The 41,203-nt window shown below is 71.1% G+C and carries 39 protein-coding genes (1 of these 39 cut by a window edge); 19 read left to right on the forward strand and 20 right to left on the reverse strand.

Features of this window, described 5'->3' with window-relative positions; genetic code table 11:
* Together dop and arc are read right to left on the reverse strand one after the other, a co-directional pair.
* Positions 1-1,072, reverse strand: the 5' portion of a protein-coding gene (gene dop / locus ACFHW1_RS22465) for a depupylase/deamidase Dop (RefSeq protein WP_416555815.1). It extends 446 nt beyond the left edge of the window; only the first 1,072 of its 1,518 coding nucleotides appear in the window; its start codon is at positions 1,070-1,072; its stop codon lies beyond the left edge, outside the window.
* Positions 1,073-1,262: 190 nt separating this feature from the next.
* Positions 1,263-3,044, reverse strand: a complete 1,782-nt coding sequence (arc, locus tag ACFHW1_RS22470) for a proteasome ATPase (RefSeq protein WP_123601513.1) — start codon at positions 3,042-3,044, stop codon at positions 1,263-1,265.
* A 268-nt stretch (positions 3,045-3,312) separates the two neighbouring features.
* On the opposite strand from arc, the gene ACFHW1_RS22475 reads away from it, so the two are divergent.
* Positions 3,313-3,579 carry a ferredoxin gene (locus ACFHW1_RS22475; protein ID WP_416555873.1) on the forward strand — a complete coding sequence of 89 codons (267 nt, stop codon included), beginning with the start codon at positions 3,313-3,315 and terminating at the stop codon, positions 3,577-3,579.
* 71 nt (positions 3,580-3,650) lie between these two features.
* On the opposite strand, the gene ACFHW1_RS22480 is transcribed toward ACFHW1_RS22475, so the two are convergent.
* The 3 genes from ACFHW1_RS22480 to ACFHW1_RS22490 are packed head-to-tail and all read right to left on the reverse strand — an operon-like array spanning position 3,651 to position 6,336.
* Positions 3,651-4,217, reverse strand: coding sequence for a hypothetical protein (locus tag ACFHW1_RS22480; protein WP_416555814.1), 567 nt, complete (start codon positions 4,215-4,217; stop codon positions 3,651-3,653).
* Complete coding sequence (locus ACFHW1_RS22485; protein WP_416555813.1) at positions 4,214-5,230, reverse strand: tRNA (adenine-N1)-methyltransferase; 1,017 nt, start codon at positions 5,228-5,230, stop codon at positions 4,214-4,216. Before ACFHW1_RS22485 ends, ACFHW1_RS22480 begins: the two co-directional genes overlap by 4 nt.
* A complete protein-coding gene (locus ACFHW1_RS22490; protein WP_416555872.1) occupies positions 5,227-6,336 on the reverse strand; it encodes a site-2 protease family protein in 1,110 nt (369 codons plus the stop codon). The genes ACFHW1_RS22485 and ACFHW1_RS22490 overlap by 4 nt, the downstream gene beginning before the upstream one ends.
* 198 nt (positions 6,337-6,534) lie before the next feature.
* On the opposite strand from ACFHW1_RS22490, the gene ACFHW1_RS22495 reads away from it, so the two are divergent.
* From ACFHW1_RS22495 to ACFHW1_RS22515, 5 genes are all read left to right on the forward strand, one after another.
* On the forward strand, positions 6,535-7,419 hold the full coding sequence (locus ACFHW1_RS22495; protein ID WP_416555871.1) for a PD-(D/E)XK nuclease family protein: 885 nt from the start codon (positions 6,535-6,537) through the stop codon (positions 7,417-7,419).
* A gap of 66 nt (positions 7,420-7,485) precedes the next feature.
* The gene (locus ACFHW1_RS22500) at positions 7,486-8,778 is read left to right on the forward strand and encodes a sensor histidine kinase (RefSeq protein WP_416555812.1); all 1,293 of its coding nucleotides are present in this window, start codon (positions 7,486-7,488) and stop codon (positions 8,776-8,778) included.
* Positions 8,775-9,473, forward strand: a complete 699-nt coding sequence (locus tag ACFHW1_RS22505) for a response regulator (protein ID WP_416568625.1) — start codon at positions 8,775-8,777, stop codon at positions 9,471-9,473. Before ACFHW1_RS22500 ends, ACFHW1_RS22505 begins: the two co-directional genes overlap by 4 nt.
* Positions 9,474-9,614: 141 nt before the next feature.
* Positions 9,615-10,382 carry an ABC transporter ATP-binding protein gene (locus ACFHW1_RS22510; RefSeq protein ID WP_416555810.1) on the forward strand — a complete coding sequence of 256 codons (768 nt, stop codon included), beginning with the start codon at positions 9,615-9,617 and terminating at the stop codon, positions 10,380-10,382.
* Positions 10,382-12,925 carry an ABC transporter permease gene (locus ACFHW1_RS22515; protein ID WP_416568626.1) on the forward strand — a complete coding sequence of 848 codons (2,544 nt, stop codon included), beginning with the start codon at positions 10,382-10,384 and terminating at the stop codon, positions 12,923-12,925. The genes ACFHW1_RS22510 and ACFHW1_RS22515 overlap by 1 nt, the downstream gene beginning before the upstream one ends.
* Before the next feature lie 40 nt (positions 12,926-12,965).
* Here ACFHW1_RS22515 and ACFHW1_RS22520 read toward each other — a convergent pair whose 3' ends face one another.
* Both ACFHW1_RS22520 and ACFHW1_RS22525 read right to left on the reverse strand, forming a co-directional pair.
* Positions 12,966-13,658, reverse strand: coding sequence for an HAD family hydrolase (locus tag ACFHW1_RS22520; RefSeq protein WP_416555870.1), 693 nt, complete (start codon positions 13,656-13,658; stop codon positions 12,966-12,968).
* 106 nt (positions 13,659-13,764) lie between these two features.
* Entirely contained in the window at positions 13,765-14,526 is a 762-nt protein-coding gene (locus ACFHW1_RS22525) for a neutral zinc metallopeptidase (protein WP_416555808.1), read from the reverse strand.
* Between the two features lie 256 nt (positions 14,527-14,782).
* Between ACFHW1_RS22525 and ACFHW1_RS22530 the strand changes: the two genes are divergently transcribed.
* The 4 genes from ACFHW1_RS22530 to ACFHW1_RS22545 all read left to right on the forward strand — a co-directional run bounded on the left by ACFHW1_RS22530 (position 14,783) and on the right by ACFHW1_RS22545 (position 19,017).
* On the forward strand, positions 14,783-15,652 hold the full coding sequence (locus tag ACFHW1_RS22530) for a PAC2 family protein (RefSeq protein WP_416555807.1): 870 nt from the start codon (positions 14,783-14,785) through the stop codon (positions 15,650-15,652).
* Positions 15,653-15,736: 84 nt separating this feature from the next.
* Positions 15,737-16,759 carry a methyltransferase gene (locus ACFHW1_RS22535; RefSeq protein ID WP_416555806.1) on the forward strand — a complete coding sequence of 341 codons (1,023 nt, stop codon included), beginning with the start codon at positions 15,737-15,739 and terminating at the stop codon, positions 16,757-16,759.
* A 156-nt stretch (positions 16,760-16,915) separates the two neighbouring features.
* A complete protein-coding gene (locus tag ACFHW1_RS22540; protein ID WP_416555805.1) occupies positions 16,916-17,707 on the forward strand; it encodes a GntR family transcriptional regulator in 792 nt (263 codons plus the stop codon).
* A 197-nt stretch (positions 17,708-17,904) separates the two neighbouring features.
* Positions 17,905-19,017 (forward strand): lytic polysaccharide monooxygenase auxiliary activity family 9 protein, encoded by a 1,113-nt coding sequence (locus ACFHW1_RS22545; RefSeq protein WP_416555804.1) that lies wholly within the window; start codon positions 17,905-17,907, stop codon positions 19,015-19,017.
* Between the two features lie 72 nt (positions 19,018-19,089).
* On the opposite strand, the gene mshC is transcribed toward ACFHW1_RS22545, so the two are convergent.
* The 6 genes from mshC to ACFHW1_RS22575 form a co-directional block, all read right to left on the reverse strand.
* Complete coding sequence (gene mshC, locus ACFHW1_RS22550) at positions 19,090-20,334, reverse strand: cysteine--1-D-myo-inosityl 2-amino-2-deoxy-alpha-D-glucopyranoside ligase (protein ID WP_416555803.1); 1,245 nt, start codon at positions 20,332-20,334, stop codon at positions 19,090-19,092.
* Between the two features lie 50 nt (positions 20,335-20,384).
* Complete coding sequence (locus ACFHW1_RS22555) at positions 20,385-21,134, reverse strand: SCO1664 family protein (RefSeq protein ID WP_416555869.1); 750 nt, start codon at positions 21,132-21,134, stop codon at positions 20,385-20,387.
* Between the two features lie 73 nt (positions 21,135-21,207).
* A complete protein-coding gene (locus tag ACFHW1_RS22560) occupies positions 21,208-21,798 on the reverse strand; it encodes a DUF3090 domain-containing protein (protein WP_278169007.1) in 591 nt (196 codons plus the stop codon).
* 64 nt (positions 21,799-21,862) lie between these two features.
* The gene (locus ACFHW1_RS22565) at positions 21,863-22,579 is read right to left on the reverse strand and encodes an MSMEG_4193 family putative phosphomutase (protein WP_416555802.1); all 717 of its coding nucleotides are present in this window, start codon (positions 22,577-22,579) and stop codon (positions 21,863-21,865) included.
* 76 nt (positions 22,580-22,655) lie between these two features.
* Entirely contained in the window at positions 22,656-23,483 is an 828-nt protein-coding gene (locus ACFHW1_RS22570) for an undecaprenyl-diphosphate phosphatase (protein ID WP_278169005.1), read from the reverse strand.
* Positions 23,480-24,532, reverse strand: a complete 1,053-nt coding sequence (locus ACFHW1_RS22575) for an LLM class F420-dependent oxidoreductase (protein ID WP_416555801.1) — start codon at positions 24,530-24,532, stop codon at positions 23,480-23,482. The genes ACFHW1_RS22570 and ACFHW1_RS22575 overlap by 4 nt, the downstream gene beginning before the upstream one ends.
* 207 nt (positions 24,533-24,739) lie before the next feature.
* On the opposite strand from ACFHW1_RS22575, the gene ACFHW1_RS22580 reads away from it, so the two are divergent.
* Together ACFHW1_RS22580 and ACFHW1_RS22585 are read left to right on the forward strand one after the other, a co-directional pair.
* A complete protein-coding gene (locus ACFHW1_RS22580) occupies positions 24,740-25,711 on the forward strand; it encodes an aldo/keto reductase (RefSeq protein WP_416568628.1) in 972 nt (323 codons plus the stop codon).
* A gap of 61 nt (positions 25,712-25,772) precedes the next feature.
* Positions 25,773-25,964 carry a DUF5703 family protein gene (locus ACFHW1_RS22585; RefSeq protein WP_278169002.1) on the forward strand — a complete coding sequence of 64 codons (192 nt, stop codon included), beginning with the start codon at positions 25,773-25,775 and terminating at the stop codon, positions 25,962-25,964.
* A gap of 9 nt (positions 25,965-25,973) precedes the next feature.
* Here ACFHW1_RS22585 and ACFHW1_RS22590 read toward each other — a convergent pair whose 3' ends face one another.
* Both ACFHW1_RS22590 and ACFHW1_RS22595 read right to left on the reverse strand, forming a co-directional pair.
* The gene (locus ACFHW1_RS22590; RefSeq protein ID WP_416555799.1) at positions 25,974-26,669 is read right to left on the reverse strand and encodes a hypothetical protein; all 696 of its coding nucleotides are present in this window, start codon (positions 26,667-26,669) and stop codon (positions 25,974-25,976) included.
* A 40-nt stretch (positions 26,670-26,709) separates the two neighbouring features.
* The gene (locus ACFHW1_RS22595) at positions 26,710-28,032 is read right to left on the reverse strand and encodes a M20/M25/M40 family metallo-hydrolase (protein WP_416568629.1); all 1,323 of its coding nucleotides are present in this window, start codon (positions 28,030-28,032) and stop codon (positions 26,710-26,712) included.
* Positions 28,033-28,375: 343 nt separating this feature from the next.
* Here ACFHW1_RS22595 and ACFHW1_RS22600 point away from each other — a divergent pair, with 343 nt between their 5' ends.
* Together ACFHW1_RS22600 and ACFHW1_RS22605 are read left to right on the forward strand one after the other, a co-directional pair.
* A complete protein-coding gene (locus ACFHW1_RS22600; protein ID WP_416555797.1) occupies positions 28,376-29,362 on the forward strand; it encodes a LysR family transcriptional regulator in 987 nt (328 codons plus the stop codon).
* A gap of 301 nt (positions 29,363-29,663) precedes the next feature.
* On the forward strand, positions 29,664-31,160 hold the full coding sequence (locus tag ACFHW1_RS22605) for a S1 family peptidase (protein ID WP_416555796.1): 1,497 nt from the start codon (positions 29,664-29,666) through the stop codon (positions 31,158-31,160).
* A 117-nt stretch (positions 31,161-31,277) separates the two neighbouring features.
* Here the strand turns inward: ACFHW1_RS22605 and ACFHW1_RS22610 are convergent, their stop codons facing one another.
* The 3 genes from ACFHW1_RS22610 to ACFHW1_RS22620 are packed head-to-tail and all read right to left on the reverse strand — an operon-like array spanning position 31,278 to position 34,380.
* Complete coding sequence (locus ACFHW1_RS22610; protein WP_416555795.1) at positions 31,278-31,640, reverse strand: DUF3140 domain-containing protein; 363 nt, start codon at positions 31,638-31,640, stop codon at positions 31,278-31,280.
* Between the two features lie 23 nt (positions 31,641-31,663).
* The gene (locus ACFHW1_RS22615; protein WP_278168993.1) at positions 31,664-31,855 is read right to left on the reverse strand and encodes a hypothetical protein; all 192 of its coding nucleotides are present in this window, start codon (positions 31,853-31,855) and stop codon (positions 31,664-31,666) included.
* Positions 31,852-34,380, reverse strand: a complete 2,529-nt coding sequence (locus ACFHW1_RS22620) for an ATP-dependent Clp protease ATP-binding subunit (protein WP_416555794.1) — start codon at positions 34,378-34,380, stop codon at positions 31,852-31,854. Before ACFHW1_RS22620 ends, ACFHW1_RS22615 begins: the two co-directional genes overlap by 4 nt.
* A 202-nt stretch (positions 34,381-34,582) precedes the next feature.
* Between ACFHW1_RS22620 and ACFHW1_RS22625 the strand changes: the two genes are divergently transcribed.
* The 5 genes from ACFHW1_RS22625 to ACFHW1_RS22645 all read left to right on the forward strand — a co-directional run bounded on the left by ACFHW1_RS22625 (position 34,583) and on the right by ACFHW1_RS22645 (position 39,693).
* Entirely contained in the window at positions 34,583-34,981 is a 399-nt protein-coding gene (locus ACFHW1_RS22625) for a hypothetical protein (RefSeq protein WP_416555793.1), read from the forward strand.
* A gap of 182 nt (positions 34,982-35,163) precedes the next feature.
* The gene (locus ACFHW1_RS22630; RefSeq protein ID WP_278168988.1) at positions 35,164-35,424 is read left to right on the forward strand and encodes a hypothetical protein; all 261 of its coding nucleotides are present in this window, start codon (positions 35,164-35,166) and stop codon (positions 35,422-35,424) included.
* 6 nt (positions 35,425-35,430) lie between these two features.
* Positions 35,431-36,354, forward strand: a complete 924-nt coding sequence (locus tag ACFHW1_RS22635) for a hypothetical protein (RefSeq protein ID WP_416568631.1) — start codon at positions 35,431-35,433, stop codon at positions 36,352-36,354.
* Complete coding sequence (locus ACFHW1_RS22640; RefSeq protein ID WP_416555791.1) at positions 36,347-39,028, forward strand: FtsK/SpoIIIE domain-containing protein; 2,682 nt, start codon at positions 36,347-36,349, stop codon at positions 39,026-39,028. Before ACFHW1_RS22635 ends, ACFHW1_RS22640 begins: the two co-directional genes overlap by 8 nt.
* Positions 39,028-39,693: a hypothetical protein gene (locus ACFHW1_RS22645; protein WP_416555790.1), complete on the forward strand. Its 666-nt coding sequence runs from the start codon at positions 39,028-39,030 to the stop codon at positions 39,691-39,693. Before ACFHW1_RS22640 ends, ACFHW1_RS22645 begins: the two co-directional genes overlap by 1 nt.
* Before the next feature lie 24 nt (positions 39,694-39,717).
* Here the strand turns inward: ACFHW1_RS22645 and ACFHW1_RS22650 are convergent, their stop codons facing one another.
* A complete protein-coding gene (locus ACFHW1_RS22650; RefSeq protein WP_416568639.1) occupies positions 39,718-40,983 on the reverse strand; it encodes a JmjC domain-containing protein in 1,266 nt (421 codons plus the stop codon).
* Between the two features lie 19 nt (positions 40,984-41,002).
* The coding region (locus ACFHW1_RS22655; protein WP_416616033.1) for a hypothetical protein at positions 41,003-41,203 on the reverse strand (201 nt) is incomplete at its 5' end.

Below are 41,203 nucleotides of genomic sequence, written 5' to 3' on the forward strand. Positions count from 1 at the left end.
CATCCCGTCCCAGCCGGTCGAGCACGTCCTCCCAGCGGTCCAGCACGTCAGCCGTGGCCTCGTCGAGGTCGGTGCCGTACCGATCGTCGACGAACGCCCTAACCCGTTCGTAGAACGCCCACTGCAGATCGAGCGCGGTGAGCCGGCGGCCGTCGCGCAGCCGCATCAGATGCGCCAGGGACGGATCGTGGCTCACCGCCTTGAGCTCGGCCACCGGGTCGGCGATGCCCAGATCGGCGCCGAGCGCCTTCTCCTCGATCATGGTCAGGATCAACGAGGTGGTGCCGAGCTTCAGGTAGGTGGAGATCTCCGAGAGGTTGGCGTCGCCGATGATCACGTGCAGCCGGCGGTACTTGTCGGCGTCGGCGTGCGGTTCGTCCCGGGTGTTGATGATCGGCCGCTTCAGCGTCGTCTCCAGGCCCACCTCGACCTCGAAGAAGTCGGCCCGCTGGGAGATCTGGAACCCCGCCTGGGAGCCGTCCTGGCCGATACCGACCCGGCCCGCCCCGCAGACGATCTGCCGGGTGACGAAGAACGGCGTCAGGTACGCCACGATGTCGGCGAACGGCGTCTGCCGACGCATCAGGTAGTTCTCGTGGGCGCCGTAGCTGGCGCCCTTGTTGTCGGTGTTGTTCTTGTAGAGCTGAATGGGGTGCGAACCGGGGATGGTCGCCGCGCGGCGGGCCGCCTCCGCCATCACCCGCTCCCCCGCCTTGTCCCACCGGACCAGGTCCAGCGGGTTGGTGACCTCGGGGGTGGAGTACTCGGGGTGGGCGTGGTCGACGTAGAGCCGGGCGCCGTTGGTGAGGATCACGTTGGCCAGGCCCAGATCCTCGTCGGCGAGGGCCTCCGCCGGGTCGTAGGCCGCCCCCGAGTAGGTGAAGCCCCGGGCGTCACGCAGCGGCGACTCCTCCTCGTAGTCCCACCGGGCCCGACCTCCCCGGTTCAGCTCGGGTCGGGCGCCGTAGGCGTTGACCACCTGGGAGGAAGTGACCATCGGGTTGGCTCCGGGCTGGCCAGGCACGGAGATCCCGTACTCCACCTCGGTGCCCATGATCCGCCGCACACTCATGCCGTTACCTCATCGCTTCCGTCGGCGCCCGTCATGTCGAGCGTAGTCCGCGCACCGACGGAACCGGACGTTGGCGTGTCCGTGTGGTCACGCGGGGGCACGTCGGACACCGGTCCCGCGGCGCGCACGGACCGCGGCGCGGAGCCGGTGTCCCGCACCCCGAGGCGGGGTGCGGGACACCGGGCCGTGGTCAGAGGTACTGCCCGGTGTTGCTGGCCGTCTCGATCGACCGGCCGGCCTCCGCGCCCTTGCCGCCGGAGACGAGGGTACGGATGTAGACGATCCGCTCCCCTTTCTTGCCGGAGATCCGGGCCCAGTCGTCCGGGTTTGTGGTGTTGGGCAGGTCCTCGTTCTCCCGGAACTCGTCGACGCACGCGTCGAGCAGGTGCTGCAACCGCAGACCCTTGCGCCCGGAGGTGAGGAACTCCTTGATTGCCATCTTCTTGCCCCGGTCGACGATGTTCTGAATCATCGCGCCGGAGTTGAAGTCCTTGAAGTACAGGACCTCCTTGTCCCCGTTGGCGTAGGTCACCTCGAGGAACCGGTTCTCGTCGGTCTCCGAGTACATCCGCAGCACCACGGCGTCGATCATGGCTGCCACCGTGGCCTGCGGATCGTCGCCGTGCTCGGTGAGGTCGTCCGGGTGCAGCGGCAGCCCGGTGAGGATGTACTTGGAGAAGATATCCTTGGCCGCCTCGGCGTCCGGACGCTCAATCTTGATCTTGACGTCCAGCCGACCGGGCCGCAGGATCGCCGGATCGATCATGTCCTCCCGGTTGGAGGCACCGATCACGATCACGTTCTCCAGGCCCTCGACCCCGTCGATCTCGCTCAGCAGCTGCGGAACGATGGTGTTCTCCACGTCCGAGGAGACACCGGAACCGCGGGTCCGGAAGACCGAGTCCATCTCATCGAAGAACACGATCACCGGAGTACCCTCGCCGGCCTTCTCCCGGGCCCGCTGGAAGATCAGCCGGATGTGCCGCTCGGTCTCACCGACGTACTTGTTGAGCAGCTCAGGGCCCTTGATGTTGAGGAAGTAGCTGGTGTGCTTCTCCTCACCCCGCCGCTCAGCGATCTTCTTGGCCAGGGAGTTGGCCACCGCCTTGGCGATCAGGGTCTTGCCGCACCCGGGCGGACCGTAGAGCAGGATGCCCTTCGGTGGGCGCAGGTGGTGCTCACGGAACAGCTCCGCGTGCAGGAACGGCAGCTCGACCGCGTCCCTGATTTGCTCGATCTGGGCGTGCAGGCCGCCGATGTCGGTGTAGTCGACGTCCGGCACCTCCTCCAGCACCAGCTCCTCGACCTCGCTCTTCGGGATCCGCTCGTAGGCGTACGCCGACCGCGGCTCGATCATCAGCGAGTCGCCGGCCCGCAGCGCGCTGCCGACCAGCGTCTGCGCCAGGTGCACCACCCGCTCCTCGTCGGCGTGCGAGATGACCAGAGCACGGTCACTCGGCTCGCCGGTCGGGTTGTCGAGGAGTTCCTTGAGCATCACCACCTCACCGACCCGCTCGTACCCGAACGCGTCGACCACGTTGAGCGCGTCGTTGAGCAGGACCTCCTGGCCGCGTTGGAGCTCGTCGGCGTCCAACGAGGGGGAGAGCGCCACCCGCAGCTTCCGGCCACCGGTGAAGACATCCACCGTGCCATCCGCGTGTCGGGCCAGGAAGACGCCGTACCCGCTGGGCGGTTGCGCCAGCCGGTCGATCTCCTCCTTGAGCGTGACGATCTGGGCCCGGGCTTCCTTGAGGGTCGCCACGAGCCGTTCGTTGTTCTCGGTCAGTCGGGCCAGCTGCGCCTGCGCTGCCGCCAGCCGTTCCTCGAGCTGCCGGACGTGTCGGGGGCTTTCGGTCAACTTGCGCCGCACCAGAGCGAGTTCCTCTTGAAGAAACGCGACCTGGGTGGAGAGATCGTGGGCCTCCTTCTCCCACCGTGCGGCGCGCGAATCCGCGTCGTCGCTGCGTGCCACGTCCCACCTCCCCGGGGGCTAAAACGTACTGCCCTAACACTAGCCGTTTGCCGGACGTTTCGAACCCACGCAACACAGTCGTCCCACAACCTTGATCGCTCGGGCACGTCACAAGCGGCCGACGGACGCCTGGCCGGCCGGTCCCACGGCGTGTCGGGTACCGTCGGGACGCGAGGACGGGCACGACTCAGGGAGGTGCGCGGTGACGACCCCGACCGAGACCCGGTCCCCCGGAGAGCCGGGCGAAACGGCATCAACCGACACGGAGCTGCAGGTCTGGGTCGACCAGGACCTCTGCACCGGGGACGGGCTGTGCGTGCAGTACGCCCGGGACGTCTTCGAGTTCGACATCGACGGACTCGCCTACGTCAAGGACGCCTCCGGCGAACTGCAGGTCGCCGAGGGCGCCCGGGTCGCAGTCCCCGAACGGCTGCGGCTCGACGTGATCGACGCGGCCAAGGACTGTCCCGGCGAGTGCATCCACGTGGTCCGCGCGGACGACCAGACCGAGGTCAGCGGACCGGACGCCGGTTAGCCGCCCGGTCTACCTGGTACGGGCCTGCTGCCCGCCGGGACGGCCACCTGCCCTGCGATGCGTGGCCCACGTCACAGTAACGGACGGCCCACCACCGAGGCGACCACCCGGGCGAACTCCTCGAGCCGCGCGATCTGCCCCGAACCACCGTCGTCGAGCGTCTTGCCGAACCGCAGCGCGTCGTGCCGGGGGCCGAGAGGCTCCTCCGGTTGCGTCTCGTCCTGCGAACTGAGCAGCAGGTAGACGTCGACGCTGTCCACCCGGATCTGCCCGGTCGGCGTACGGGTCAGCCGGCGGCGGCAGCCGACCTCGGTGACCGTGGACAACGGCACTACCCGCAGCGACGACGTCATCGACCCGACCGGCCCGTCCCCCGGCGGGACGTCCTCACCGTGCCACAGGACCATCCGGCTGCCGTCGCAGATCGCCACCTCCTGCCAGACTCCGTTGACCTCGTTGACGAACCGCTCGAGGGTGAAGGCGAGAACCTCGGCACCCGCCAGCACCCCACCGAGCGCCTCCAGCGCGACGTCCGGATCCCGCAGGTACGCCCGGCTGGCCGCGTCCAGCTCCGGATAGGGCGACCAGTCGGGGAAGACCGCCGGCAACTCGCCACCACCGAACGCGGGCCGGCTCATGCCGGACCCGTCCCGGCCCCCGTGCCCAGCGACACCGCCGGCCCTTCGGCCCCGTCGGGTGACGCCGGGCCGGCGGCGTCGGACGGCACCGGCGCACCGGCGCGGTCCCGACGGCGCGCCGCGTACGCCTCCGCTCCCTTGCTCGGCTTGCGCCGCCGCGGCGGCGCGCTGACCCCCGGAGCCAGCCGGCGGGCCGACACCAGGAACGCGGTATGCCCGATCATCCGGTGGTCGGGCCGCACCGCCAGCCCGTCGACATGCCAGTCCCGCACCAGCGACTCCCACGCCCGGGGTTCGGTGAACCCGCCGTCGGCGCGCAACGCCTCGACCAGTTCGCTCAGCTGCGGCGTGGTGGCGACGTAGCCGACGAAGACCCCGCCGGGCAGCAACGCCCGAGCCACCAGGTCCAGCACCTCCCACGGCGTCAACATGTCCAGGATGATCCGGTCGAAGCCGACCTCCGGACAGGATGCGACATCACCGACGTGCAGCCGCCACGCCGGGTGCGGGCCACCGAAGAACGCCTGCACGTTCGTCCGAGCCACCTCGGCGAAGTCCGCCCGGGCCTCGTACGAGTGCACCTCACCGTCGGTGCCGACGGCGCGCAGCAGCGAACAGGTCAGCGCGCCCGACCCGGCACCGGCCTCCAGCACCCGGGCACCAGGGAACACGTCACCCATCGCTACGATCTGCGCGGCGTCCTTCGGATAGATCACCTGGGCCCCGCGCGGCATGCTCAGCACGTAGTCGGCCAGCAGTGGACGCAGCGCGAGGTACGCGGTACCGCCGGCCGACGTCACCACGCTGCCTTCGGGCAGGCCGATCAGCTCGTCGTGCGCCAGGGCACCGCGATGGGTATGGAACGACCGGCCGGCAGCGAGCGTGACGGTGTGCATCCGCCCCTTCGGGTCGGTCAGCTGCACCCGGTCGCCCGGCTGGAAGGGGCCACGCCGGGTGGAGATCGGCGTGGTACTGACGTCGCCGGATGCGACGGCGGTCGGCGGAGGGGTCACGGGCTCATCTTTCGGTTCGGTTCCAACAACTGCGCCAGATCGGCGACGTGCAGTACGCCGATCACGTCCTCGCCCCGGGTCACCAGGTACTGCGCGCCCGGATGTTCCTGCACGGTACGGACCACCTGCTCGCCGGTGAGGTCGACCGGGATCCGGCGTACCCCGTCGATACCGCGCGCGACGGTGTCGACCGCCACCCACGGGCGGCGCTCCGGCGGGACCGCCGCGGCCGCGGCCCGGTCCACCAGCGCGACCAACCGGCCGACCGAGTCCGTCACCGCCAGGGCCGGCTCCCGGCCCCCACCCGGCTGCGCCGGGTGGGGGCCGGCGACCCGACGCTGCGCCTCGGCCAACGGTGTGCCGCTCGGCACCGGAAAGACCGGCTGGGCGAGCTTCGCCAGGTTGACCAACGGGAACCGGCGGCCGATGCGCGCGACCCGGATCGACTGGCCGGCACCCTGCCAGAGGGTGAACGCCACCAGCAGCATGAAGATCAGCCCGAACGGGGACAGGATACCGGCCACCGTGAGCAGCACGACCAGGCCGGCGGTGCCCGCCGCCACGGCCCGACCGACCCAACCGGCGGCCTCGGTGCCGACGTGGCGGTCCCTGGTCACCGCCCAGACCGCGGCACGCAGCGCGCGCCCGCCGTCGAGGGGCAGCCCCGGCAACGCGTTGAACACCGCCACCAGCAGGTTCGCCGCCGCCAACTGGAACGCCAACTGGTCGATCAACGTACGGTCCGGCAGCAGCACGGTGGCCACCACCGCGACCAGTCCCAGGACCAGCGACACCGCCGGACCGGCCAGCGACACCAGCAGGTCGACCTTGGGGGTCGGGGCGTCCCGGTCCATTTCGGTGTAGCCGCCGAGCATCTCCAGGGTGATCCCGCGAACGCCGATGCCGTACCGGCGGGCGGTCAACGCGTGACCCAACTCGTGCAGCAGCACCGAACCGAGCAGACAGACCACGAAGCCCAGGCCGACCGCGTACCGGGCCGGCTGTGGCACGTCCAGCTGGGTGCGGACGAACTCGCCGTACAGCACGGTGACCAGGATCGCCAGGAACAGCACCGAGGTGTGGAGGTGCACCGGGAAGCCGAGCACCCGGCCGAGGCTGATCCCCGGCCGCCGGTCAGGGCGCCGGTCAGGGCGCCGGTCGGGGCGTTTCGCGGTGTCCTCCATCGGGTTGATGCTACGGAACGCCGTACCGCCCGGCGCGCACGGTTTGTCGCCGAGCCGCCGGCCGGGTTGTCACACCAGTGCCATACCCTGCCTGCCATGACGGCGGAAACGGTACGCGCAGTGACAACCGGTCCGGAGATCGCGCCCGACGTCGGACCGCCCCGGCTGGCCACCTTGTCGCCGTCTCGGGCGGCCGACTTCAAGACCTGCCCGCTGCTGTACCGGTTCCGCAGCATCGACCGGCTACCCGAGCGGACCACCGTCGACCAGGCCCGGGGCACCCTGGTCCACGCCGTCCTGGAACGGTTGTTCGATCTGCCGGCCGACCAGCGCATCCCGGCCGCGGCCGCCGCCCTGGTCGCCCCGCAGTGGCAACGGCTGCTGGACACCGACCCGACGCTGGCCGACGTCGTCTCCACCGGACCGGCGGAACCGGCGTCCGACGAGCCGGCGCCCCGCCCGGAACTGGACGAGTTCCTGGCCGCCGCGCGGCACCTGCTCGACGGCTACTTCACCGTCGAGGATCCTCGCCGGCTGGAACCGGCCGAACGGGAGAGCCTGGTCAACGCGGTGGTCGACGGACAGCTGCTGATCCGCGGCTACATCGACCGGCTGGACGTCTCCCCCGGCGGGGACCTGCGGGTGGTCGACTACAAGACCGGCGGTGCCCCGCGCGAGGCGTTCGAGTCCCGGGCACTGTTCCAGCTGAAGTTCTACGCCCTGGTGCTGTGGCGCACCCGCGGCGTCGTCCCCCGGGTGCTCCGGCTGCTGTACCTGCGCGACTGCGAGGTCTGCGACTACACGCCAGACGCCGAGGAGCTGCAGCGGTTCGAACGCACCGTCCTGGCGCTTTGGCGGGCAATCCTGCAGGCCACCGAGAGCCGGGACTTCCGCCCCAAACAGAGCCGGCTCTGCGACTGGTGCAGCTACCAGACGTACTGCCCGGTGTACGGCGGGACCCCGCCGCCCTTCCCCGACCTGGCGCAGGACCTGGTCTCCTCCTGAGGGAGGAGACCAGGTCCTGCGCCGTGGTGGGCGCGACGCCACCGCCGTACCGGATACCGTCGCGGCATGGAGCCCACCGAGCCGGACCGGTCCACCGGACCACACCAGTCCTGGTGGTGGCGGTGGTGGGGTAGGGCCCGGAGCACCGGCACGACCGGTTCGGTACCGTCGGTGCTGGCCCGCGACGGTCTGCTCGCCGCCGCGGTCGTCCTGGTCGATCTGGCCCTGCACGGGCTCGGCCCGGCCGGCCAGCCGAGGCCCGAGTCAGACCTCGGCTGGCCGGCCGTCGTCGGCTGGAGCCTGATCGTGGCAGCGCCGATCGCGGTACGTCGGGTCGTCGTCTGGCCGGCCGTGCTGGCCAGCGCCGCGATGGTGGCAGTCCCGCTGCTGACCGGCCACGAGCCGGCGAGTATGGCGCTCGCACTGGTGATCCTGACCTACACCGCGGCCTGCTGGCTGGCGCTACGCCCGGCGGTCGCCGCCGCCGCCGTACTGTGGCTGCCGGTGCTGACCGTCAACGCGGTGCTGCCGCAGGGCACCGAACTGCCGGGAATCTCCCGGATGTACCTGCTGTTCGTCAACGGGCTGACCATGCTGGTCGCCTTCTTCATCGGGCGGACCGTGCACGCCCGCCGGTCGGCGACGCGGACGCTGGCCGAACGCGCCCGGGTAGCCGAGGAGAACCAGCGGGCCGCTGCGGACCAGGCGGTCGCCGACGAACGGCGACGGATCGCCCGGGAGCTGCACGACGTCGTCGCCCACCACGTCAGCGTGATGGGGGTGCTGGCCACCGGTGCCCGTCGGGTACTGCACCGCGACCCGGCCGCCGCCGACGAGGCGCTCGGCACCATCGCCGACACCAGCCGCAGCACGTTACGGGAGATGCGTCGGCTGCTCGACGTCCTGCGCACCGACGCCGAACCGGCCGACGCCGAGCTCACCCCGCAGCCAGGGCTCGGCGGCATCGAGTCCCTGGTCGAGCAGATCCGCGAGGCCGGTCTGCCGGTGACCCTGCGAATCGACGGGGTACCCGGGGACCTGGATCCCGGTGTGACCCTGACCCTCTACCGGATCGTCCAGGAGGCGCTCACCAACGCGCTCAAGCACGCCGGAGCGGCAACCGCCGAGGTACGGCTCAGCTTCGGCGTCTACTGGCTGATCGTCGAGGTCTTCGACACCGGCCGCGGGCCCGGTCCGGACCACGGCCGGGTCGGGCACGGTCTGGTCGGAATGCGGGAGCGGGTGGCCCTGTACGGTGGCACGCTGCGGACCGGCCCGCGCCCGGGCGGTGGCTTCCGCATCTACGCCAAGCTGCCGATGGAGCAGCTGGGGGCGGCTACCCGACAAGGAGCACCGTGAGCGAACCCGGCATCGCCGCGCCGTCCACCACCCGTCCGGTGCGGATCCTGCTCGCCGACGACCAACCGCTGCTGCGCACCGGGTTCCGGATGGTCCTCGGCGCCGAGGACGACCTGGACATCGTCGGCGATGCGGCGGACGGAGCGGAAGCCGTCGATTTGGCCCGCCGGCTGCTGCCCGACGTCGTGCTGATGGACATCCGGATGCCCCGGATGGACGGGGTGGCGGCGACCCAGGCGATCGTCGACGCCCGGCTGCCGGTCCGGGTCCTCATCCTCACCACCTTCGACCTCGACGAGTACGTGGTGGGGGCGCTGCGCGCCGGTGCCAGCGGTTTCCTGGCCAAGGACGTGCCCGCCGAGGACCTGGTGGCAGCCATCCGGACAGTGGCGGTCGGTGAGGCCGTGGTGGCCCCCCGGATCCTGCGCCGGCTGTTGGACAAGTTCGCGCTCACCCTGCCCGACCCGGACGCGGCACCACCGAAGGCGCTGGACGTGCTCACCGAACGGGAACGTGAAGTGCTCATCCAGATGGCCCGAGGGCTGTCCAACGCCGAGATCGCCACCACCCTGTCGGTCAGCGAAACCACCATCAAGACCCACGTCGGACACGTGCTGACCAAACTCCGGCTGCGGGACCGGGTCCAGGCCGTGGTGCTGGCGTACGAGTCCGGCCTGGTCCGCCCTGGCGGATGAGTCCGGCCCGTCGCGATCATCCTCAGGTCGGAGATGCGCCCCCCGTCGTGGACGGAGTGGTGAACCGTTCCCGGGCAGGACCCAGTCACAGCGCCCGGAACATACCGTTGGCGACAGACAACAACGGTAGGAGCCTCCGACGTGACAACGACGACAGCGACCGAACCGGCTGCCCGGGCAGCCGACGTGTGGAAGGTGTACGGCACCGGCGAAGCCCGGGTGATCGCCCTGCACGGCGTCACCCTCGACCTGGAACCCGCCCGCTTCACCGCCATCATGGGGCCGTCCGGCTCCGGTAAATCCACCCTGATGCACTGCCTCGCCGGGCTCGACACCGTCACCCGCGGCACCATCACCATCGGCGACACCACAATCACCGGACTGAACGACACCGGACTGACCAGACTCCGCCGGGACAAACTCGGCTTCATCTTCCAGCAGTTCAACCTCCTCCCCACGCTCACCGCCGAGGAGAACATTCTGCTGCCCATGGCGATCGCCGGCCGCAAACCCGACCCGGCCTGGTTCGACACCGTGATCGACACCGTCGGCCTGCGTGACCGCCTACACCACCGACCCACCGAGCTGTCCGGCGGCCAGCAGCAGCGGGTCGCCTGCGCCCGCGCCCTCGTCGCCCGCCCGGACGTTGTCTTCGCCGACGAGCCAACCGGCAACCTCGACTCCCGCGCCGGCGCCGACGTTCTCGGGTTCCTGCGCAACTCGGTACGCGACCACCAGCAGACCATCGTCATGGTCACCCACGACCCGGTCGCCGCCTCCTACTCAGACCGCGTCGTCTTCCTCGCCGACGGCCGGATCGTCGACGAGCTACAGCAGCCGACCGCCGAGGCGGTCCTCGACCGGCTGAAGGGCCTCGACGTCGCGGCGATCGAGCAGGAGCAGGCCTGATGCTGCGCGCCACGTTGAAGAGTCTGCTCTCCCGCAAGCTGCGACTTGTGCTGTCCGGGGTGGCGATCATCCTCGGGGTGCTGTTCGTTTCCAGCGCCACGGTGCTCACCGACAGCTTGAGCAGCCGCTTCGAACGGCTCTTCCAGACCGTCAACGCGGACGTCGCCGTACAGGTGCAGGCGGCCGATACGGGCGGTCAGCAGGCGGAGCCGCCGCTGCTGACCGACGCTGACCTGGATCGCATCGCCGCTGTCAACGGGGTGGCGTCGGTGACCGGTGACGCCAGTTCGACCGGGGTGATCCCGTTCCGGGCCGCCGACGGCAAGGCGGTGCCGAGCCAGGCACCGCAGCTGGGCATCGGCCTGACCGCCGCCGGCGACGACGCGCTGCTCCAGGTCGCCGAGGGACGCACGCCCAGCGCCGACGACGAGGTCGCGGTGACCCGGTTGACCGCCGAGCAGGCCGGCGTCACGGTCGGCGACCGGATCCGGGTGTACGTCTCCAGCGCCTACCAGGCCAGCGAGTACGACGTGGTGGGCCTGCTGGAGTACAGCGGGGGCAGGTCCACCCTCGGCGGCGAGACACTGGTCGCCTTCACCGTGCCACAGGCACAGCAGTTGTTCTACGGCCAGACCGGGGTGTTCGGCGCGGCACAGTTGACCGCCGACCCCGGCGTCACCGACGACGAGCTCAAGCGGCTGGTGGCCGACGGGCTGCCGGCCGGGTTCGAGGCGGTGACCGGCGCGGAGCTCGCCGACGAGCAGGCGTCCCAGTTCACCCAGCTGCTGACCTTCGTCAACTGGTTCTTCCTCGGGTTCGCGCTGATCGCGTTGCTGGTCGGCATGTTCCTGATCTTCAACACGTTCAACATCCTGGTCGCGCAGCGGTCCCGCGAGCTGGCCCTGCTCCGGGCACTCGGCGCCAGCTGGGCCCAGGTCACCTCGGCGGTGCTGATCGAGGCGCTGGTCGTCGGCGTGATCGCGGCCACCCTCGGCCTGGCCGCCGGTATCGGCGTCGCCGCCGGCCTGCAGTTCCTGGCAGTCGAGGCGCTGTCGCTGCCCGCTGGCGGGCTGATCGTCTCACCAGTCGCGATCCTGGCGTCCTACCTGGTCGGCGTATTGATGACCATGGTCGCGGCGTTGATTCCGGCGATCCGTGCCTCGGCGGTCCCACCGGTGGCCGCGATGCGGGACGTGGTCCGCCCGGACCGGCCGCTGACCGGGCTCACCATCACCGGTGGGGTGGTCACCGCGCTCGGCGCGGGACTGCTGTCCGTGGGTCTGATCGGTGTCTCCGGGCTGACCGCCGTAGCGCTCGGCGGTGGGGTGCTGCTGTCGATCATCGGCGTGGCGCTGCTGTCGCCCGCCCTCACCCGTCCGGTGGCCGGTGCCGTCGGACGCCTGATCAGCTGGGGTACGGCGACCGGTCTCGGCCGCCGCAACACGCTGCGCAACCCGCGGCGTACCGCTGTCACCGCCGCCGCTCTGATGATCGGGGTGACCCTGGTCAGCACCATCGCGGTGATCGGGTCGTCGTTGAAGGCGACCACCACCGACCTGGTGGAGAACGGCCTCGGGGCCGAGATCATCATCTTGACCAACGGCCAGCAACTGCCGACCGGGCGGGAGGGCTTCGACCCCGCACGCCTCGACCAGGTAGCCGAGATCGACGGCGTGACCGGCACCGTCGCGTACCACCTCGCGATACTGACCGCCGACGGCCGCCCCAACCAGCTCATCTCTGCCACCGACCTGTCACAGGCCGGCTCGATGTTCGCCTTCGAGACCGTACAGGGCCGCCTCGACGCCGGCGACGGCGAGACGGTGGTTGACGTGAACACCGCGGAGTCCAACGGCTGGACGGTCGGCGACGACATCGTCATCGACATGCCACGTGGCGGCGGACGGACCTACGAACTCGTCGGCGTCTACCGCACCGCGCTCACCGCCGGGCTGATCCTGCCCGAGTCCCAGGTGCAGTACCTCGCCGGGCCGCTGGCCTACCAGGGGTTCGTCGCCACCACCCCGGACGCCGACGTGCAGCGGATCGTCGCCGAGACCGAGGCGCTGATGGCCGACTACCCGTTGGTGACGGTCGGCGACCGCAGCAGCTTCGTCGAGCAGCAGAACCAGCTGGTCGACATCCTGCTCAGCATCTTCTACGTACTGCTGGCCCTCGCCGTACTGGTGGCCTTCATCGGGATCGTCAACACCCTGGTGCTGAGCATCCACGAACGTACCCGGGAACTCGGGCTGCTACGCGCGGTGGGGATGAGCCGACGCCAGGTCCGCCGGATGGTCCGCGTCGAGTCACTGCTGATGGCGGTCTTCGGTTGTCTGCTCGGCGTGGCGTTGGGCGTGGCGCTCGGACTGGCCGCGTCGTTCGCGATGCGCAGCCAGGACGTGCTGTCTGTGGTCAGTGTGCCGGTCGGCCAACTCGTCGGGTTCGTCGTTGCCGCCGCGCTGGCCGGCGTGGTCGCCGCCTGGTGGCCGTCCTGGCGGGCGTCCCGGTTGAACGTACTGCAGGCGATCTCGCACGAGTGACCGCCAGGCGGTTGACGGGCAGCCCGCTCCGGGCAGCCCGTCAACCGGCCGCCAGGGGCAGATCAGCCCGGTACGCGGCAAGCAGCGCGGTCAGATCGGCCACGGTCACGTCGCACAGGCTCGCCCGTACCTGGACCCGGTCCGGCACCGGAAACACCGCCTCGGCCGGCACCGCGAGCACCGCCGCCCCGGCGGCGTGCGCGCTGGCCACCCCGGCCGGGGAATCCTCGACCGCCACACAGTCCACCGCCGACACGCCGAGGGCGGCCGCAGCGGCCAGGTACGGGGCCGGATCGGGTTTGGTCGCCGGCACCTCGTCTCCGCAGCACACCACGTCGAAGTTGTGCCGCCCGATGGTGTGCAGTGCCACGTCCACCAGAGCACGCTCGGTCGAGGTGACCAGCGCGGTGCGGAGGCCGGCCGTCCGTACCGCGCGGACCAGCTCGAACGCGCCCGGCCGGGCCGGGACGCCGGCGCTGAACAGGGCGGTGACCCGTCGGGTCAGCCAGGCAGCGCCGGTCGCCGGGTCCCGCCACGGCTGGCCCAGGTCCTCATGCAGCAGCCCCATCGTGGTGGCCATGTCCGAACCCACCATCGCCAACCGAGCCTCGGCGGACAGTTGCCCGCCGTAGTGCACGGCCAGCTCCCGCAGGGCCACGTCCCAGAGCTTCTCGCTGTCGATCAACGTGCCGTCCATGTCGAACAGGACGGCGGCGGGTGGCAGAGTATTCAGCGGAACCTCCCTGGTCCGGGCACGACATGCGTCCCACGATCCTGCCTGATCACAGCGCTGTCGCCCAGCCGGCGACGGCGCAGCGCAGGCTGCCGGCCGGCGACGGTCAGGTCAGGTCACACCCGGCCAGCGACCGGTCGTACCCGTTGAAGAAGGCCGTGATCCGCTGGTCGGCGGTGCCGTGCGAGCCCTCCTCGAACCACGGCTGGTCGGGATCGTCCGCCACGGTCGCCAGACCGCGTTGAAACTCCTCCAGGTCACCGTCGTCGAGCTGCAGCGTGCCGTCGCGTACCGAGTCGCCGAGGTAGGCCCCGGCCAGACAGTCGGCGGCCAGTTCCCGCTGGATGCTGAACCGGTAATCCAGGTCCAGGCGAACCTGAATTCCGTGCGCGTATTCATGGCCGATGAGGTAGAACAGAAACGAGTCGCCGACCGTCTGGAACACGTCGAATGCCCAGTTCGCGTCGTAGGCGATGAACTCGGACCCACTTGTCAGGCAGTAGACCGCGTTGTTACGCGGAATGAGCTGGTCGCCGCAGCTCAATTCGCCGTCGCGCTGGTAGGCGATGGCCTGCCCGATCGGCTCGAACGACGCGCCGAACCCGGCGAACCGCTGCGACCAGTACTGGTCGGCGAGAGCTTCGGCACCCGCGATGTCCTGCTCGAACTCCTCGACCGTGTCGGTGCCGTCGAGTGAACCGTCGGCGCCCGCTCCGGTGGCACCGCCTCCAGGCACCGCCGGCTGGTTGGGTTCACCCGGCCCGTCGTCGGGCAGCGGCACCGCGGCGCAGGCCGCCGCCGCGACGACGGCGGCACACAACGCCACCAGCTGAAACCGGCTGCGGACACGGTCGCCGGGCTGGCGCATACCGGCCTCCTCGCTCACTTGTCGGACGGCGACGCGTTGCCGTCCGCGGTCCATGCTGCCCCAGTTGCGCAATACGTACGGCGGCGGTGCGCGGATCAGGCCGCCGGTGGAGCCGGCGCGGCCACCGGGCCGGGTCGTCGATCGGCACGTAGGCTGACAGGGTGAGGCACGACAACTACCCCGCACCCAGACGTCGACGAGTAGTCGCAACGACCGCGCACGCGCTGCCAGGTCGCAATGACGGCGAGGAGGCTCGGTGACCGAGTTCGACGGTCTGCCGGTGCTGCGGTCACCGGTGGCAATCGCCGCGTTCGAAGGCTGGAACGACGCCGCGGACGCCTCCACTGCGGCCGTCGAGCACCTGCAGGAGGTCTGGCAGGCCCGAGAAATCGCCGCGCTGGACCCGGAGGACTTCTACGACTTCCAGGTCAGCCGGCCGACCATCACCGGCTCCAGCGGCGACGCGCGCCGCATCGAATGGCCGACGACCCGGTTCATGGTGGCCAGCCCGGAAGGCACCGACCGGGACGTGGTACTGATCCACGGGATCGAACCGAGCATGCGCTGGCGCACCTTCTGTGAACAGGTCCTGGAGCTGTGCCACAGCCTGGAGGTCAACCGGGTGGTGCTGCTCGGCGCTCTACTCGCCGACGTGCCGTACACCCGGCCGCTGCCGATCAGCGGGACCGCCTCGGAGAAGGAGGCGGCGCAGCGGCTCCAGCTCGTCCCGACCCGGTACGACGGTCCCACCGGGATCGTCGGAGTACTGCAGGACGCCTGTGCCCACGCGGAGGTGGACGCGGTCTCGTTCTGGGTGCACGTGCCGCACTACGCCAACAACCCACCCTGCCCGAAGGCGACACTGGCGCTGCTGCACCGAGTGGAGGACGTGCTCGACCTGCCGGTGCCGATGGCCGACATGGCCGAGGAGGCGGCGAAGTGGGAGGCCCGGGTGCGGGCCACCGCCGAGCAGGACGCCGAGCTGGGCGAATACGTTCGCGAGTTGGAGGAACGGGTCGGCGATGCTGGTATCCAGCCGCTGACCGGTGACGAGATCGCCCAGGAGTTCGAGAAGTACCTGCGCCGCAGGGGCGGGTCGGCCGGCCCGACAGCCGGTTCGTGGTGACCGGCCGGACGGATACCCGACCTGGATCTATCGGCTAACTGACAGCTCCGTCAGTCGGACGGCTCTTTACCGGAAAATGTCCGGATGCTAACCCCCACCCCTCTTATGCGTCTGGTGACCGGTTTCTGGAGCTTCAAGACCCTGGCCGCCGCCGTCGAGCTGAACCTGTTCACCAGGCTCGCCGGCGGCCGGACCATCACCGTCGGGCAACTGTGCGACGAGTACGGGCTGGCTGAGCGCCCGGCGGATACCCTGCTCGCCGCCTGCGCCTCGCTCGGACTGCTCACCAAGCAACCCGGCTCCAACAGCTACCGCAACGCGCCGATCGCCGAGGAGTTCCTGGTAGCCGACCGTCCCTACTACTTCGGCGGTCAGATTCGCTACTGCGACGAACGCACCTACCTACCGTGGCACCGCATCGGTGAGGCGTTGCGTACCGACCGGCCACTGACCTGGGATCCGGACACCCAGGAGTCGCTCTTCGCCGACGTGGACCCGCGGATCCGGAACCTGTTCCTGGAGGCGATGTACGCCGCGTCGATCTTCACGGCCCGCGCGCTGGGCGACGCCTACGATTTCAGCGCCCACCACCGGCTACTCGACCTGGGCGGCGGGTCGGGCGCGTATCCCATCGAGCTGTGCCGGCGCTACCCGCATCTGCGGGCGAGCGTCTACGACGTGCCACACGTCGTGCCGGTCGCTGCGGAGAAGGCCGCCGCCGCAGGTCTGGCCGACCGGATCGACACCGTCGCCGGTGACTTCTTCGCCGACGAGAAGCTCCCGCAGGGATATGACACCATCCTGCTCAGCATGATCCTGCACGACTGGAACGAAGCGACCAACCGGGCGCTGCTGGCCCGCTGCCACGACGCACTGCCGTCCGGCGGCACGATCGTCGTCTGCGAGCTACTGCTCAACCCCGAACGCACCGGTCCGCCCGAGGCCGCCCTGATGGGGATGAACATGCTGGTAGAGACGGAGGGCGGGCGCAACTACTCGGAGACCGAGTACGCCGACTGGCTGGCCGATGCCGGTTTCGGTTCCATCCGTACCGTCGTCTTCGACGCCCCCGGTGCGAACGGTGCGCTGATCGCCCGCAAGCGGTGACTGCCGCCGGGCGCTGATCCGGCGCGGGACGGCCGGGTCGGCTGCTTGTTACTGACAGTTTCGATGGTGCGGCTTCGTCGGTAGTCGGGCTGGACACACCGTGTTTTGTGTCCTAGGATGCTAGGTATCTCGTCGGGAAGGACGGTCAGTTCACAGATGCAGGTCAATCCTGGAGCCGCCGAGGTTCCACACCGCCAGATCGCCGATCTGATCCGGGAACGGATTCGACGCGGTGAGTGGGCACCCGGCGAACGGCTACCCGCCATCCCCGCGCTCGCCGAGATGTACGGCGTGGCCAAGCAGACCGCGCAGCGTACCGTCGATCAGCTCCGCGTCGAAGGACTGCTGATCACCAAGCCGGGCTCCGGCACCTTCGTACGGGGCACCCGACGCCGGCTCAACCGACTCGCTCGCGGCCGGTACGGCGGACACCGTGGATACCACGCCGACCTGGCGGCACGCTACCGCCAGCAACTGACCGAGGTCGGCCCGGCCCCGGCGGTGCCCGAGGTGGCCGACGCCTTCGGCGTCACCGATGGTACCGAGCTAATCGTCCGCCGCCACCTGGTCCGCACCGAGGACTCACCGGTCGAGGTGGGAGCATCCTGGTTCCGGATGGCCGACGCCGCCGGCACCAGTCTGGAGCGGGCCGAACCGTTCGGCCGGCCCACATACCAGGAGGCCGAGGAGGTGACTGGTCGGCGGTACGTCTGGGCGCGCGACGTACTCAGCGCCCGCCAGCCCAGCCGGCAGGAGGCGCAGCTGCTCCGGATCCGTCCGGACACCCCGGTGCTACATCTGCTGCACGTGGCCTACGACGGCGACCGGCGGCCGATCGAGGTGGCCCAGGCGACCTGGCCCGGCCCGGTGACCACCTTGACCGAGGAGTATCGGGTGCCGGCACCCATGCCTGATCCGGACCCGGATCCCGGTCTCGTACTCGGCTGACCCGGCACTTCTTTCGCCTTACTTTGTTTTGCATTCAAACTATTGACAAAGAAAATCGAGGCATGTGAATCTCTGGACGGGACTGCCGCGAGGGGTCGCGCGGCATGGCGGGACCGGGCTACCCACCATCCGATCCGGCGGGAACGCCTGTCCCGGCGAACCCGCCACCGCCGTCCAACCTCTGTCCGGGAGCAGACATGCCTTCCCTCACCGCCACTCTATGGGCACCGCTGTGCCGGGTGCTCACCGTCGCGGCAGCCGCCGCACTGCTGTGCACCACCGCGCTCGCCGACGTGGCCACCGCCCACGGATCATCGATCGATCCGCCGTCGCGCAACTACGGGTGCTACGAGCGCTGGGCCAATGACTTCCAGAACCCCGCGATGGCCACCGAGGACCCGATGTGCTGGCAGGCCTGGCAGGCGGACTCCACCGCCATGTGGAACTGGAACAGCCTCTACATCGACGGGGTCAACGGCCAGCATCAGGCCCACATCCCCGACGGCCAACTGTGCAGCGCTGGCAACACCGGCGGGGTCCGGTACGCCGCACTGGACGAACCCGGCAACTGGCGAGCCGCCGACGTCGGCACGAACTTCACCGTCACCTACCACGACCAGGCGCTGCACGGCGCCGACTACCACCTGGTGTACGTGACCCGGCAGGGATTCAACCCGCTCACCCAGCGGCTGCGCTGGAGCGACCTGGAGCTGGTCCGGACCACCGACGGCGCGGACCCCGGTGAGGGCACCCGGACCAGCAACCCCAACCTCAACGGCGTGTCGGTCGACATCCCGGTCAGCGCACCCGGCCGGACCGGACGGCACCTCGTCTACCTGATCTGGAAGGCCAGCCACGCTGACCAGACCTACTACTTCTGCAGCGACGTAAACTTCGGCGGCACCGGCGTGTCCCCGCCGCCCACCACGCCGGCCCCGACCACCGCACCGCCCACCCCGGCGCCCACGACCGCATCACCGACCACCGCACCACCGACCACCCCGGCGCCAGGCGGCTGCACCGCGACCTTCTCCGTCGTCGCCAGCTGGCAGGGCGGCTTCCAGGCCGAGGTGCGGGTGACTGCCGGCGGAACGCCGATCAGCCGCTGGACGGTGAGCTGGACGAACCCCAGTGGGCAGCAGGTGACCCAGGCCTGGAACGCCACGATCAACAGCACCGGTTCGACCGTCACCGCCACCAACGTCGGTTACAACGGCAGCATCGGATCCGGGGCATCCACCAGCTTCGGTCTGATCGGTTCGGCCACCGGAACCCCCGTCGCACCGACCCTGACCTGCACACCGAACTAATTCGAGCACTGGTCGGGTTCGATGGCGGCGCCGGACCCGACCAGTGCTCCGGCGCGGGTGCGGTCGGCCGGGTCAGTCACGCAGGCGCACCCCGAGCAGTGCATCGCAGGTCTCGGCCATCAACGCCGGGGCCTGCGGGTCCACTCCGGTACCGGCGAGCGCGTGGTCGGCCCACTCGTCGATCAGGGCCAACGCACCCGGGGTGTCGAGATCGTCGGCCAGCCGGCCCCGGACCCCGGCGAGCAGCTCTGCGCCGGACGGTCCGGCAGCGGACCGGGCGGCCTCGCGCCACCGGTGCCAGCGTTGCTGACCGGTTTTGAGCGTATCGTCGGTCCACTGGCGATCAGCCCGGTAGTGCCCGGAGATCAGCGCCAGCCGCAGAGCCATCGGCGGTACCCCGTCGCCCCGCAGCCGGGAGACGAAGACCAGGTTGCCCCGGGACTTGGACATCTTCTCCCCGTTGAGGCCGATCATGCCGGCGTGCGCGTAGTGGGCGGCGAACGGGCCGGTGCCGGTCAGCACCTCCGCGTGCGCGGCGGAACACTCGTGATGGGGGAACAGCAGGTCGTTGCCGCCGCCCTGGACGTCGATCCGGTCACCCAGCAGACCCAGCGCGATCACCGCGCACTCGATGTGCCAGCCCGGTCGGCCGGGGCCCAGGGGACCGCCGTCCCAGGCCGGCTCACCGTCGCGGGCACCGCGCCACAGCAGCGGATCCAGCGGGTCACGTTTACCCGGACGCTGCGGATCACCACCCCGCTCGGCGGCAAAGACCAGCATCTGCTCCCGGGACAGGTTCGACTCGTAGCCGAACCGCGGCGCGGCGGCCACGTCGAAGTACACGTCACCGGTGCCATCGGCCAGCCGATAGCCGGCGCCGCGGTCGAGCAGGACGCCGACCCGCTCGGCGATGGCCGGAATCGACTCCACCGCACCCACGTAATGGTCCGGCGGAATGATCCGCAACGCCTCCATGTCCTCCCGGAACAGCGCGGTCTCCCGCATCGCGAGGACCACCCAGTCCTCCCCGTCGCGGGCCGCCCGCTCCAGCAGCGGATCATCGACATCGGTAACGTTCTGCACGTACCGCACCCGGTGCCCCGCGTCCCGCCACATCCGCTGCACCAGATCGAACGCGAGCATGGTCGCGGCGTGCCCGAGATGGGTGGCGTCATACGGGGTGATCCCGCAGACGTACATCGTCGCCGGGTCGACCGGCCGGGTCGGTGCCACCGCCCGCCGAGCGGAGTCGAACAACGCCAACGGCACACCGGCGCCGGGCAGCCGGGGCACCTCGTGACCGGTCCAAGAGTCCATGGCGCCACCTTATCCAGCGGTGCCGGCAGCGCCGGAGAACGGCAGATGAATCACATCGGCGGCCAAGGGATCGCGCTACGTGTCGCCGGCGGCGACGGAAACCGCCCGGCCTCGATCAGCCCGTCGACCCGCCCGGCCAGTTGGGTAACCTCGGCCTGGGTGAGCAGCGACGCCAACTGCCCGCCCAGCGTCGCGTCGACTGCCGTACGCAGCTGACGCAACGCCGACCCGGCCTCCGGCGGCAACGGGCGCCCGGACCAGCCCCACAAGACCGTACGCAGCTTGTCGTCGACGTGGAAGCACAAGCCGTGGTCGACGCCGTACACCTCGTTGTCCGGTCCGGCCAGCACGTGCCCGCCCTTGCGGTCGGCGTTGTTGACCACGATGTCCAACACCGCGAGCCGGGCCAGCTGCGGATCATCGGCATGCGCCAGAGCGTACGGCTTCCCGTCGGTGTCCCGGGCCGCCGCCACCGGCAGCCAGTCGGCCGGCACCTGGTCGGCCGCGACGAAGTCGACCAGCGGCACGGAACCATCCGGCTCGTCGATCCACAGCTGGCAGGCGCCCGGACCGATCGGACCGTCACGCAACACCGTAGGCGGCACCAACGGCCACCCGAGCGCCTGCGCCACCAAATGGGCGGCGACCTCCCGGCCAGCCAGGGTGCCGTCCGGAAAGTCCCACAGTGGGCGTTCCCCGCGAACTGGTTTGTACACGCACCGGATCGCCGTCCCGTCGGCCTCGATGACGGCCCGCAACGTCGTGTTCGATGCGTCGATCAACTGGCCTTCGAGCCGCATCGCGCCGGTATGGAGCAGTCGCAGCACGGTGGCGTCCCGGTCCACCGCCGGCTGCCGGCCGATCTCCCTCACTTCAGCGGTGATAGCCGTTGTGCCGCGGGCAGAGGTGGCCGCGCGGGTCCAGCGGTTGACCACAGAGCGGACAGGGTGGACGCCCGGCGGCCACCACCCGGCGTGCCCGGTCGATGAAGCCGCGGGCCGCCGCCGGGGTCAGCCGGACCCGGAGCCGGTCCAGACTGGCGTCGACCTCGTCGTCAGTGTCGTCGTCATCGTCGTCGAGCAGGCCGTCGTCGTCGCCGGCTTCGAGCCCGGTTTCCGGCTCACCGGCGGCTATGGCCTCGATGACAACGGTGGTGGTGTCCACGTCGAAGGCCAAGCCGAGCGTGCCGACCCGGAACTCCTCGTCGACCGGCGTTTCCAGCGGTTCGTTGTCCGACTGCCCGGTCGGTAGTTCCGGCACATCGACACCGAACCGTCGCTGCGCCTCGGCCAGCAGCTCCTCGAGCTTTTCGGCCAGCAGCGACACCTGGACCTTCTCCAGGGCAACGCTGACCACGCGACCGCCACCCCGGGCCTGCAGGAAGAACATCCGCTCCCCCGGCGGTCCGACGGTCCCCGCAACGAACCGCTCCGGCGGCTCGAAGGCATGCACCTGGTGGGTCATGTCATCGACCCTATCGGGCGGCCGGGTCGATCCGGTAACGCACCGACCCGATTGACCGGTACGCTCACTGCCGGTCACGTCCGCCGGTACCGGAGCCGCCGCCGACGGCGGCGTCGGAATCGGCCGACCCACCCCGACGCCGTGGCCGACGCCGCTTCGCCGGCACCAGCCCGGCCACCTCACCACCGGTGTCGTTGAGCCGCACCAGGAACGGCCGAGTCGTCGTGTACCGGATCACCGTCAACGAGGCCGGATCGGCCACGATCCGCTGGAACAGGTCAAGGTGCAGGCCGAGCGCGTCGGCCACGATGGCTTTGATCACATCGCCGTGGGTGCAGGCCAGCCAGAGAGCGTCGGGCCCGCGTTCGGCGTCGACCACACCGTTCCAGTGCCGCACCGCAGCCACCGCGCGGGCCGCCACGGCGGCCAGCGCCTCCCCACCGGGGAACACCGCAGCGCTCGGATGCTCCTGCACGACCCGCCACAGCGGCTGTTTCACCAGTGACCGCAGCGACTGGCCCTCCCACTCGCCGTACCCACACTCGATCAACCTGTCGTCGATCACCGGGGTCGCCCCGGGGACGGCCAGCTCCACGGTCTGCCGGCAGCGGATCAGCGGGCTGCTGACCACCTGTGCCCACGGCACCCCGGCCAGCCGGGCACCGACCGCCCGGGCCTGTGCCTGGCCGGTCTCGTCGAGCTCGACCGGCTGCCGGCCGGCCAGGCCGCCCTCAGCGTTGGCGGTCGTCCGACCATGTCGCAGGAGTACCAACGTCGCCACCGGACCAGCCTACGGGGGGCGGCCTGGCCGGCCGGCAGCCGACCCGGTCACAGCGGTCGGGTCTGGTCGGGTCCGGTCAGGTGGCCGAGATGGTTCCGGTGACCAGTAGCGCCATCACCAGGGAACCGAGCGCCACCCGGTAGAGCACGAAGGCGTACAGGGTGTGATGCGCGACATAGCGCAGCAACCAGGCGATCGCCGCGTAGCCGACCACGAACGCGATGGCGGTCGCCACCACCATCTGGGCCGCCGTCGGCGCCCGGCCCTGCGGGTCGAACACGTCGGGCAGGCTGAACAGCCCGGACATCACCACCGCAGGGATGGCCAGCAAGAAGGAGAACCGCGCGGCCGCCTCCCGGGTGAGGTTCAACAGCAGTCCAGCGGTCAGCGTGCCACCGGACCGGGAGACGCCCGGGATGAGCGCCATCGCCTGGGCGAACCCCATGATCACGCCATCCCGCAGAGTCAACCGCTGCAGGGTACGGGTCTGCCGGCCGAGGTACTCCGCGACGGCGAGGATCAGCGCGAACACGATCAGCACGGTCGCGGTGATCCACAGGTTACGCAGACCGTCGCGGATCTGATCCTTGAACAGCAGGCCGATCACCCCGATCGGGATCGACCCGACGATGACGTACCAGCCCATCCGGTAGTCCGGCTCGCCGCGTACCGAGGGATTCCAGATGCCGACGACCCAGGTCCGGGTGATCCGCCAGATGTCCTTGGCGAAGTAGAGCAGCACCGCGGCCTCGGTGCCCAACTGGGTCACGGCGGTAAACGAGGCGCCTGCGTCCGCCTCGAAGAACAACGCCGAGGTGATCCGCAGATGTGCCGACGAGCTGATCGGCAGGAACTCGGTGAGCCCCTGCACCACGCCGAGCACGATGACCTCGATCCAGCTCACCGCCCCACCCCGGCCACGTCGAACGCCCGCGCCACAGTCCGCAGCGTCGCCAACCGCGCCTCCGTGTCGGCGTCGAACAGACTGACCGACAGGGTGGTCACCCCCGCGGCGGCGTACTCGCCGATCCGCTGCGCGATCCGGTCCGGCGGGCCCAGCAGCGCGGTCTGGTCGATGAACTCCAGCGGTACGGCCGCCGCGGCCTCCCGCAGCCGGCCGGCCAGATAGTGGTCCTGCACCTCGTCGGCGGCGGCACCGAAGCCCATCCGGGTGGCCAGCTGGTGGTAGAAGTTCTGCGTCCGGCTGCCCATCCCGCCGACGTACAACGCGGCGTACCCGCGCAGCAGGTCGGCGCAGGCGGCGACGTCGTCGCCGACCACCACCGGCACGGCCGGCACCACGTCGAAACCGGTGAGGTCCTGACCGGTGCGGGCCCGGCCGGCGGCGATCAACGCCAGTTGATCGGCGGCGGTGCGGGGCGAGAAGAACACCGCCAGCCAGCCGTCGGCGATCTCGCCGGCCAGTTCGAGGTTGCGGGGGCCGACCGCAGCCAGATATACGGGGATCCGCGACCGGGCCGGGCGGAAGTTGAGCTTCAACGCCTTCCCCGGGCCGTCGGGCAGCGGCAGGGTGTAGTGCCTGCCCGCGTACTCGACCCGCTGGCGTCCGACCGCGAGCCGGACGATCTCCACGTACTCGCGAGTCCTGGCCAACGGCTGACCGAACCGTACGCCGTGCCAGCCCTCGGAAACCTGCGGACCGGAGACCCCCAGGCCGAGGCGGAACCGGCCAGCGGACAACGTGTCGATGGTGGCGGCGGTCATCGCGGTCGACGCCGGGGTGCGGGCCGGGATCTGCATCACCGCCGAGCCCACGTCGATCCGGCTGGTCTGGCCGGCCAGCCAGGCGAGCAGACTCGGCGAGTCGGACCCGTACGCCTCGGCGGCCCAGACCACCGTGTAGCCGAGCCGCTCCGCCTCCTGGACGAGCGCCAGTTGGTCGGCCGGTGAGCCAGCGCCCGTGAGGTAGCCGAGATTTAGTCCGAGTCGCACTCCCAGTCATCCCCCATCTCCCGCCAGGCGGGGCGTCGACGGCGCTGCCGGAGCAGCGGCCGTGGCCAAGCCGCACCAGGGTACGCAATCGTCCGCCGGCACTGGACAACCGGCCGGTCGACTCGCCGACCGGCCGGTGCCGGTCGGCAGCAGACGTCGGCGAGAGTGAGGATGTCCGTACCGCCAGGATCTGCTTAAGGTGCATCCATGCAGCAGCGACCGCTCGGCCGCAGCGGGCTGGCGGTCTCCCGGCTCGCGCTCGGCACCATGACCTGGGGCCGGGACACCGACGCCGACGATGCCGCGGCGCAACTGAAGAGCTACCTGGACGCCGGGGGCAATCTGATCGACACCGCCGACGTGTACGGCGACGGCGACGCCGAGGCGGTCATCGGTTCGCTGCTGGACAGCATGGTGCCCCGCAAGGATCTGGTCATCGCTACCAAGGCCGGGTTGCGGCCGGGCGGGCCACGGCGGCGTGACACGTCCCGTTGGCATCTGCTGCGTACCCTCGACGCCTCGTTGCGGCGGCTCGGCACCGACTACATCGACCTGTGGCAGGTACACGGGTACGACCCGGACACCCCGATGGAGGAGACCCTTGGCGCGTTGGACACGGCGGTGGCCAGCGGGCGGGTCCGGTACGTCGGGGTGTCGAACTTCAGCGGCTGGCAGACCGCCCGGGCAGCGGCCTGGCAGGCCGCGGTGCCCGGCCGAGCCGCCGTGGTCGCCGCACAGGTCGAGTACTCGTTGCTGCAACGTGGGATCGAACGGGAGGTGCTGCCCGCCTGCGCCGCGCTGGGGCTGGGCGTGCTGCCCTGGTCACCGCTCGGCCGCGGAGTACTCACGGGCAAGTACCGGCACGGCCGCCCGGTCGACTCCCGGGCCGCGTCGCCGCATCTGGAACTGTTCGTCGCGACCTACCTGGAGCCGCGCTGCTCCAGCATCGTCGAGGCGGTCTCGACGGCCGCCGCTGGCCTGGGGGTGGCACCGCTGGAGGTCGCGCTCGCCTGGGTCCGGGACCGCCCCGGGGTCACCGCGCCGATCCTCGGGGCACGCACGGCGGGGCAGCTGGTCGGGGCGCTGCAGGTCGAACGGATGACGCTGCCCACGGAGATCACCCGGGCACTAGACGACGTGTCGGCACCAGCGGTCGGCTATCCGGAACGCGACGGGTGACACCGCCGCCGGAGGTGGCCGGCGGGTGACACAGCCGGGGGCCGGCGGCAGGATGGTGGTCATGGACTACGAGTACGCGCCGCTGCGGTTGCCGCCGAACGTCGACCGGTTGACCGCAGCCGCGCAGTTGGCGATTCAGGCCGAGTTCTCTGGCTGGGAGCTTGCCCGGGTGCGGCTGTTCCGTGACGGGACGCGCCAGGTGGTGCTCCGGCGCAGGATCGCCCGGCAGCCGCAGCCCGGGCTCAGTACGTAGGCGGTGTGCTTAGCGCAGGCCGCCGCCGGCCGGGCCGCCGCTGGCCGGTGAGTCGTCGCCGTCGTCGTCCGGCAGGTAGGCGTGCTCGTCGAGTCGGCCGACGATCTCGTCACCGGGAACTGACCGGAACGGTCCATCGACATCGCCGTCGCTGAACGCCTCCGGATCCAGCGGCGTGGTGACCTCGTGCACCATGACCACGCCGTCGAGCGGTTCCAGCTCCGGGATGTCCAGCGCGCCGAGTGAGCCGTCGCCGGCCTGCAGCAGCTCGAGCACCGCCTCTCCGACGCCACCGACCGGCTCTGCCTCCTCGGCGGACGGGCTGCCCTGGCGGCGGGCCGCGTCGGCGATGCGGACCAGCGCGGCGACCGACGGCACCCGGTAGTCACGACGCTGGCGTACCGAGACGACCTGCGGGTGCGGGTCGGCCGGCTCGTCGCCGTCGACACCGCCGGCACCGACACCGAACCGTTCGTCCGCCTCCTGCGGATCGATCGACTCGACGTCCCAGGGTGTCACCTCACCGAAGGCGTCCAGCAACTGCTCGTCGTACGCGTACGACGCGTTGTTGAGCGCCACGTACGCCTGCCAGACGGCGTCGTCGTCGATTCGGCCGTCGGCGGCCTTGACCGTGGCCAGATGTGCCCGGGCAGCCTGGAACACCTGCTCCAGCGCGGCGTCGAGGTCGGTGTGCTGGTCGGTCATGCGGATGAAATTCCCTTCACCGTCGATGGGGCGCCGGCGGTCAGCTCTGGCGCAAGAAGCGGTCGAGCACATGCACGCCGAACTGTAGCCCCTCGACCGGGACCCGCTCGTCGATGCCATGGAACAGCGCAGAGAAGTTCAACTCTGCCGGCAGCCGTAGCGGGGTGAACCCGAAGCATCGGATGCCGAGTTGGCGAAACGCCTTGGCGTCGGTGCCGCCGGAGAGCATGTACGGCACCGTCCGGGCACCCGGGTCGGCGTGGCGCAGCGCGGCGGCCATCGCGTCGACCAGCGCACCGTCAAAGGTCGTCTCGATCGCCGGCTGCCGCTCCACGTGTTCGATCGCCACATCCGGGCCGATCAGCTGGCGGAGCTCGGCCAGGAACTGGGTCTCCTGGCCGGGCAGCACCCGGCAGTCAATGGTGGCACTGGCTCGACCGGGGATGACGTTCTCCTTGTATCCGGCGTCCAGCCGGGTCGGATTGGCGGTGTTACGGACCGTGGCACCGATGATGTTCGCGATCGGCCCCAGCTTGGCGATCGTCGACTCCGGGTCGTCCGGGTCGAACTCGATGCCGAGCAGGTCGGAGACCTCGGCCAGGAAGTCCCGCACGGTCGGGGTGACGACGATCGGGAAACTGTGTCGGCCAAGCCTTGCCACCGCCTCGCACAACGCCGTCACCGCGTTGTCGTCGTGCATCATCGAGCCGTGTCCGGGACGGCCCCGGGTGTGCAGCCGCAGCCAGTTGATGCCCTTCTCCGCCGTCTCGATCAGATACAGCCGCAGGTCGTCACTCACCGTGTAGGAGAAGCCGCCGACCTCGCCGATCGCCTCGGTGCAGCCGTCGAACAGCCCGGAGTGCCGCTGCACCAGGTGGTGGGCGCCGTACCGGCCGCCAGCCTCCTCGTCGGCGGTGAAGGCCAGTACGATGTCGCGCGGTGGCCGGGTCCCGCTGCGCTGCCAGTCACGGACCACGGCGAGCACCATCGCGTCGAAGTCCTTCATGTCGATCGCCCCACGGCCCCACAGGTAGCCGTCGCGCAACTCGCCGGCGAACGGCGGGACCGACCATTCGGATGCGTCGGCCGGGACCACGTCGAGGTGGCCGTGCACGAGCAGCGCCCCGCGGGACGGGTCGGTACCGGAGATGCGGGCGACCAGGCTGGCCCGGCCGGGTGCGGACTCGACGATGGTGCTGGTGACGCCGACCTCGGCGAGCTGGTCGGCGACGTACTCCGCGGCGACCCGTTCACCGACGCTGGTCAGCGGGTCACCGGTGTTGGTGGTGTCGATCCGCAGCAGGTCGCGGCAGATCCGCACGACCTCGTCGGTCGGCGCCGGCGGCGGGGAGGGTGCAGTCATGCGGTTCTTCTTACCAGCCGTCCGGCCGCTGCCCCAGCCCCGCGGCGGCACGCCCCACGGTTTCGACGACGGCATGGGGGTACCGCCCCATTCGCAGGGCATCGCGACGGACCGCTGCGGCCGCCGTGGAACCGGGTGGTGAACCCGGCGCTGGGGGTGCTGGACAAGACCCGGGATCTGCTGTCCGGCCGTGCCGCCTATCCCGAGGATCTGACGGCGACGCGGGTCGGCCGCGACGGCTAGTCCGAAATGTCCGTTCAGTTCTGCTTCATATTGATGTCGGAGAACGTTTCCCGCATCGAAGGTCTTCCCGTCGATCCCGTTCTGGTCCTACCGTCACGTTATGAACCTGGAGCTGCGGCACCTGCGGGTTGTCTGCGCCATCGCGGAGACGGGAAGCGTCACCAAGGCGGCCTCCATGTTGGGGTTGGCGCAGCCCGCACTCACCGCGCAACTGCAACGGATCGAACGGACTCTCGGTGGGCCCTTGTTCGAGCGCGACCGACGGGGTGCCCGGCCGACCGCACTGGGCGAACTGGTCCTGGCCCGGGCCCGGGTGCTGCTGCCGGCGATGAAGGGGCTGCAGAACGAAGCGGCCCGGCTGGCCGGCACGGGCAGCGTGATGAGCAGGTTCCGGCTCGGCGGGGTCAACAGCCCGATCCTGGGTGGCCTGGTACACCGGCTCGCCGCCGACCAGCCGCAGGCGCAGATCAGCACCTACGCCTCCTGGTACGTCGACGAGCTCGCCCAGATGGTGCTCAGCGGTCGACTGGACTACGCGCTCACCGGGGTGTGCGGCGACGCCACCCCATCGGCTGAGTTCGGTTTGGCGTGGCGGGCAGTCGCCGTCGACGCGATCTTCGTCCTGTTGCCCGAGACCCACCCGCTGGCGCACCGCCCAGAGATCGAGCTCGGCATGCTCGCCGACGAGCAGTGGGTCGCCGCGCCCGGCGACGGATGCTTCGGCGACTGCTTCGCCGCCGCCTGCGCACGGTCCGGGTTCACCCCCCGCAAGATGTACGAGACCGACATCCGCGGCTGTGTCGACCTGGTCGAGTCCGGCGAGGCCATCGCCCTGTGCCAGGCGACATTCCGGCCGATCAGCGGGCTGGTGACCCGACCGTTGGCCGGCGCGCCGCTGCGCTGGCGGCTGCTGCTGGGCTGGCACCCGGACGCGACCGCCGCCGCCCTCGCCGACCGGGTGTTCACCCACGCAACCACGGCGTACACCGACTCGCTGGGGCGCAACCCGCAGTATCTCGGCTGGCTCGCCGACAACCCCGGATTCGGGGCGCAGAGCCTGGCCGGCATCCCGGTTTCGGACGGCTGACCGGGCTGACCGGGCCTGCCTCTCCCCGACCGGCCCCACTCCGCCCCGACCGATCGCTGTGACGGTATGAGCCAGCTGGTATCTGCCTGCTGACATAGACCGCCATTAAGTTGACAGCAACTCAACGTTACCCCGAACACCGACATCCGGGCCCGACGGCGCACCACGACCGGCGGACCGTTCGGGCTCCGGCCCCCGTCGGTATCGGAGACGTCGGGGTGCCACGTGCCTCCGGTCGGCTCCGCCAGGCGATCCCTGGCCCCCGCCGGAGTCACTTCCCGTTCAATCGTCAGGGGAGCAGATGAGACGAGCACTGATCGCGGCCACCGCAGCCGCCGTCCTGCCACTGGGCGCGGCCGGTCTGGCCGCGATGCCCGCCATGGCAGCACCCAGCGCCGGGCCGGTCGCCCAGCCGGCCGCCGACGCGGCCGCACCCGGAATGCTCGCGGCGATGCAGCGTGACCTGGGCCTTACCGCAGACCAGGCGCGGGTCCGGATCGCCAAGGAGGCCAGCGCCAACAAGAAGGAAGCAATGTTGCGTGCCACCCTCGGCACCGATTTCGGCGGGGCGTGGCTGTCCCCCGACGGCGGCACGCTGACCGTGGCGGTCACCGACTCGGCCCAGGCCGCCGCGGTGACCGCCGCCGGCGCGAAGGTCAAGGTGGTCGACCGCAGCGCGGCCGAACTCGACCGGGTCAAGGCCAAGCTCGACCGCACCGCGGCGAAGGCGCCGGCGAACGCCGTCGCCGGCTGGTACGTCGACGTGGCTACCAACGCCGTGGTGGTGCTGGCCCGCGGCGACATCTCGGTGGCCGAGAGCTTCGTCGCCGGCAGCGGCGCAGCGGCGGACGCGGTACGGGTCGTGCGCACCGATGAGACGCCGACCACCTTGTACGACGTCCGGGGCGGCGACGCCTACTACATGGGCGGGCGCTGCTCGGTCGGCTTCTCGGTGACCGGCGGGTTCGTCACCGCCGGGCACTGCGGCAGCGTGGGCACCGCCACCCAGGGCTACAACCAGGTGTCGCAGGGCACCTTCCGTGGGTCGTCGTTCCCCGGCAACGACTACGCCTGGGTACAGACCAACTCGAACTGGACGCCGCAGCCGTGGGTGAACAACTACAGCGGCGGCAACGTCACGGTCGCCGGCTCGGCCGAGGCGGCGGTCGGCGCGTCGGTTTGCCGGTCCGGATCCACCACCGGTTGGCGCTGCGGCACCATCCAGGCCAAGAACTCGACGGTGAACTACCCGCAGGGCCAAGTGTCCGGCCTGACCCGGACCAACGCCTGCGCCGAGCCCGGAGACTCCGGTGGGTCGTGGCTCTCCGGCCAGCAGGCCCAGGGGGTCACCTCCGGCGGTTCGGGCAACTGCTCGACCGGCGGCACCACCTACTTCCAGCCGGTCAACGAGATCCTCTCGGTGTACGGCCTCACGCTGCGGACCGGCGGTGGCGGCAACCCGCCGACCACCCCGCCGCCGGGCAGCGGAACCTGCAGCGGCTACCAGAACACCTACACCGGTTCGCTCTCCTCCGGCGGCACCCAGATCCAACCCAACGGCAGCTACTTCAGCGCCGGCTCCGGCACCCACCGGGCCTGCCTGGACGGGCCGACCAGCCGCGACTTCGACCTGTACCTGCAGCGGTGGAGCGGCAGCAGCTGGGTCAGCGTGGCCAGCGGCACCAGCCCCGGTCCGGATGAGACGCTGACCTACAGCGGCTCCTCCGGCTACTACCGGTACGTGGTCCACGCGTACAGCGGTTCGGGCAGCTACTCGCTCGGCATCACCCGGCCGTAGCCGTTCGTCTCCCGGCCGAGCCGGTCGGGCCGGGAGACGAACCGGCAGAGCCACACCCCGACGGCGGGTACCGGGAACGGGACCCGCCGTCGGCGTGCGCCAGGTGGAGGTGACTGGTCAGCCCGCCGTGTCCGCGTCGACGCGCAGCGGATCGTGCCCCAGGTCAAGCAGCGCCCGCCGCCACCGGTCGTCCGCCGCGCCCGCCGCCGGACGGCTGGCGAGCAGGTCCCGGATCTCCTCGACGACCCGCGCCATCACCTGCCGGTCCGGTTCGGTCAGATCCACCCGCCGTTTGCCCAGCACCGCCAGTACGGCACCACCGGGCTGCGGCAGGTCGACGCCGGGTCCGACGAACGCTTGTTCGCCGGACGCCTCGGTCAGCAGCCAGTCACGCAGCTGTTCCGAACTAATGTTCACGTACGCGTGGAACTCGTTCCACAACTGATCAGTGTCGGTGTCGGTACGCCGGTACGCCGCCATCGACAACCTCCTCACCTTGACAGTCAGTCGGGGGGCTCGGTGCTGCTCACCGGATCGTCGGAGTCGGCCCGGGTCTGTGTACCGGCCGGTTCCGGGCGCACATCGGTGTCCGCCAGGACGGCGCCGGGTCCGGTCCCGGTGTCCAGCGGGCTGTTCCGGGCCAGCACCTCGTCGGTCTTCGCGGACTTCTCACGTTGTTCCTCAGGTTGACTCATGATCGTCTCCTCCCTTCGGCCGCGCTGACGACATCGAACCGCAGACCACCGTCCCGCGCGTCGACGGTGACCCGTTGCCCCGCCGCCAACGTGCCGTCGAGCAGCAACCGGGACAGTTGGTTGTCGACCTCCCGCTGGATCGTCCGACGCATCGGCCGCGCGCCGAACTCCGGCTGGTATCCGGCTTCGGCTATCCAGTCGGCCGCCGCATCGGTGACCTCCACGGCGATGTCCTGGGCATGCAGCCGCCGGCGGGTCTCCTCCAGCAGCAGATCGGTGATCTGGCGCAGCTGCTGCTGGGCCAGTTGCCGGAAGATGATGATCTCGTCGATCCGGTTGAGGAACTCCGGACGGAAGTCCTCCTGCAGCCGGCGCAGCAGGCGCTCGCGCAGGTCGTCGTCAGGGCTGTCGCCGTCCGTCCCACCAAAGCCGACGCTGCGGCCGCCGCCGGTGATCAGCTCCGAGCCGAGATTGCTCGTCATGATCAGAACCACGTTACGGAAGTTGACCGTCCGGCCCTGGCTGTCGGTCAGCCGGCCGTCGTCGATCAGCTGCAGCAATACGTTGAACACGTCGACGTGCGCCTTCTCGATCTCGTCGAGCAGCACCACCGCGTACGGTCGTCGGCGAACCGCCTCGGTCAGCTGGCCGGCCTCCTCGTAGCCGACGTACCCGGGCGGTGCCCCGACCAGTCGACTTACCGTGTGCCGTTCCTGGAACTCGCTCATGTCGAGTCGGACCATCCGGTCGGCGTCACCGAACAGGGCCGCCGCGAGGGCCCGGGCAAGCTCCGTCTTGCCGACGCCGGTGGGTCCGAGGAACAGGAAACTGCCGACCGGCCGGTCCGGGTCTCCCAGCCCGGCCCGCGAGCGACGGACCGCCTCGGCGACCGCGGTGACCGCGTCGTCCTGGCCGACCACCCGTTGGTGCAGTTCGCCCTCCAGCCGCAGCAACCGGTCCCGCTCCTCCTCGGTGAGCTGGCTGACCGGAATGCCGGTGGACCGGGATACCACCTCGGCGATCTCCTCGATGCTGACCTGGGGCACCCCGGCGCTGTCCGGGCTGCGGGCCGTCTCGATCCGCTGTTGCACCTGCGTCAACTGGTCCCGCAGGCCGGACGCCCGTTCGTACTGTTCGTCGGCGACTGCCTGAGCCTTGTCCCGGTGCAACTGCTCGAGCTGCCGTTCCAGGTCCCGTACGTCGGCGGCCGGTGTGCGGGTGCGCAGCCGGACCCGGGCGCCGGCCTGGTCGATCAGGTCGATCGCCTTGTCCGGCAGGAAACGGTCGCTGATGTAGCGGTCGGCGAGTTCCGCCGCCGACAGCAACGCGTCGTCAGTGAACCGCACCTGGTGATGCGCCTCATAGCGGTCCCGCAGACCGTGCAGGATCGCGATGGTGTCCGCCACGGTCGGCTCGGGCACCAGGACCGGTTGGAACCGCCGGGCCAACGCGGCGTCCTTTTCGATGTTGCGCCGGTACTCGTCCAGCGTGGTCGCGCCGACCACCCGCAGTTGGCCTCGGGACAACGCAGGTTTCAGCATGTTGCTGGCGTCCATCGACCCTTCGGTGCCGCCGCCGCCCGCCCCGACCAGGGTGTGCAGCTCGTCGAGGAAGACGATGAGGTCGTCGCCGTGGTTACGGATCTCGTCGATGACCTTCTTCAGCCGTTCCTCGAAGTCGCCGCGGTACCGGGTACCGGCGACCAGCCCGGCGAGATCCAGCTGCACCACCCGCTTGCCGATCAGCGTCTGGGGGACGTCCCCGTCGACGATGCGCTGCGCCAGTCCTTCCACAATCGCGGTCTTGCCGACCCCGGCCTCCCCGATCAGCACCGGGTTGTTCTTGGTCCGCCGGGACAGGATCTCCACGGCCTGCTCGATCTCCTCACCCCGGCCGACGACCGGGTCGATCGCCCCCTGAGCGGCGAGTTCGGTCAGATCCTGCCCGTACTGGTCGAGGGTCGGGGTCCCGCGGGCCGTCCGCGGCTTGGCCGCACCGCCGCGTTCGGCGCTGGCGTTCTGCAGCGACCGGGGTTCGACGTGGCCGGCCGCGAGCATCCGCCCGGCGGCCGACTCCGGGTTGACCGCCAGCGCCATCAGCACGTGCTCGGGTCCGATGTAGGTCGCGCCGGTGGCCCGGGAGAGCTGGTGCGCGTCCAGTAGTGCACGTTTCGCCGCCGGGGTCAGCGAGAGGTTGGCCGGTACCTCGCCCCGGCCGGCCGCCGGTCCGCCCAACTCGGCGAGCAGCCCGTTCGGGTCGGCCCCGGCCCGGCGGACCAGCTCCCGCAGCGGTTGACGCTGCAACGCCGCCCAGAGCAGGTGATCGGTGTCCAGGTCGCTGGTGCCGGCCTGGGCCGCCCGCCGGGCGGCGGCGGTGAGCAGGTCACGGGCATCGCCACTCATTAGCCGGGTGATGTCGACCCGGTGCACCGGCAACCGGGGCTCGCCGCCGGTGAGAAACCGGGCCAGCAGGTCCTCCCAGGGATCGGTGCCGAGCCCTCCCGGGCCGTACGGTCCGTCACTCATCTGCGCGCCCCCTCGCCGTTTCGCCCCCGCCGGCTGTGAACCGGACTGTGGCTACCCGGGCCGCCCCGGGCCAAACGTCCCGGTCGACGAGCGACGTCCGGAACCACCCCGCATGCCGCCGAGGTACCGGCACGTGGGTCGGGATTGGGGCGGCCGGCCGGGGTGCCGGGTCCACGGCCGCGCATGCTGGCAGGCTTGCCGGATGCGGACTCTGCTGATCGTGGACGGCGCGAACGTGGTCGGCTCCCGACCCGACGGTTGGTGGCGCGACCGGATGGCGGCGGCCGCCCGGCTGCGTAATCAACTGGTCGGCGTCGCCGACCGGGGACTCCCCGAGCTGACCGGCCCGCTGGAGGTGGTCCTGGTGGTGGAGGGGGCGGCCCGTGGTCTGCCGCCGACCGACGGGGTACGGATCGGCGTGGCTCCCGGGTCGGGGGACGATCTGATTGTCGAGATCGCCGCCGAGGGCGGACCGGACCGGCGGGTGGTAGTCGTCACGGCCGACCGCCGGTTGACGGACCGGGTCGCCGAAGTGGGCGCGCAGATACGCGGACCCCGATGGCTGACCAGGCAGCTGACCGATCCGGTGTCGGACTTCTGACCGGTATTCAGCCTGAATACCTGATCCGCCACCGGCAGTTGCCCAGCTCACACGGGCTAAGCGCCGGCGGCCGGACGGTCGCTGCGGACCAGCCTATCTGCGGGACCAGACAGCCGGGCAGCAACCACCCACCAGCGGTAGGCTCTAATAGAGCCTTCCAGCCGCTTGAGGAGGTTTCGCCCGTGGCGAGTGTCGCCGAGGTCAAGTCCGCCATCGAAGCCGCGATAATGCAGGTGTCGGAGGGCCAGGCTGCCGTCCAAGCCGCCAGCGAGAAGATCGCCGAGGCGCAGCAGAGCCTGGCGGCCGCCTTCGAGGGCAGCGGCCACGAGGCGGTCGGAGCGGCCCAGGCCGCCCTGTTCCAGGCCAGCTCCGAGCTCGAGGAGTGCCTCGCCGCCACACTCGCCGCCGTCGAACAGGCGCAAACGTACTCCGCGACGCTGTAGTCACCAATGTCCCTCGCCGAGAATTTCGCCGCCCGGGTCCGGGCGGCCACCGACGACCTGCCGGTGGGCCAGCTCGCGGTCGCGGTGCAGCGGCTGCGCGCCGCGACCGAGCTGCTCATCTGGGTCCGCCAGGAGTCGGCGGACCCGCTGGCAGTGCCGCAGCTCGCCGGCGCCACCGAACACGCGGAGCAGGCCGGCCACGCGATGCGGGTCGCTGCGCAGTCAGTGGACGACTACCTGGCGGCGATCGGCTTCGGCGCCGGCCCGGCGTCGGGGGGCGACGGCGGGTGGCGGGCGGCGCTGGACAGCGACCGGGACCCGACAGCGGCACCGGACGGCACCGGACGGACGAGCGCGCCTGCCGCGCCCGAGCTCGGCAACTGGTGGGCCGCCCGGGTCGCGGAGCTGACCGACCGGGAGTCCGGGGTCGGGCCAGGGCCGGACGCCGCCACAGACACCGCCGAACTGCTGCGCAGGGTCGCGACGGCGGTCCGTCGGGAGGACCGGGCCGGACTGCACCGCGACCTCGCCGCGGCGGCCGCGCCGACCGGGCTGAATCTCGCCGCGGTCACCCCACCGCTGCTGCACCGGCTCGCCGGGGACCTGCTGGACCACGAGCCGCAGGCCGAGGACCTGCGTCGGCTCGCCTCCGCCACCACCCGACAGGTACGCGAGCTGCTACCCGGCATGCCGGACTCGGTGCTGTCGACCCTGTTCGCCCGGATCTGCCGGGTGCCGGCCGACGAGCGGCGCGGCGACGTTCACCGGGCCGACGATGAACAGGCCGGGCAGCCCCCGGCTCCGCCACACCCGGCCGATTCGGCGGTCGCCGGCGCGGTACTCACCGGCGTACTGCTACGGCTGCTCGACCGCGAGCCGCAGACGCTGCGCCCGGAGCAGCCCCGACCGCTGCGGGGGCGCGATGCCTGACGCGCGGGCCGAGCTGGTAGCCGCGGTCCGCCGGGCGCTCGGTCATGCCCGCGCGGCGGCCCGCAACCGACTCGACGACGTCGAACAGGACATCGCCGCGGCGCAACAGCAGCTCAAGCGGGTACGCAGGGCAGCCGAGCAGGTGCCGCACCGAGCCGCAGCGCACCGCGACCGCCGGCTCGCCGACCTCGCCGAGCAGTACCGCGATCAGATAGCGGTGACCGCCCGGCGAGCCGTCGCGGCGGTGAACCGGGCGGCACCAGGAGCCGCCGCCGCTGACTGGGCCCGGTGGCGTCCTGCTCCGGCGACGCGCACGGAAGCGCCAGGAGCTGCCCGGATCGGCCTGACCGGGCTGGCCGGAGGTCCCGCCGTACCCGCGCTCGTCGCGGTCCTGGACCACGGCCACGTGGCGCTAAACGGCGCCGACCGAGCGGGGTGTGACGCCGTGCTGTCCGCGCTGCTGCTGCGGATCCTCGGCCGTACCGCGCCCGGCACCGTCCGGCTGACCGGCTACGACCCGGAACAGCTCGGTGGCGGCCTCGCCGGTTTCGCCCCGCTGGCCGGACCCGGCCTGCTCACCTTCGCCGGCCCCGGTGGGTTGAGCCGGCACCTGGACGAGCTGGTCGACCACATCCGCCGGATCAACGAGAAGGTGCTGGCCGGGGAGTTCCGATCGCTGAGCGAACTGGCGACGGCCACCGGCCGACGGCCGGAGCCGTGGCGGATCGCCGTCCTGCTCGGCGGGCCCGGGGAGGAGCTGTCCCGGCACGAACGGGCTCAGCTGGACCGGATCACCCGCGCCGGTGCCGCCTGCGGCGTCCATCTGATCGTCCGCGGTGTCGGGCTCAGCGCCGCGCCCACCGTGACCACCGTGTCGGTCTCTGGCGGCACGGCTCGGGTCAGCGGCTATCCGCAGCTACCGGTGCGGATCGACCCGCCGCCGCCGGCCGAGCTGGTCACTCGTACCTGCCGGGAGATCGCCGCCGCAGTCGCCGCCGGCCCGGTTCCGGCGGTATTCAGCGATCTGCTGCCCGAACAGGAATGGACCGAGGACGCCACCGCCGGGCTGACCGCGCCGGTCGGCGACAGCCCACAGGGCCGGCCGGTGACGGTGACGTTGAGCGACTATCCGCCGCACGCGCTGATCGGTGGGCCGTCCGGTACCGGAAAGACCAACCTGATCTACGCGTGGATCGGTGCCCTAGCCGCCCGCTACTCCCCCACCGAGCTGGAGTTCTATCTGCTGGACTTCAAGGAGGGGGTGTCCTTTGCCCGGTTCGCGCCGGGCCGGCGGGACCCCAGCTTCCTGCCGCATGTCCGGCTGGTCGGGGTGAACGTCAACACCGACCGGGAGTTCGGTCTGGCGATGCTGAACTTCCTCGGTGCGCAACTGCGGCAGCGGGCCGACGCCGCCAAACGCCACGAGGTGACGAAGCTGGCGGAGCTGCGCGCCGAGGACCCACAGGGCCGGTGGCCGCGCATCGTGGCGGTGATCGACGAGTTCCAGGTGCTGCTCGCCGGCAACGACGCGCTGGCCACCGAGGCCGCGACGCTGCTGGAGGACCTGGCCCGGCGGGGCCGGTCACAGGGCATCCACCTGATCCTGGCGTCCCAGGACGTCTCCGGTATCCAGGCGCTGTGGGGGCGTACCGCGCTGATCGCCCAGTTCGCACTACGGATCGCGCTACCGAAGGCGCGCCGCGTTCTGCCGGAGACCAACACCGCAGCGGAGTCACTGCCCCGCCATCACGCCGTGGTCAACGCCGAGTCCGGGGCAACGGAGGCCAACCAGATTGTCCGGGTTCCGCCGGCCAGCGACCGGGACACCTGGCAGGAGCTGCAACACCGGCTGTGGCGACGGCGGCCCGCCGACCTGCCCACGCCGCGGCTGTTCGACGGCGACGTGGTGCCCCGGCTGGCCGAGGCACCGGACTACCAGGCACTGGTCGCCGACGGCGACGGACCGCGCGTACCGGTGGCGTTGCTCGGCGAGACGATCGACGTACTGGCCCGCTCCGCCCGGCTCAGCCTGGCCCGGGCACCCGGACGTAATCTCGCGGTACTGGGCACCCGGGTGGACGAGGCGTGCGCCCTGCTCGACGCCGGTGCCCGGTCGCTGGCCCGGCAGTACCCGCCCGGCGCGGCGCGGTTCGACGTCGCCTGTCTGGATCCGGACGCGGAGGCAGCCGCCCACCGGCTACACGCGGCGTTGCCGGCCGGCACCGGACTGTACGACCTGGATACCGTCGGCGGGCTGCTCGCGGACACCGCCGACCGGCTCTCCGGTGACGTGCTGGACGGTCCGGTCCGCCCACACTTCCTGGTGCTGTACGCGGTCGACGCCGCCGCCGGGCGGCTGGCGGCGAAGTTCGCCGGCCGCTCCGGCCTGGACCGGCTCCGCCGGGTGCTGCATCTCGGGCCGGAGCGGCACACCCACGTGCTGGGCTGGTGGCGCGGGGTGGCCCGGATGCGCGACGATCTCGGCGGGGTCGGCTCACGGACCGACCAGATTGGCGCCTGGGTGGCGTTGGACGTGCACGGCTCCGACCTCGGACCGCCGCTGTACCCCCGGGCCGGCGGCCCGGCCTGGTATCCCCGGCCGTGGCGGGCGCTGTTCTTCGACCGAACGGTGCACCGCAGCGCAGAGGTCATCATCCCGTACGGGCTGACCTGATGGACGCCTCCTACCCCGAGCTGATGCGCCGGCTCGCCGAACTCGCCGCCGCGCTGCAGAACCGCCGGGACGAAGCGCAGCAGTGGTACGCGCAACGGTGCGACGGCGCGCAGACCGCGGTGGCTGAGGTGGAGGCCGACCTGGCGGAGCTGCACCAGCTCCACGATCAGGCAGGCCGGGAGCTGGCGGACGTCGACCGGGTGGCCGCCGACATCTGGACCGAGATCGGTCACCGGTTCGGGCCTTTGGCCGGACGGCTCGGCGGCCTCCCGCCGCCACTGCCGACGCCCCCGGGTACCGCCGTCGACGACGATCCGGAGCACTGGCTCGCGGCCGCCCGCGCTTTGGTCGAGCGGTCCAACGACGTGGGCCCCCTGCCCCGGTCGGCGTATCCGGTGCTGGCGGTGTTCGGCGCCGCCGGAGCCGCCGCCGCGTTCGGGCTGTCCACCGCCGCGCGATGGGCTGGCCAGCGCTACGGCGGCGACCTGGCGGTCGGGATGCCGGTGATCGCGCTCGTGGTCACCTTGGTCGGTCCGCTACTCGGGCTGGGTCCGGCCAAGGCGCTGGCCGACCGCCGGCACGCGGTGCTCGACCTGCGTACCGTGTCGATCGTCCTGGTCGCCGGCCTGGCAACGACCGCCGCCCTGCTGACCGGACTGGGCTGACCAGCCGACGCCCGGCCCCGGTGGTCATTCGGCGACCGCGACCGCTTCGCGCAGCAGACGGCGGGCCAGCACCAGCTGGTCGGCGGTGGTGTCCAGCCCGGGCAGATCACCGACCCGGACACCGGCGGTGTCCAGCACCGTCCGCAGGGCCGGAACGCACCTACCCGGAAACTCCACCGCACGGTCGAAGATCTGCAGGGTGACCCGGTCGTCCGACTGCGAGGTGAGCCGCCAGCGCAACCCGGGTCGGCGGCTGATGACGTCGTCGACGGTCAGCGTCCGGATCCGGTCCGCCTGCTGCAGTGGGGGCAGTGGGGCCGGGCGGACCGCCGACCAGGCCCGACGGCGCATCCGCGCCGCGACCTGGCCGGGCTCGACGGAGGCCAACCAGTCACGCAGTACCGCCGCCGTTGCGGTCAGCTCCGAGGCGATCCCGGCCGGTTCGCCCGGGTCGGTGCCGAACGGCAGCGAGGTGCGCAGCCGGGGCTCGGTCACGGCGAGCTCGAGCAGCGCCTCGACCAGCGAATAGCGGGTGAACGCGCGGACCCCGACGGTGAGGTGGATCGAGCTCTCCTGCTGCGCGGTGGCGCTGTGCAGCCAGCCTCGAGGCAGGTAGAGAGCATCGCCAGGGCCGAGCACGACGTCCAGCGCAGGTGCGGCCTCGGACCGGGCGGCTACCTCGTCGGCCCGGCCCGACCAGGTCTGCTGAGGCAGCGGATCGATCAGTACCGGATCGTGCACCTGCCACCGCTTGCGGCCCTCGGTCTGCAGGACGAACACGTCGTGGGTGTCGTAGTGGGTGGCGAACCCACGGCTGCCGGCCGGGGTGAGGTAGGCGTTCGCCTGCAACGGCTGGCCCAGCATGGTGGACAACTCGCCGACGAACGAGATGATCGGTGGCCAGAGCCGGTGCAGGCCCTGCAGAACCAGGGTAGCGCCGTCCGCGTACAGGCCCAACACCCGCTCGTCGAGCACCTGGTCGTCGATCTCGGCACCGGCACCGGCACCGCCGGTGTAGGTGGGTTCCGCGAACACCTCGCCGTCCCGGGCCACCCGGAGGAACGGGGTACGCAGGCCGTGCCGGCTCAGCAGTTGGTCGGCCGCAGGGCGATCGAGCAAATCGGTGAATCCGGCGGGGCCGGCCAAATCGACGGCGCGGGACAGCAGCGGTCTACGCCCCCAGTAGACATCTGCGAAGGTCGCCGGGGCGACGGCAACACACCGGGTCAGCGCCGCCGGGCGGCGGGACGGGTCCGCACCGCCCGGCGGGCCCGGTGGCGTCGCGGCGATCCGCAGCCGGTCGGGAGGTTCAGGTCCGCCGGTGCCGGTACCGCGCGACGCCGTGGGCAACTGGGTCAACGCCGGTTCGCCCCGCCGTCAGCACCACCGTCCCGCCCAGCCGGATTCGCCCCACCATCGGCCGGGCCCTCCTGCGCCTTCGGACCAGCGCCGCCGTCAGCACCACCGTCCCGCCCAGCCGGATTCGCCCCACCATCGGCCGGGCCCTCCT

Source organism: Micromonospora sp. LOL_014 (assembly GCF_048060245.1).
Lineage (GTDB): Bacteria > Actinomycetota > Actinomycetes > Mycobacteriales > Micromonosporaceae > Micromonospora_E.

Excerpts from the sequence above, each read along its gene's own strand:
- ACFHW1_RS22480 (WP_416555814.1), bottom strand. The coding sequence starts at position 4,217 with ATGAGCCGGCCCGCGTTCGGTGGTGGCGAGTTGCCGGCGGTCTTCCCC.
- ACFHW1_RS22500 (WP_416555812.1), top strand. The coding sequence starts at position 7,486 with ATGGAGCCCACCGAGCCGGACCGGTCCACCGGACCACACCAGTCCTGG.
- ACFHW1_RS22515 (WP_416568626.1), top strand. The coding sequence starts at position 10,382 with ATGCTGCGCGCCACGTTGAAGAGTCTGCTCTCCCGCAAGCTGCGACTT.
- ACFHW1_RS22525 (WP_416555808.1), bottom strand. The coding sequence starts at position 14,526 with ATGCGCCAGCCCGGCGACCGTGTCCGCAGCCGGTTTCAGCTGGTGGCG.
- ACFHW1_RS22535 (WP_416555806.1), top strand. The coding sequence starts at position 15,737 with ATGCTAACCCCCACCCCTCTTATGCGTCTGGTGACCGGTTTCTGGAGC.
- ACFHW1_RS22540 (WP_416555805.1), top strand. The coding sequence starts at position 16,916 with ATGCAGGTCAATCCTGGAGCCGCCGAGGTTCCACACCGCCAGATCGCC.
- ACFHW1_RS22545 (WP_416555804.1), top strand. The coding sequence starts at position 17,905 with ATGCCTTCCCTCACCGCCACTCTATGGGCACCGCTGTGCCGGGTGCTC.
- mshC (WP_416555803.1), bottom strand. The coding sequence starts at position 20,334 with ATGGACTCTTGGACCGGTCACGAGGTGCCCCGGCTGCCCGGCGCCGGT.
- ACFHW1_RS22555 (WP_416555869.1), bottom strand. The coding sequence starts at position 21,134 with ATGCGGCTCGAAGGCCAGTTGATCGACGCATCGAACACGACGTTGCGG.
- ACFHW1_RS22560 (WP_278169007.1), bottom strand. The coding sequence starts at position 21,798 with ATGACCCACCAGGTGCATGCCTTCGAGCCGCCGGAGCGGTTCGTTGCG.
- ACFHW1_RS22580 (WP_416568628.1), top strand. The coding sequence starts at position 24,740 with ATGCAGCAGCGACCGCTCGGCCGCAGCGGGCTGGCGGTCTCCCGGCTC.
- ACFHW1_RS22585 (WP_278169002.1), top strand. The coding sequence starts at position 25,773 with ATGGACTACGAGTACGCGCCGCTGCGGTTGCCGCCGAACGTCGACCGG.
- ACFHW1_RS22590 (WP_416555799.1), bottom strand. The coding sequence starts at position 26,669 with ATGACCGACCAGCACACCGACCTCGACGCCGCGCTGGAGCAGGTGTTC.
- ACFHW1_RS22595 (WP_416568629.1), bottom strand. The coding sequence starts at position 28,032 with ATGACTGCACCCTCCCCGCCGCCGGCGCCGACCGACGAGGTCGTGCGG.
- ACFHW1_RS22600 (WP_416555797.1), top strand. The coding sequence starts at position 28,376 with ATGAACCTGGAGCTGCGGCACCTGCGGGTTGTCTGCGCCATCGCGGAG.
- ACFHW1_RS22605 (WP_416555796.1), top strand. The coding sequence starts at position 29,664 with ATGAGACGAGCACTGATCGCGGCCACCGCAGCCGCCGTCCTGCCACTG.
- ACFHW1_RS22610 (WP_416555795.1), bottom strand. The coding sequence starts at position 31,640 with ATGGCGGCGTACCGGCGTACCGACACCGACACTGATCAGTTGTGGAAC.
- ACFHW1_RS22615 (WP_278168993.1), bottom strand. The coding sequence starts at position 31,855 with ATGAGTCAACCTGAGGAACAACGTGAGAAGTCCGCGAAGACCGACGAG.
- ACFHW1_RS22620 (WP_416555794.1), bottom strand. The coding sequence starts at position 34,380 with ATGAGTGACGGACCGTACGGCCCGGGAGGGCTCGGCACCGATCCCTGG.
- ACFHW1_RS22625 (WP_416555793.1), top strand. The coding sequence starts at position 34,583 with ATGCGGACTCTGCTGATCGTGGACGGCGCGAACGTGGTCGGCTCCCGA.
- ACFHW1_RS22635 (WP_416568631.1), top strand. The coding sequence starts at position 35,431 with ATGTCCCTCGCCGAGAATTTCGCCGCCCGGGTCCGGGCGGCCACCGAC.
- ACFHW1_RS22640 (WP_416555791.1), top strand. The coding sequence starts at position 36,347 with ATGCCTGACGCGCGGGCCGAGCTGGTAGCCGCGGTCCGCCGGGCGCTC.
- ACFHW1_RS22645 (WP_416555790.1), top strand. The coding sequence starts at position 39,028 with ATGGACGCCTCCTACCCCGAGCTGATGCGCCGGCTCGCCGAACTCGCC.